The following is a 56036-nucleotide window of genomic DNA, read 5'->3' as shown; positions in this document are numbered from 1 at the left end:
TGTCGTGAAGGAGAACCGCACCTATGACCAGGTGCTCGGCGACCTTCCGGTCGGCAATGGCGACCCGAGCCTGACCCTGCTGCCGCAGCCGATCACGCCGAACCACCACGCGCTGGCGCTCGACTTCGTGACCCTCGACAATTTCCGCGACAGCGGCGAGTCCAGCAACACCGGCTGGAACTGGACGACCGCGGCCCGGACCACGGATTTCACCGAGCGCACCGCACCGGTCAACTATGCCGGACGCGGGCTGCAATACGATTGGGAGGGCCTCAACCGCGGCATCAATGTCGGCCTGGCCGGGCAGGACGAGCGCGAGGAGGCCAATCCGGCGACGCCACATGACCCCGACGTCCTGGCCGGCACCGCCGACGTCGCCGCGCCCGACTCGCCGGAGGCTGCCGATGCCGGCGAGGCCGGGACCGGCTATCTCTGGGACGCGGCCTTGCGGGCCGGGCTGACCGTGCGCAACTACGGCTTCTACGGTGACGGCTCGCGCTACGAACCCGGTCATCCGAATGCCCTGTCGCCGGAGCTGCGCGATCCGTTCGGCTCCCACACCCAGGTCTTCTTCCCCGACAAGCCATCGCTGGCGCCGCACAGCGACCTCTATTTCCGCGGCTTCGACCAGAAGTTCCCGGACGCCTATCGGGTGGATGAGTGGGAGCGCGAATTCGACGGCTTCGTCCAGTCGGGCAAGCTGCCCAACCTGACGCTGCTGCGGATCTCGCACGACCATTTCGGCGACTTCGACAAGGCGGTCGACGGGGTCAATACGGTCGAGACCCAGATGGCGGACAACGACTATGCGGTCGGCCGGATCGTCGCCAGGGTGGCGGCCAGCCCGTTCGCCAAATCGACCCTGATCTTCGTCATCGAGGACGATGCCCAGGACGGCGCCGACCATGTCGACGCGCACCGCTCGATCGCGCTGGTCGCCGGGCCTTATGTCCGCCGCCATTCGGTGGTGTCGGAGCACTACACCACCGTCAGCCTGCTGAAGACCATCGAGGCCGTTCTGGGCCTGCCGCCGCTGGGGCTCAATGACGGTCTGGCCGAGCCGATGGCCGAGGTGTTTGATTTCCATGCCGCCAATTGGACCTATTCGGAGGTCGTGCCGGAGGTGCTGCGGACCACCAGGCTGCCGCTGCCGCCGCGCGGCCCGCAGAAGGCCGATGCCGGCGGCTGCTTCACGCAGCCGGCGCGCACCGCCGCCTGGTGGCAAAAGGCGATGAAGGGCCAGGATTTCGAGGAGGAGGACCGCCTCGACACGGCGCGCTTCAACGCCGCACTGTGGCACGGCCTCAAGGGCGACGGCACGCCGCTGCCAGGCCGCAGCGGCGTCGATCTTACGAACGGTCGCGACGCACTGCTGGCCGCCTTCCGCCGGGAGAATCGCTGCCGCGACTGATCGTAGCCCGGGGGCGGTCCCAGCGGGGCTGCCCTCAGCCGATCCGCGGCGTGACTCGCTCGCGCATGAAGGCCATGTATTCGGCCTCCGAGGTTTCACGCCGGGCCCGGACCAGAGGCTTGATGTCGTCAGTGGCGACGTAGCGCAGCTGGTCGGTGCCGTCGGTGGCGGCGGTGTAGATCACCTCGGCCACCTCCTCGCTGGTGGCGTCGGCACGGGAAGCGCGGAGCCCGGCGAAGACCTGCATCGCGCCTTCCAGGAAGGGCCGATAGTCCGGCAGCTCGGCCGAGGCCCCCGCCTCCGCGGCGCTGCGCTCGCCGAAGCTGGTTTTGGTGACGCCGCCGGGCTCGACGATCTTCACCGCGACGCCCAGCGACGCCAGCTCGTAGGACAAGGCCTCGGAGAAGCCCTCCAGCGCGAATTTCGAGGCGCAGTACAGCGAGATCATCGGCAGGGTGAAGACACCGGCGCCGGAGCTGATGTTGATGATCGTCCCGGACCGATTGGCCCGGAAATGCGGCAGCAGGGCGCGGGTCACGTCCATGACGCCGAAGACATTGACGTCGAACTGCTCCTGGATCTTGTCGCGCGGCGCAGCCTCGAACACGCCGAACAGGCCGAAGCCAGCATTGTTGACCAGCACATCGATGCGGCCGAACCGGGCGATCGCCTCGGCCAAAGCGGCGTCGATGCTGGCCGGATCCTGCACGTCCAGCCGGGCCACGAGGACGTTGTCGAGCGCGGCCAGGCCGGCGCCCGCCTCGGGCCGGCGCATGGTGGCGACGACGTTCCAGCCGCGCGAGGCAAACAGGCGGGCCGTGGCCTCGCCGAAGCCGCTGGAACAGCCGGTGATGAGAACGGTGCGGGTCATCGAGATCTCCTGGGTGAGCCCTCGATATGCCCCTGCCCCTCTATTGTGATAATCCGTTCAATCTTGGACGAGTTGATGAAGGCAGCCGGATAATGGCCGACCTTGCTCTGGCCGAGCTGACCGCGCTCGGCGCTGTGGCGACCCATCGCAGTTTCCGCGCCGCGGCGGCGGAGCTGGGGCTGTCGCCCTCCTCGCTGAGTCACATGGTGGCCAGTCTCGAGCGGCGGCTGGGCGTGCGCCTGTTCAACCGCACCACCCGCAGCGTCGCGGTGACCGAGGCGGGCGAGCAGTTCCTGGCCCGGATCCAGCCGGCGCTGCGCGAGATCGCCGAGGCGGTGGAGACGGTGAACCGGTTCCGCGACACGCCGGCCGGGCTGCTGCGGCTGAACAGCTCCGAGGGCGGGTCGGCGCGGATCCTACCGGTCGTGCTGGACTTCATGGCGGCCTGTCCGGAGATGCGGGTCGACCTGGTCACCGAGGGCCGGATGATCGACATCGTCGCCGCCGGCTTCGACGCCGGCATCCGCCTGGCCGAAGCCGTGCCGCAGGACATGGTCTCGGTGCCGCTGGGCATCGACGAGGCGATGATCGTGGTCGGGGCGCCGGGCTATCTGGCGGCGCGCGGCGTGCCGCAGGCGCCGGCCGACCTGTTCACACACGAATGCATCCGCGCCCGGCTGCCGAGCGGCGCGATCCTGCGCTGGGAGTTCGAGCACCAGGGCGAGGAGATCCGGATCGACCCGCCCGGCCGACTGACCATCGGCAGCCCTGAGCTGAGCCAGCAGGCCGCGCTGGCCGGCGCCGGCCTGGCCTTCGTCAGCGGTCGCACGGCTGCAGTGGAGATCGAGTCAGGCCGACTGCAGCAGGTGCTGGCGGACTGGACCCCGCCCTTCCCGGGCCTGAGCCTGTATTATCCGCGCCAGCGCCTGCCCTCCGCCGGGCTGCGGGCCTTCATCGACCATTTCCAGAAGGCCCGCCGCCGGTGATGCGTCAGGCCGGCGTCAGGACATGGACGGCCCGGCCGGCGAGCAGCTCTTTGGCGCGCTCGCCATAGGCCTTCATGTGTGGGGCGACCGAATGCGCCTTCAACGCCTCCGGGCTCTCCCATTTCTCGATCACGACGAAGGTGTCGTCGCCGAAGCGGTCGGAACTGCCATCGGCGTCCACTGCCGGGCCGTATTCGATGCAGCCCTGCTCGGCATGGACCGCGGGGATGATCTTGCGGAACTCCTCCAGCAGGGCGGCGCGTTTGCCGGGCTTGGCGGTGAGCAGGGCGATGACATGGATCACGTCGGGACTCCGTTCGTTTTGTCCGATCTTATCGCCCCGACTCACCGGGCCGCCAGCCTTAAGGCCGAACCGCCGTCACCTCGATCTCGACCAGAAAGCCGGGATTGACCAGCGCGGCGACCTGCATGGCCGAGCGCGCGGGCAGGTTCGGCTGCGCCGCCGTGCCGTAGAACTGGCGGTAGCCCTCCATGAAGCCGGCGAAGTCCATCTTGCCCTCCTTGGCCGGGTCGCCGACCAGGAAGACCTGCATCTTCACCACGTCGCCCAGGCCGAGGCCGAGATCCTTCAGCGTCTTCTCGATCGATGTCAGCACCGCGACCGTCTGGGCCTTGGTGTCGCCATAGGCGGCAACGGTGTTCTTGGCCGCGTTGGCATCCGCCACCGGCGGCACCGCGCCGCTGACATAGACCGTGGTCTTGCCGGCCGGGATCTCCACGGCCCGGGCGATCGGGAAGTCGGAGTTCGGGATCTTGTGGCGGATCACGTCCTGGGCCGCGGCTCCGCCGGCCACCAGCAAGGCCGCCAGGCCGATCGCGGCCGTCATCATTCTCTTCACAGTGTTCTCCCCCTCAGGCGTTTGGGTCAATTGCGGGCGTCGGCCACATCCTTGGCCGTCACCGGGTCGGTGTAGGAATTGCCGAAGCTGGTGCGCAGGTAGTTCACTACTGCCGCCACCTGGTCGTCGGTCATCATCTTGCCGACCGGCGGCATGCCCTTGAGGCCGTGGACGACGACATAGACCGGATAGGCCCCGGTCTCGAGATTGGCGTTCTTCGCCAGGGCCGGATAGTGGCCGGCGCCGGTCGCCCCCTGCCCAGCCGGCATGTGGCAGGCCTGGCAGACATTGGCGAACAGCGCCGCGCCGTCGGTCTCTGCGAAGGTCGCGGCCGGGCTGAGCATCGGGGCGTCCTGGGCACCCGCAGCGGCGGGCAGTGCCAGGGCGGTCAGGATCGCGGCCAGCCGGGCCGCCGAATGGACGATCATGACAGGGCTCCTCTGGAACAGACGGGTCATGCGGCGATCACCCGGTGATGCAGCCGCTCGATCGCGTTCAGCGCCGAGAGGATCGCCCCCTCCTGCCAGGCCGGGATGTAGGAGGCGTGCTCACCGGCCAGCACGATGCGGCCGTCGATCTGGCACAGATTGTCGTAGTGCTGGGCCCGCGCCTCATCGGTCCAGTCGCCGGCACAGCCCAGGGTGAAGGGCACCCGGTGCCAGGCCACCGAGATCCCGGTCTCGAACTCCGCTGCGTATTGCGGATGGATCTGTTGGCCGTACTGCACCGCGCGGCGCACCCGCTCGGCCGGGTCCATGGCGGTGAACTCGTAGGAGTTCGGGCCGTTCCAGCTATAGGCGCCGAGCAGCACGCCCTTGCCGCCGAGATTGTAGCCGGTGCTGGGGTAGGAGATCTGGCGGATCGGCAGGTCGGTGTAGCTGATGCCGCCGAAGATCGCCTCGTCCTCCTCCCAGAAGCGGCGCTTGAACTGCAGCCCGACCTTGACGGAGGAGGCATAGGGCACGGCCTCGATCGCCGCCTGCAGCTTGGCGCCGACATCGATCGGGATCTGGCTGAGGACGGTCAGCGGGATGGTGCAGACGCACCAGTCGGCCTTGGCCTGCAGCGGGCCGCCGGGGCTCTTGGTGTCCTCATAGGTCACGGTCACCCCTGCATCGCCCTGCTGGATCCGGGTGACCTTGGCATTGTAGCGGATCAGGCCGCCGAGCTGGCCGGCGAAGGCCTTGCCGATCATGTCCATGCCGCCGACCGGCTGGAACATGGTTGTCTGGAACTCGTAGAGCGCGAAGCTCTGCAGGCTGCGCCACAGCCGCGAATTGAGGATGTCGGACAGGCCGATCGGCTCGCCCGGCACCGGCTCGGCCCCCAGCCCGCCGCCGGCGTCCTTGCTGAAGCCGCGGAACTCGGACGCGGTCTCGCCGGCCTTGTAGCCGTAGTCCTTGTCCAGGGCGCCCCAGGATTTCAGCGCCTGCAGCAGGATCTCGCGATCCTCCTTCGACACCGCCTCGTCCAGCCTGCCCTGCTGCGTCGCCTTGGCCAGCAGCTCGGAGACATGGCCCTGGAAATCGGTCTTGATCTCGCGGATGCGCTGCGGCTTGCCGCCGAAGCCCCTGGTGTTGTGCAGCAAGGCGTTGTGGTTGAGCTGCTGGAACGGCTCCAGCGCCACGCCCAGGCGCCGGCAATAGGCCAGCACGCCGTGATGGTGGTACGGGATGCGCCAGGGGCCGGGATTGATGTAAAGCCCCTGGTCGAAGCCGCAGGTCTGGGTGGCGCCGCCCAGCTCGGTGAAGCGGTCGCCGCCGCGCAGCGTCCAGTTGCGGCCGCCCGGCCGGTCGTTGAACTCCAGCAACTGGACCGCATAGCCGGCCTGGCGCAGCTCCAGCGCCGCAGTCATGCCGGCCAGGCCGGCGCCGAGCACCAGCACCGTGGCACCCTTCGGGTCGCCGCCCAGATCGACCGGCCCCTTGTAGCCGGACTCCGCCGCCAGGCCGAGGCTGGTCATCGCCTGGTACATGGCGGCGCTGCCCGCCGTCATCCCGATCAGCGACAGCAGGCCGCGGCGGCTGACGCCGTCCCCCTGTTCCTCTTGCATCGATCATGCCCCTTCGACAGTCGCGGCGGAGCGATCCGGCCGCGGATGACGACAGCAGCAAGAACGATGCCAGAACGGAAAAGGGTAGTCTCCGGCGGCTTCGGAGCCGATCGAATTCCCATCCGTGCCGAAGCAAAAGGCACTGGATCAGGCAAATGACGGCAAGACGATCACATTCTCAACGAAAGTATTCGGCTCGAATTTTCCGCAAATAAACCAAGAATTCAGGCAGTCACCAGATCGACCTTGAACTCAGCCGGCTGGCGCAGCGTCTGGTAGACGACGCAGTAGCGCTCGGTCAGCTTCAGCAAAGTGGCACGCTGCTCCTCAGTCAGGTCGCCCTCGACCGCGAAGTTCAGGCGAATGGCGCGGAAGCCGACCGGCGCGTCTTTTGCGACGCCGAGCGTGCCGCGGAAGTCGAGATCGCCTTCGGCCGAGACGGTGCCGCCGGTGATCGGCAGGGCCAGCGCCGTGGCCACCGCCTTCAGCGTCACCCCGGCGCAGGCCACCAGCGCCTCCAGCAGCATGTCGCCGGAGCACAGCGACAGGCCGTCGCCGCCAGTCGCCGGGTGCAGCCCGGCCTCGGCCAGGGCGCGGCCGGTCTCGACCTTGCAGGTCACCCCGTCCTCGCCCAGCCGCCCCTTGGCGCGCAGGGTGACCAGGGCCGAATCCGGCGCCTCGCGATACTGGTCCTTCAGCGGCGCCTGCAAGGCGCGCAGCGATTCGGCATCCATCGTCGTCTCTCAGATCGTGACGGGCACGGCCGACGCCCGGGCCCCTGCGGCGCCCGCATCGCGGCCGGCCGCCRCATCCCGCGGCGGCGCCAGGGACGATAGCACGGCCTCGCGCAGCCGCAGCAGTTCCGGCGCCCCTGCCCGCTCGGCCCGGGCCAGCGGCACCGCGATGTCGGCGACGATCCGGCCCGGGCGGCCCGCCAGCACCACCACGCGGTCGGCCAAAGCCAGCGCCTCGTCGATGTCGTGCGTCACCAGCATCATCGTCGGCTCGAGCCAGTCGCGGATCTCCAGCAGATGGCGGTGCAGGTCGCGCCGGGTGAAGGTGTCGAGGGCGCTGAACGGCTCGTCCAGCAGCAGCACCTTGGGCCGTGCCACGAGCGCCCGGGCGATGGCGACGCGCTGGGCCATGCCGCCGGAGAGCTGGCGCGGCCAGGCCTGGGCGAAGCCGGCCAGCCCGACCCGGGCGATCGCCTCCGCCGCCAGCTGCGCCGCCTCGGCCCGGGGCAGCCGGCCGAGGCCGAAGCGGATATTGGCCTCGACGGTGAGCCACGGCATCAGCCGAGGCTCCTGGAACACCACGCCGACATCCTCGCCCGGCCCGTCGACCGGATGGCCGGCGACCGAGAGCGCACCGGCCGTCGCCCGCTCCAGCCCGGCGATCAGGCGGAGCAGCGTGCTCTTGCCGCAGCCGCTGGCGCCGACCACGGCGACGATGGCGCCGGACTCGACCGCGAGGTCGATGCCGACCAGGGCGTCGAGCCCGTTCGGGTAGCGCTTGCCGACGCCTTTCAGCGACAGCATGGTCACGCTCCCTCCGGACGGAACCCGTCCTGCCAGCGCACCAGCCGGGCGCCGAGCGTGGCCAGGGCCATGTCGGTGAGCTTGCCGAGCACCGCGAACAGCAGGATCGCGGCCAGGATGGTGGCCGGGCGGCCGGTCATCTGCCCGTCGACCAGCAGGTAACCGAGGCCCTTGCTGGCGCCCATGAACTCGGCCGCCACCACGAACATCCAGCCGAGGCCGAGGCCGCCGCGCAGGCCGGTGATGTAGGTCGGCAGCGCCGCCGGCAGCAGGATCCGGCGCACCAGGTCCCAGGTGCCGAAGCGGTAGATCCGCCCGACCTCGACCAGCTTGCGGTCGACCGAGGCGATGGCGCCAGCCAGCGTCAGGTAGACCGGGAAGAACACGCCGACCGCGATCAGCAGCACCTTCGGCGTCTCGAAGATGCCGAACCAGAGGATGAACAGCGGCACCCAGGCGATCGACGGGATGCTGCGCAGCGCCTGAATGCTGGGATCCAGCAGGCGGCGGGCCAGCGGCCAGACGCCGGTGGCGGCGCCCAGCGCCGTGCCGGCGGCGGCACCGAGCAGGAAGCCCCACCAGACGCGCCACAGCGTCACCAGCACATGGTCGAGCAGCACGCCGCGGCTCGCCAGGTCGCCCAGCGTCTTCAGGATCTGCGACGGCGGCGGCAGCAAGCGGGTGGAGATCAGACCGAGGGTGGCCAGCACCTCCCAGCCCAGGGCCAGTCCGACCGGCAGGATCAGCCCGACCGCGACGGTGCCGAGCGCGCCGGCCGCCCTTGGCCCGCGGAGTTCGGTTCCGGTCGCGGCGGGATCCAGGCTGGCCATCGCTACTGCGCCAGCGCGGTCTTGAAGCGGGCATCGAGCAGCGCGTCGACCGTCGCCGCGACATCGACCCCGGCATCGATCACCCCTGCCTTCTGCAGCGCCACCCCGGCGGCCAGAATGGTGTCGCGCTTCGGCGCGTCGATCGCCGGGCCGGACAGGTCGGTGCGCTCCAGCTGCCTGGCTGCCGCGGCATCGGTCAGGCCGGCGGCCTGGACCAGGGCGGCGCGCAGCTCGTCCGGATGGGCCAGGGCGTAGGTCCGCGCCTGCTCATAGGCGCGGATCACGGTCTCGACGATCTCCGGATGGTCGGCGGCGAACTCCTCGTTGACGTTCAGCACGCCATAGGTGTTCAACTCGGGCTTGCGGTAGAACAGCCGCGCTCCCTGCTCCAGCTCCGCCTGCGCCATCATCGGGTCCAGCCCGGCCCAGGCGTCGACCTGATGGCCGATCAGGGCGTTGCGGCCGTCGGCATGCTGCAGCAGCACCACCTCGATGTCCTGCTCGGTCAGGCCGTGATCGGCCAGCGCGCGCAGCAGGAAGATGTAGGGGTCGGTGCCCCGGGTGACGGCGACGCGCTTGCCCTTGAGGTCCTCGACCGACTGGATCGGGCTGTCGCCATTGGTCACCAGCGCCGTCCATTCCGGCCGGGAGTAGGAGTAGACGGCCCTGATCGGGCTGCCGTTGATCCGCGCCAGCAGCGCCGCGGCACCGGCGGTGGAGCCGAACTGGACGCTGCCGGAGTTCAGGAACTCGATCGCCTTGTTGCTGCCGGCGCTCTGCACCCAGGTCACCGACACGCCCTGCGGCTTCAGCGCCTCCTCCAGCCAGCCCTTGTCCTTCAGCACCAGGCTGACCGGGTTGTAATAGGCCCAGTCGAGAGTGATGCCGGACACCGGATCGGCGGCCCGGCCGGGCGCGGGGGCCAGTGCGGCAACGATGATCGAACCGGCCAGCAGCAGGCGGCGCGACAGGGTGATCATGATCGGTCCTTTCGGCCGGCAGGATCAACGATCCTGGGCTGTTGATTGCTTATATCAGAGAGTACTGTGGATATAACTTGCATAAAATACATTAATTATATGTCATTCTATATTCTCAACAGGGCCCTCGACAGGCAGGACTGTCTTCGGCATAATGAACAAATTGGGAACAAATTGACCGAAATGCCATGGACGACCACGTCGTCACCGCTCTGTGGCGTGCTTTCGATGCGCGCGACTGGGCCCGTGCCCTCGGTTTGCTGTCCGACGATTTCGTGGCGGACTGGCCGCAGACCTGTGAGCGCGTCCGTGGTGCCGACGCTTTCATCGCCCTCAACGCCAATTCTCCCGGCCGCTGGCGCTGCCATCTGCAGGAGCTGATCCAGGCGGGTGAGCGGGCGGTCTCCCGCGTGCTGCTGACCGACGGCAACGACATCGTGCATGCCGTCTCGCTGTACCGCCTGCGCGACGGCCAGATCACCGAGGCGGTGGAGGTCTTCGCCGAGTCCGGCGAGCCGCCCTACGACCGCAGCCGCTGGACCGAGCGCTACGAGCTGAGGCTGCCGACCGGCTGAGGCCGCAGGTCGGGTTCGACCCGGCGAACCCGACATGGCGTGAGCCCCGCGTTCAGCAGGCCACCGTCAGCTCGACATACTCCGCCCGCATCGGGTTGTCGCCCGGGGCGACGTTGGTCACCTTGCAGGCCGACACCTGCTCGATCGCCTTGCGCTCGGCGGCTCGGACTTTGGCTGGGGACGGGCCGATCAGGCTCGGTCCCACCAGCCAGGCGCCCCAAACGGTTTCCGTCAGCCGGGTGACGCCGATGTGGAGGCTGTTCACCGTCACCGTCCGCGACAGCACGGCGGGCGTCTCATCCGGCTGTTTCTGGGCGCAACCGAGGAGCGCCAGCGCGATCAACGCCGGAAGACCGTATCTCACCTGAACCCCCAAAGGTGCTTTTTCCTTTGCGGCAGACGATATCAGGTTGTCGCTGAAGGATTCCAGCCGCCTCGCGCAAGAATTCGCTCGGCCAACAAATGATACAGGCCGTGCCGCAGCACCAGCCGCGATCCGGCCCAGGCCAGGCCGACCGCCGGGATCAGAATGGCGAGGCCGCGGGATTCACCGGTCATCTCGGCCAGCAGCACCAGGGCGGTGACCGGCGAATGGGTGACACCGGTCAGATAGGCGGCCATGCCGACCAGCATCAGCGACGGCACCAGGTCCGGGCCGACCAGGGGCGCGAAGATCGCGCCGAAGCCGGCGCCGACCGAGAGCGAGGGCGCGAACAGGCCGCCCGGGATGCCGGCCGACGATGCCAGGGCGGTGGCGGCGAACTTGGCCGGGAAGAACCACCAGGCGAGGCTGTGCCAGCCTTCCAGGGCCAGCCGCGTCGGCTCGTAGCCGGTGCCGAAGGTCACGCCGCCGGCGGCCAGCCCGATCAGCCCGGCCACCAGGCCGCAGCTGGCGGCCGCGGCCAGCACCGACCATCGGCCGAACCGGGCGAACAGCCGCGGCAGCAGCCGGGTCAGCGCCAGGACGCAGCGGCCGAACAGGCCGCCGAGGATGCCGGCCAGCACAGCCACCAGCAGGAAGACCGGGATCGCCCCCGGCGTGAAGTCCAGCGCGTGGCGGCCAAAATAGGTGTAGTCGCCGAGCACGGCGATGGCGACGGCCGAGGACAGGAAGATCGCGGCCAGCACCGCCATGCGGTTGCGGATGTCGAAGCCGCCGACCAACTCCTCCAGCGCGAAGACGATGCCGGCCAGCGGCGTGTTGAAGGCGCCGGCCAGCCCGGCCGCGCCGCCCGCGGTGATCACCCGGCGCAGCCGGGCCGGGGTGGCGTGCGGGGTCAGGCCGGCCAGGATCACGGCACCGACCTGCACGGTCGGCCCCTCGCGCCCGATCGAGCCGCCGCAGGCAAGGCCGACCAGGCAGAGCAGGATCTTGCCGATGCCGGTGCGGATGTTCAGCTGGGTCGGCACCAGCTCCAGCGGCYGGCGCATCGCGGCGATGCATTGCGGGATGCCGCTGCCGGGCGCCGCCGGGAACCACCGCTGCGCCGCCAGGGCCGAGACGCCGAAGCCGAGGGCACCGAGGATCGGCGCCAGCCACAGCCGGCCGTCGGTGATCCAGGCGAACAGGCTCTGCGCCTCGTCCGCAGCCTCGGCGAAGGCGACGGCCATGCAGCCGACCAGCAGGCCGCCGACGGCGAAACGCAGCAGCCGCCGCAAGCGCGGCGGCGACAGCAGGCGGCGGAGAGTTCTGAGTCTCAGATCCGGCGCGGGGCCGGCCGGATGCGTCATGCCCCGATGGGGGCCGGCTCCTTACCCTCGGGCTGGGCCACCCGGAAGCTCTCGCCACAGCCGCAGCGATCGACCTCGTTCGGGTTGTTGAACACGAAGCGGGCGCCGAACTCTTCCTGGACCCAGTCCATCTCGGTGCCGAGCAGGAACATGATCGCCGACGGATCGATCAGGACGGTGACGCCCTTGCTCTCGACCACATCCTCGAACTTCTTCCGCTCCTCGGCATATTCCATGAAGTAGCTGAGGCCGGAGCAGCCACGCGCCTTGACCCCGACCCGCAGGCCCAGGATCGGCTTCGGCGACTTCGCGATCAGCTCGCGCACACGGTCGGCGGCGCGGTCGCTCAGGGAAATCGGCGGCGGTAGGGCGCGCATCCTGTTCACCTCTTGTCCTCGACCCACAAGATGGGCCGATCGGGAAAAGACTTCAACGGTTTGCGGCTGCAAGGCAGACGTTCCCGAACCGACGCCCCCCAATCTCTCTGTCATTTCCTGTCATTGCCGGGCTTGACCCGGCAATCCAGGGGCTACAGAGAGCCGCTCTGGCCGCCCCTGGATCCTCGGGTCAAGCCCGAGGATGACAGGTGAAACAAGTCAATCACAGCCGCAATGGTCACATGCCCAGCGCCAGCCGGGCATCTTCGCTGGCGCGTTCGATCGACCAGGGCGGGTCCCAGGTCAGGTTGACCTTGGCCCCGGTCACGCCGGGCACCACTGCGGCACCGCGCTCGACGATCGCCGGCATCGAGCCGGCCACCGGACAGTTCGGCGCGGTCAGGGTCATGTCGATCTCGACCTTGCCTTCCGGCGACACCTCGACCCGGTAGATCAGACCGAGCTCGACGATGTTGACCGGCAACTCCGGGTCGAACACCAGCGTCAGGTTGTCCATCACCGCCGAGCGAGTGGCCTCGACGTCCAGCGGGTGGGTGACCTTGGACAGCGGCGTGACGACATGGATCCAGTCCGGCTCCGGCACGTCCAGCGTGCCGGCGCGCATGAAGTCGTTCAGGCCGAGGCCGTCATCGGGGAAGTGGGTCATGATGATGTCGCCTCCCGCGCGGCCAGATGGCGCCGCGCGATTTCCTTGATCCGTTCGACCATCGAGGCCAGGCCGTTGCGGCGGCCGCTGGTCAGGTGGGTGTCGAGGCCGAGCCGGGTGAACAGGCCGCGCAGGTCCATCGCTGCCACCTCCTCCGGCCGGCGGCCGGAGAACACGCCAGTGACGATGGCGATCAGCCCCTTGACGATGCGGGCGTCGCTGTCGCCCTGGAACACGATGCGGTCCGGTGCCTGGTCCTCCGGCCGGGCAATCAGCCAGACCTGGCTCTGGCAGCCATGCACCTTGTTGGCCTCGACCCGCTCGGCATCCGGGAAGGGCGGCAGCGCGTCGCCCAGGCTGATGATATAGGCGTAGCGCTCCTCCCAATCGTCGAGGAGGGAGAAATTCTCCTCCAGCTCTTCCTCGGAGAGGGACATGGTCATTTCCCGAACAGCTTCACCACCTTGTCCAACGCCTCGGCCATGACGTCGATCTCGGCCTTGGTGTTGTACAGGGCGAAGGAGGCGCGGGCCGTGGCCGGCAGCTGCAGCCGCTCCATCAGCGGCTGGGCGCAGTGGTGCCCGGCCCGCACGGCGACGCCGGCCTGGTCGATCACCGTGCCGATGTCGTGCGGATGGGCGCAATCCATGGCGAAGGAGATGATCGAGGCGCGCTCCCGCGCCCGGCCGACGATGGTCAGGCCCGGGATGTGCGACAGCCGCTCGACGCCGTAGTCCAGCAGGTCGCGCTCATGCGCCGCGATGGTGTCGAGGCCGAGGGCGGTGACGTAGTCGATCGCCGCCTTCAGCGCGATGGTCTGGGCGATGGCGGGAGTGCCAGCCTCGAACTTGGCCGGCAGCTCGGCGAAGGTGGTGCCGGAGAAGCTGACGGTGCGGATCATCTCGCCGCCGCCCTGCCAGGGCGGCATCGCCTCCAGCAATTCCTCGCGGYCGTAGAGGATGCCGATGCCGGTCGGGCCATACAGCTTGTGGCCGGAGAAGGCGAGGAAGTCGCAGCCCAGCGCCTGGACGTCCACGGGCATGTGGGTGATCGCCTGCGCGGCGTCCAGCAGCACCTTGGCGCCGACCGCATGCGCCCGGTCGATTACCGCCTTGACCGGGACGATGGTGCCGAGCGCGTTCGACATGTAGGTGATCGAGACCAGCTTCGTCCGCGGCGACAGCAGCTTCTCGAACTCGTCGAGCAGGAAGTTGCCGTCATCGTCGATCGGGGCGACCTTGAGGACCAGCCCCTTCTCCTGCGCCAGCAACTGCCAGGGCACGATGTTGGAGTGGTGCTCCAGCACCGAGACGATGATCTCGTCGCCTTCCTTCAGGAAGGCGCGGCCATAGCTCTGCGCCACCAGGTTGATCGCCTCGGTGGTGCCGCGGGTGTAGATGATCTCCTTGATCGAGGCGGCGTTGATGAAACGCTTCACCGCCTCGCGCGTCGCCTCGAAGGCGTCGGTCGCGGCGCCGCTGAGATAATGCAGGCCGCGATGGACGTTGGCGTATTCCTGCTCGTAGACGTGGCTCTCGGCGTCGATCACCGAGCGCGGCTTCTGCGCCGAGGCGGCGTTGTCGAGATAGACCAGCGGCTTGCCGTAGACGGTGCGGGACAGGATCGGGAAATCCGCCCGCACGGCGTTCACGTCATAGGCGTTGATGCCGCTCGCATGCAGCCGGGTGTCCATCAGGCCTGACCCTCCTGGTGCCGAGCGGCGAGCCACTGCTCGACCGCGGAGCCGAACTCCTCACGGACCGCCTCGTCGGCGACCTCCTCCAGCGCCTCGCGTAGGAAGGCCTCGACCAGCATGGCCCGGGCGACGCGCTCGTCGATGCCGCGGGCGCGCAGGTAGAACAGTGCCTCGGAGTCGATCTCGCCGACCGTGGCACCGTGGCTGCACTTGACGTCGTCGGCGTAGATCTCGAGCTCGGGCTTGCTGTCGATCTCGGCCGTCTTCGACAGCATCAGCGCCCGGTTCAGCTGGTAGCCGTCGGTGCGCTGGGCGTCGCGGCGGACGATGATCTTGCCCTGGAAGACGCCCCTGCCCTTGCCGTCCAGCACGCCCTTGAACACCTCGCGCGACCGGCAGTCCGGCACCGCGTGGTCGATCAGCGTGGTGGTGTCGATGTGGCGGGTGCCGTCCGCCAGATAGGCGCCGGTGACGTGGCCGTTGCCGCCGCGGCCGGTGAAGGTCGCGACCACCTCGGTCCGCGCCAGGTCGGCGCCGAGGCTGAGGGTGAAGCTGTCATAGGTGGCGTCGCGGCCGATCGTGGCGCTGCCGTTCAGCAGATGCACCGCGTTCAGCCCTTCGCTCTGCCGCCGGTAGTGGCGCAGCCGGGCCCCGTCGCCGATCTCGGCATCGACCACCGCATTGGTGAAATAGCCGGTGTCGTCGGTGCCGTGATAGGCCTCGATCACCGTTGCCTGGCTGTTGGCGCCGGCCAGGACCAGGATGCGCGGATGGCTGGCCACCGCCACGGCGCCGGGGGCGGTCAGGAAGACCAGGCGGACCGGCGCCTCGATTGCCGCGCCGGCGGCGATGCGCAGCACGGCGCCGTCCTCGACCAGGGCGGTGTTCAGCTCGACCAGCGAGGCGGCGTCAGCCGGCGCGGCGAAGCGGGATTCGACATCGGCGTCGCCGGCCTCCAGCGCTGCGGCATAGCCGTCGAGGCGCAGCCCCTTCGGCAGGGCGTCGAGATGCGACAGATCCAGCCGCAGCCGGCCGTTGACAAAGACCATGGACGGGCCCTGCGCCGGCACGAAGGCGCGCAGTGAGTCCGGCAGCGCCGCATCGGCCGATGCGACCGCGCCGTTCAGGCCCAGCTTCTCCAGCCGCCGCAGGTCGGTGTACTTCCAGGCCTCCTGCTTGCGCGTCGGCAGGCCCAGGCTCTCGAACCGGGCCATCCCAGCCTCGCGGCGGCGGGCGACGGCGCTGTGGCCGACGCCGGGCAGCGCCGAGCGGCTGGCGGCGAAACGCTCGCGCTGGACGGCGACGATCGGCGAGGGGGCGATCCGTTCGCTCATCTCTGCCTCACGCGGCCGCCGGGATCACGCCGGCGTAGCCTTTTTCCTCGAGCTCCAGCGCCAGATCCTTGCCGCCGGACCGCACGATCCGGCCATCGGCCAGGATGTGGACATGGTCGGGGACGATGTAGCTGAGCAGGCGCTGATAGTGGGTGATCACCAGGAAAGAGCGGTCGGGCGAGCGCAGCTTGTTGACGCTCTCGGCCACCACCTTCAGCGCGTCGATGTCGAGGCCGCTGTCGGTCTCGTCCAGCACCGCGAGGGCGGGCTCCAGCAGCGCCATCTGCAGCGCCTCGTTGCGTTTCTTCTCGCCGCCGGAGAAGCCGACATTGACCGAGCGCTTCAGCATGTCGGTTTCGATGCCGAGGCCCTTGGCCTTCTCGCGCAGCAGTTTGGTGAACTGCATCGGGTCCAGTTCGGCCTCGCCGCGATGCTTGCGGTGGGCATTGTAGGCGGTGCGCAGGAAGGTGACGGTGCCGACGCCGGCGACCTCGAGCGGGTACTGGAACGCCAGGAAGACCCCTGCCCGCGCGCGCTCTTCCGGCTCCATCGCCAGCAGGTCTTCGCCGTCGAAGGTAATCGACCCGCTGGTGATCTCATAGCCGTCGCGGCCGGCGATGACGTAGCTCAGCGTCGACTTGCCGGAGCCGTTCGGCCCCATGATGGCGTGGATCTCGCCCTTGTTCAGGGCGAGCGAGACCCCCTTCAGAATCTCCTTGCCGTCGACGGCGACGTGCAGGTCCTTGATCTCCAGCATTCCGCTTCCCTCGCCGCTTGCCGCGGCCTTTCCTCGAAAAAAGGGGCCGATCCTTAACCGACCGAGCCTTCCAGGCTGATGCCGACCAGCTTCTGCGCTTCGACGGCGAACTCCATCGGCAGCGCCTGCAGCACCTCGCGGCAGAAGCCGTTGACGATCAGGCCCAGCGCCTCCTCAGTGCCGATGCCGCGCTGGCGGCAGTAGAACAGCACGTCGTCGCTGACCTTGCTGGTGGTCGCCTCGTGCTCCACCTGCGCCGTCGGGTTGCGGCTCTCGATATAGGGCACGGTGTGGGCGCCGCACTGGTCGCCGATCAGCAGGCTGTCGCACTGGGTGAAGTTGCGCGCGCCCTCGGCGCCCGGCAGGATCCGCACCAGCCCGCGATAGGTGTTGTCCGACTTGCCCGCAGAGATGCCCTTGGAGATGATCCGGGAGGTCGTGTTCTTCCCGATATGGATCATCTTGGTGCCGGTGTCGGCCTGCTGGCGGTTGTTGGTGATCGCCACCGAGTAGAATTCGCCGACCGAGTTGTCGCCCTGCAGGATGCAGCTCGGGTACTTCCAGGTGATGGCGGAGCCGGTCTCGACCTGGGTCCAGCTGACCTTGGAGTTCCGGCCGCGGCAGGCGGCGCGCTTGGTGACGAAATTGTAGATGCCGCCCTTGCCCTCCTCGTCGCCCGGATACCAGTTCTGGACGGTGGAGTACTTGATCTCGGCGTCGTCGAGCGTGACCAGCTCGACCACCGCGGCGTGCAGCTGGTTCTCGTCGCGCTGCGGCGCGGTGCAACCCTCCAGGTAGGAGACGTAGCTGCCCTCATCGGCGATGATCAGGGTGCGCTCGAACTGGCCCGTATTCTCCGCATTGATGCGGAAATAAGTCGACAGCTCCATCGGGCAGCGAACGCCCTTGGGGATGTAGACGAACGACCCGTCGGTGAAGACGGCGGAATTCAGCGTGGCGAAATAGTTATCGGAATAGGGCACCACCGAGCCGAGATACTGGCGCACCATCTCGGGGTATTTCTGCACCGCCTCGGAGATCGAGCAGAAGATCACGCCGACCTTCTCGAGCTGATCCTTGAAGGTGGTGGCCACCGAGACGCTGTCGAACACGGCGTCGACGGCGACGCCGGCCAAGCGCTCCTGCTCGCGCAGCGGGATGCCGAGCTTCTCATAGACCGCCAGGATATCGGGGTCGACCTCGTCCAGGCTGCCGAGCTTCGGCTTCTTCTTCGGCGCGGCGTAGTAGTAAGCGGCCTGATAGTCGATCGGCGGGTGGTCGATCCGCGCCCAATGCGGCTCTTCCATGGTCTGCCACAGCCGGAAGGCGCGCAGTCGCCACTCCAGCAGCCATTCGGGCTCGTTCTTCTTGGCGGAGATGAAGCGGACGGTCTCCTCGGTCAGCCCCTTCGGCGCCGTCTCCATCTCGATGTCCGAGAAGAAGCCGTGCTTGTAGCGGCTGTTCGTGATCTCTTCGACCTGCCGGACCGTCTCCTGGACTGCCGCCATGCCTCGCTCCTCAACCCAATGTCAGAACCGATTAACCGAGTTGGCTAGTCGGGTACTCCGATGTGGAAGGCCCCGAGGAATAGTCCTTGGAGGGCCAGTGTTGCCGCCCTTCCCTCGCCAATAGATAGGCGTTTCGACGGCGATTGCCAGCGAAAACCCGACCGCGAGAGTCGTTCTCAGCCGCGCTTTGCTGGACCCCGGCATGCGGCTCGCTCATGCCGCCCGCCGGCGTCAGTTCCCAAACTACATCAGGTTGTTGCTGCCGCCCGGCAGTCGCACCGTCAGCCCGTCCAGCTCGTCGCTCATGATGATCTGGCAGCCGAGGCGCGAGGTCTTGGTCAGGCCCCAAGCGAGGTCGAGCATGTCTTCCTCGTCCTCCCGCGCCGGCAGCAGCCGCTCATACCAATCCGGCTCGACGATCACGTGGCAGGTCGAGCAGGCCAGCGAGCCCTCGCAGGCACCTTCCAGGTCGACGTCGTATTTGTGCGCGATCTCCATGATCGACAGCCCGGCTGGGGCGTCGATCTCGCGCCGGTTCCCGTCCGGCTCGATGAAGATGATCCTGGGCATGCTGGCCCGTACTCCTGCTCGAAGACGTGGTGTTCTACGCAAGCCCCGGAAAGGCGGCAACCGGTGAAACCTCATGCCTCCATTGAGCCTGCAGGCTAGGCCACCGCACGGCTGCGCCTCCGTCGGGCGAGATCGGCCCAGGCGGCAACGCAGCGGTCGATCGCCGCGGCGTCGGTCCGAGGCCCCAGGCTGATCCGGATCGCGCTCTCGGCCAGGTCGGCCGGCAGCCCCATTGCCTCCAGCACATGGCTGCGGCGGACCTTGCCGGAGCTGCAGGCCGAACCGGCGCTGATCGCCACCCCGGCCAGGTCGAGCGCCGCGACCTGGGTCTCGGCAGTGACGCCCGGCATGGCGATGCAACTGGTGTTGGCGACGCGCGGCGCGGCAGCGCCCAGCACCACCGCGCCCTCGGCGATGAGTCTCCGCTCCAGCTCGTCACGCAGCGCTGTGATCCTCGGCATCTCCGCCCGGTCGGCCACGGCGGCCGCGGCGGCGCCGAAGCCGGCGATGCCGGCGACGTTCTCCGTGCCGGCGCGGCGCCGCCCCTCCTGCGCGCCACCGCGCAGTAGCGGCGCAAGCGCCAGGCCATCACGCAGCACCAGCGCGCCGATGCCCTGCGGCCCGCCCAGCTTGTGGGCGGAGAGGCTGAGCGCGTCCACCTCGAATCCGACGGCGGGCAGCGGAATGCGTCCGGCGGCCTGAACCGCATCGCAATGCGCCAGCGCGCCGTGGCGGCGGGCGATCGCGGCAGCCTCGGCCACCGGCTGGATCACGCCGGTCTCGTTGTTGACGGCCATGACCGAGACGATCGCCGGTTCGGCATCGGCCGCCAGCATCCGATCGAGGGCATCAAGATCGACCCGGCCGTCGCCGCCGACCGGGATTCGGTCCGTGGCCCAGGCCAGAACGCTGTCATGCTCGATCGCGGAAGTCAGGACCCGGCGCCGGCCGAGGCCGGTCAGCGCCAGGGCGTTGGCCTCGGTGGCGCTGCCGGTGAAGACGATCTGGGCGGGGGCGACCGCCGTCAGGGCGGCAACCTGCGCCCGCCCCGCCTCGACCAGCCGCCGGGCCTCGCGGCCGAAGCGATGGACCGAGGACGGGTTGCCGACCGAGTCCAGCGCCGAGAGCATCGCGTCGCGCGCCTCCGGCCGCAGCGGCGCGGTGGCGTTGTGGTCGAGATAAACGGAGCTCATAGCGCCCGCCTCACTCGGCGGCGACGGTCACGCCGGAGGAGAACAGATGGCTGGAGCCGAGCACGCGGCGGTTGACCACGTCCTCGACCGTGACCGAGGACAGGTACATGTGGATCTGGTTGCCCAACTCCTCCCACAGATCGTGGGTCAGGCAGCGGCTCTTGTCGCTGTGGCAGCCGAGCGGGCTGTGCTTCTCGCAGCGGGTGGCCTGGATCGGCTCGTCCACCGCGAAGATGATGTCGGAGATCCGCACCGTGCCGCACGGCCGGGCCATCAGGTAGCCGCCGCCAGGCCCGCGCACGCTGCGGACCAGGCCGCCGCGGCGGAGCTTGGCGAACAGCTGCTCCAGATACGGCAAGGAGATTTCCTGGCGGAGCGCGATGTCGGCGAGCGCCACCGGGCCGTCGGCCCCGTGCCGCGCCAGGTCGACCATCGCCATCACGGCGTAGCGTCCCTTGGTGCTCAAACGCATCTTCGGCGCCCCCAACGATCCGACCTGCCCGCCGGACCGAAATTGCGACTGCTGCCCACACCGCCGACCGGATGCCCATTGCCTCTGGCGTCCCGGCCTGCGGCGCAATCCGCGTTTCTCAGCCCCGACCCGCCCGGTATGCCTCGATCAAGACGCTTGAACACGAAGGCCGTCCCGATGCTATACGAACAATTCCCGTGGATCGTGTTGACGGCAGTGGCCGGCACGGTCCGCGTCGTGGCAGGGTGAGTGACCGCTTAGATATAGATATCCGAGTGCAATGGTCAAGAAAGCCGCCCCACCGCGCCGCCAGGCGGCACCGCAAGACGCCGAGCCGGTGATCCGGTCCGCCCCGTCGCTATCTCGAGGAGCTTAACGGCCGATGCCGGACGTCATCTTCAACGGGTCCGAGGGACGCCTCGAAGGCCGCTACACCCCGAGCAAGCGCACCAATGCGCCGATCGCCTTGCTGCTGCATCCCGATCCGCTGGGCGGCGGGACGATGTTCAACAAGATCGTGCACACGCTGTACCAGGCGTTCAAGAAGCACGAATTCACCGTGTTGCGCTTCAACTTCCGCGGCGTCGGCCGCAGCCAGGGCATCCACGACCGCGGCGAGGGCGAGCTGTCCGACGCCGCCTCGGCGCTGGACTGGATGCAGGCGCTGAACCCGAACGCCGAGGCCTGCTGGGTCGGCGGCTTCTCCTTCGGCGCCTGGATCGGCATGCAGCTCTTGATGCGCCGGCCGGAGATCGACGGCTTCATCTCGATTGCGCCGCCGGCGAACAAATACGACTTCACCTTCCTGGCGCCCTGCCCCTCCTCCGGCCTGATCGTCCAGGGCGACAAGGACGACACCGTGCCGCATGACTCGGTGCAGAAGCTGGTCAACAAGCTGTCGCAGCAGAAGGACATCAAGATCGACTACCGGGTGATCCCGGGGGCGAACCACTTCTTCACGCTGCACAACGACCAGCTGCTGGCCCATATCGACGACTATCTGACCAAATCGGTGAAGCTGGCGCCGCCGCAGTCCGCGGACTGAACCGCCGCCGGCCCCGGGCCGGGCAAAGGGGATCGAGCATGGCGACCAACGAAGCCGAGACGCCGAACGCCGACCAGATCGCCTATTGGAACGAGGCCGGCGGGTCAGTCTGGGTCGAGATGCAGGCGCAGCTCGACCGCATGACCGCCCCGTTCGGCCGGCAGGTGGTCGAGGTGCTGGCGCCCGCGCCGGGCGAGCGGCTGCTCGACATCGGCTGCGGCAGCGGCGGCAGCTCGCTGGAGCTGGCGCGGCGCGTCGGGCCCGGCGGGCAGGTGCTCGGCCTCGACATCTCCGCCCCGATGCTCGGCCTGGCCCGGCGCCGGGCGGCCGAGGCCAGCCTGGACAATGTCCGCTTCGTCGAGGCCGATGCCCAGACCGCCCGGATCGAGCCCGGCGGCTTCGACGGGCTGTTCTCGCGCTTCGGCGTGATGTTCTTCGACGATCCGGTCGCCGCCTTCACCAACCTGCACGGCGCGCTGCGGCCGGATGGGCGCCTCGCCTTCGTCTGCTGGCGTACCATGGCCGAGAATGGCTGGGCGACCGTGTCGCTGACCGCGGCGCTGCGCCACCTGCCGGCGCCGCCACCTCCGGTCCCAGGCACGCCGGGAGCCTTCGCCTTCGCCGATCCCGACCGGGTCCGCGGCATCCTCGGCCGCGCCGGCTTCTCGGGCGTCGGGGTGACGCCCTTCGACACCAAGGCCGGCGTCGGCGACCTCGACCAGACTCTCGCCTTGGTGCTGCGCAGCGGCCCGGTCGGCGCCCTGCTGCGCGAGCACGAGGACAAGCGGGAGGCGGTCGCCGCCGCCGTGCGCGAGGCGCTGGCGCCGCACCAGACCGCCGACGGCGTGCTGCTGGACGCCGCCACCTGGATCGTCACCGCCACGGCGTGATCCGTTCCACCGAGGGAAGTTCGGTTTGAGGCACGGGCGGCGCTCGTGCTACAGCCCTTCCCTGTCAGCCCGCTGACAGACAGCCATCTCCGACAAGCAGTCGACGATCATGACCGGATTCCGCTCCGACTTCCTGCGCACCCTCGAGGCGCGCGGCTTCATCCATCAGGTGACGGATGCCGAGGGCCTGGACGCCCTGGCGGCCAAGGGGGCGGTCACGGCCTATATCGGCTACGACGCCACGGCGGACAGCCTGCATGTCGGGCATCTCGTGCAGATCATGATGCTGCGCTGGCTGCAGAAGACCGGCGGCCGGCCGATCGCGCTGATGGGCGGCGGCACCACCAAGATCGGCGATCCATCCTTCCGAGACGATGCCCGGCCGCTGCTCGACGACGCCACCATCGCGGCCAACATCGCTTCGATCCGCCGGGTGTTCGCGCGCTTCCTCGACTTCGAGCGCGGCGCGATCATGGCCAACAACGCCGACTGGCTGGACGGGCTGGCCTATATCCCGTTCCTGCGCGAGGTCGGGCGGCACTTCACCATCAACCGCATGCTGAGCTTCGATTCGGTCAAGCTGCGGCTGGACCGCGAGCAGCCGCTGACCTTCCTCGAATTCAACTACATGATCCTGCAGGGCTACGACTTCCTGGAGCTGGCGCGCCGGCATGACTGCGTGCTGCAGATGGGCGGGTCGGACCAGTGGGGCAACATCGTCAACGGCATCGACCTGGCGCGCCGCATCGCCGGGCGCGAGCTGTATGGCCTGACCTCGCCGCTGCTGACCACCTCCTCCGGCGCCAAGATGGGCAAGACGGCGGCCGGCGCCGTCTGGCTGAATGAGGAGCGGCTGCCGGTGTATGACTACTGGCAGTACTGGCGGAACACCGAGGACGCCGATGTCGGCCGGTTCCTGAAGCTGTTCACCGAGTTGCCGCTGGAGGAGATCGACCGGCTGGCCGGGCTGGGCGGGGCCGAGATCAACGAGGCCAAGAAGATCCTGGCGACCGAGGCGACGGCGCTGGTGCACGGCCGCGACAAGGCCGAGGCGGCGGCCGAGACCGCGCGCCAGGCTTTCGAGCAGGGCGTGTCGGCCGAGGGGCTGCCCTCGATCGAGGTGTCGCGGGCCGAGCTGGCGGCCGGTATCCAAGCTCTCCGGCTGTTCGTCCGGGCCGGCCTCGCTGCCTCGAACGGCGAGGCCCGGCGGCTGATCCAGGGTGGCGGCGGCCGTGTCAACGACGACGCCCTCACCGATCCGGAGCAGCCGATCGGCGATGGCGACATCGGTGCCGACGGCGTGATCAAGCTGTCCGCCGGGCGCAAGAAGCACGCGCTGGTGCGGCCGGCCTGAGACCGCGCACCAGCGCGTGTACAAAAAGCTCGGCGGCCGGCCGCATGACAGCCGGCCGCCGTGCGGTTACAGCACGAAGTCGCCGGCCACGGGGCTGAGGGCGCCGGTCAGAACGATGTTGAAATCGGCCGCCGAGTCCCCGTTGACGTCGCCGCTGATCACGGTCTGCCCGCCCGAAACGACGTAGTGCAGCTGCCCGGCAACCCCGGTAAACGCACCGGCGCCGATGAAGCTGAAGGCCTGGTCCCCGGCGGCGCCGCTGTTGGCGTCGATCGCCGAGAGGTCGACCCGGTCACCCTGGGCATGGCTGAAATCGGTGATCCGGTCGGCATTGGCGCCGACCACGCTGTGGCTGGCAGCGGTGAAGACGAAACGGTCGGCCCCGGCCCCACCGGTCAGCACATCCTTGCCGGCCCAGCCATTCAGCGCGTTGGCGCCGGCGTCGCCGATCAGGGTGTCGTTGGCGGAGCTGCCATTGACGTTCTCGATGCCGGACAGGACATCCAGCTGCGCCTCGCCGCCCGCGCCGGAGCCGGTCGCCAGGCTGACCGTCACCCCGGCCGCGCTGTAGTAGTAGCTGACCAGGTCGATGCCGGCGTCGCCGATCAGGGTGTCCCCGCCGGCGCCACCACGCAGCACGTCGTTGCCGTCACCGCCGACCAGAACATCGGCGCCGGCCAGGCCATTGAGGGTGTCGGCGCCGCCCAGGCCGATCAGCCGGTTCGCTCCGGCGTCACCGGTCAGGGTATCGCCGAAGCCGGCCGAACCCTGGATATCCTCGATGCCGCTGCCGATGGTGTCGCCCGCGGCATCGCCGCCGCTGGCGATAGCAGCGCCGAGATCGACCGTGACGGCGGCCGTGCTCGTCGCGTAGGAGGCCGTGTCGACACCGTCGCCACCGGTCAGGGCATCCGCCCCCGCACCGCCTTGGAGCAGGTCGTCGCCCAGGCCACCTTCCAGCTGGTCGTTGCCGCCCAGCCCTGCCAGGACGTCGTTGCCGTCATTGCCCCGGAAGAGGTTGGCCGAGGCCGAGCCGGTGAGGACGTCGTCATAGTTGGTCGCCTCGATGTTCTCGACGTCTGCGCCGATCAGATCGCCTTCCGCGTCGCCGCCGGACCCGGCGCCGCCGCCGATGGTGATGGTGATGCCGCCGGGCGTCGGGCTCGCATCATAGAGGGCCCAGTCGGTCCCGGCCCCGCCATTCAGCGTGTCCGCGCCGGTCGAGCCGCGCATGAAGTCGTCGCCGGCATCGCCATTGAGCGTGTCGTTGCCGGCCTCGCCGTTCAGCACGTCGCCGCCGTCGCCGCCGTTCAGGATGTCGTCGCCGACACCCCCACCCAGCGTGTCGTTGCCGCCCAGCCCGTGCACCAGGTCGTTCTCGTCACCGGCGAAGATCACATTGTCGCCGGCATCTCCGAAATACACAGCCATTGTCATTCTCCGTTGTGTGGGGTCACCGGAATGGCGCCCCGGACACGCAGGAGAATGGGACGCGTCGTGTATCGGGCGGATGTCGCGCCCCCGGCCGAGATGTATCGTCGGTATCCGAAGGATGGCCGAATGGCGGCACTGCGCCGGCATTGCGGCGGAGGGACGGCCAGGGCAGCATGTGGTCCTGGGCCTGCGCCCGAAGCCGGCGCGGCCAAGCGACCACAGGAGAGGCAGATGATCCGGCATGCAATGGCATCGTTGGCGCTGGCGGCTTGCGCCCTGGGGCCGATCGCCGTCCAGGCCGCCTCCCCGCCCGCGGTCGAGGCGCCGGACGGCATGGTGGTGTCGTCGCAGCATCTCGCCTCCGACGCCGGGGCGGAGATCCTGCGGGCCGGCGGCAATGCCGTCGATGCGGCGGTGGCCACCGGCTACGCCCAGGCGGTCACCAACCCGTGCTGCGCCAATATCGGCGGTGGCGGCTTCATGGTCATTCACCTGGCCAAGGACGACCGCGACACCTTCCTGAACTTCCGCGAGACCGCGCCGGCGGCCGCGACCAAGACCATGTATCTCGACGCCGCCGGCAACCCGGTGAAGGGCGCCAGCCTGTACGGCTATCTCGCCGTCGGCGTGCCGGGCAGCGTGCTGGGCCTGGACACCGCGCTGCAGCGTTACGGCACCCTGCCGCGCGAGCAGGTGATGGCGCCGGCCATCAGGCTGGCCCGCGAGGGCTTCATCCTGACCCGCGGCGACACCGACATCCTCGATGCCGGCGCCAAGCTGCTGAAGCAGGATCCGGTGGCGGCGAAGATCTTCTTCCGCCCCGACGGCTCGGCGTTCAAGCCGGGCGACCGGCTGGTCCAGACCGACCTGGCCGACACGCTGGAGGCCATCGCCAAGGGCGGGCCGGACGCCTTCTACAAGGGTGTGGTGGCGCAGAAGGTCGAGGCGGCGATGAAGGCCGGCGGCGGCATCATGACCGCGCAGGACTTCGCCGCCTACACCGTGACCGAGACGGCGCCAGTGACCTGCAGCTATCGCGGCTATGTCTTCGTGTCCTCGCCGCCGCCCTCCTCCGGCGGCACGACGATGTGCGAGATCCTGAACATCCTCGAGGGCTACGACCTGAAGGCGCTGGGCTGGCACTCCGCCGCCGGTGTGCATCTGATGGTCGAGGCGATGCGCCATGCCTATATGGACCGCAACACCTATCTCGGCGACCCGGCCTTCGTGACCAATCCGCTGGACCGGCTGCTGAGCAAGGATTACGCGGCCCAGATCCGGACCAGGATCCTGCCCGACAAGGCGACCCCGTCGAAGGAGGTGCAGCCCGGCACGATGCCGCATGAGAAGACCGAGACCACCCACTATTCGGTGGTCGACAAGGACGGCAACGCGGTGTCGGTAACCTACACCATCAACGGGTTGTTCGGGGCCGGGGTGATCGCGCCCGGCACCGGGTTCCTGCTGAACGACGAGATGGACGACTTCACGGTCAAGCCCGGCGTGCCGAACCTGTTCGGCCTGGTGCAGGGCGAGGCCAATGCGATCGCCCCGGGCAAGAGGCCGCTGTCCTCGATGGCGCCGACGCTGGTGACCAGGGACGGCGAGATCGTGCTGGTGCTGGGCAGCCCGGGCGGGGCGCGCATCATCACCATCACGCTGCAGGCGGCGCTCAACATGGTCGATTTCGGCATGGCGCCGCAGGAGGCGGTGGACGCGCCGCGCATCCACCACCAATGGCTGCCGGACGAGGTCTATGCCGAGCCGTACGCCCTGTCGCCCGACACAGTGAAGCTGTTGGAGCAGATGGGCCACAAGGTGACGGTGCAGTCGCCCTGGGGCGCCACCGAGCTGATCGCGCTGCAGCCCTCGGCCGCCGCGGCAGGAACCGGCACCGCCTCCTCCGGCAACGACCGGGCTTTCGGCGGCAAGATGCTGCCGGGCTTCGTCTACGGCGCCAACGACAACCGCCGACCGGCCGGGCTGGCGGTCGGTGAATAGCTATCGGTCGCTGCCGCGGTCCTGTGGCGGCCGCTGCGGGCGCGGCGGTGTCGGCGGCCGCGGCACGCCGTCTGCCGAGGGCGTCTCCTCGAAGAACAGGCGCCGCAGGAAGCCGGGGGCCAGCACCGACAGCGGGTTGACCGAGACCGAGGGGTCGGCGAAGGAGCCGCGGATCGTGTAGGTGAAGGCAAACAGCCCGCCGCCCTCGCCGCCGGTCAGGATGTCGCCGATCAGCGGGATCGAGCTGATCACGCTGTTGATGTGGTAGATCGGCACGATGGTGCCGGCGAGGTCGATGGCCTCGGCCCGCAGGTCGATCAGGCCGTCGAAGGCCAGGCCGAGATCGCCGCCGGCGCCCCGCCCCTGTTTCAGCGTGATCCGCCGCTGCGCCGCCGCATAGGTGAAGTCCGCGTCCAGCCGGTTGAAGGTCAGCCCGCTGGTGCCGAACAGATCCTGCAGGCCGGAGGGCGAGGTGGCGGCCAAGAGCCGCGCCATGCCCGGCGCTTGGCTCAGCACGAAGTTGCGGGCGTCGAACTGACCCTCGATCGCGCCGGTGACGCCGTTGCGGGTGCCGGTGGCCAGCAGGCTGCCGCCGGTGATGTTGTCGGCGATGTCGAAGATGCGCAGGGTCTCGCCCGCATCCTCGCTGCGCACGGTCAGGATCTGGCGGTCCGGCTGGCCCTGCTGCGGCGTCAGGCGCAGGTCGATCGGGTGCCCGCCCGGCAGCTGCGCCGCCAGGGTGACGTCCTGCAGGTTGGTGGTGCGGCCGATTGCCCGCCCATGCACCGCCCGCAGCGAACGCCTTTCGCCGAAGGACAGCTCGCCGACATCGAAGGTGGCGTCGATCCGCGGCCCGGGGGCCGGATCGGCGGCGGGGCCGGAGTCGGAGGCTTTGCCCTGCGTGGCGCGGCGCTGCTCCAGCAGGCCCGAGACGTCGAGATGCGCGCCGCTGAGCGCCAAGCGGTAGCTGTCCGGTCCCAGCATCTCGACCTCACCCTTGATGTCGTTCGGCCCCAGCCGGAACGAGGCGATGCTGAGCTGCGCCAGCGACCCGTCGCGGGCGAAATCGGCGCTGCCGGAGGCGGTGATGTCGCCACCCGAGACGCTGAATTGCGAGATCTTGCTGACCCGTTCTCCGGCGAGGGCCAGGCTGACCGTGGCATTGGCCCTGCCGCCCGCCGGCTTGACCCAGCCGATCGGGTCGATCGCGATGCGGGCGTCGGTGAGGTCGAGCTTGGCGTCGAGCGTCGCTGCCCCGCTGGACCGCTTGGCGAAATCGAGATCGGCGCCGATGGTGCCGTCGATCGGCCCGACCTCCGGGATCTTCAGCGCTTCTCGCGCCGCCGGGGTCAGGGTGGCCTGGGCCGAGACCCTGGTCTCAACCGGCGAATCGTCGAACGCCTCGTGCCAGGAGAAGGCGATCGGCACGGTGTTGACCTGAGCCTTGCCCGCCAGCGTCATGCCCGACTTGTCGAGCATCAGCCTGGCATCGGCGTCAGCCAGGTCGTAGCCCGGCTTGACGGCGGCGATGCCGACGTTGTCCAGCGTTCCCTCCACGCTCATGCGGACCGCCTCGAACGGCAGGTCGGCGAGAAGCGAGAAGCCGAAGCGCATTCGGGCCGTCGCCCGGCCGGACATGCGGTCCGGCACCAGCCCGACCCGCTTGGCGTAGCCGAGCCGCGGCTGGTCGAGCACCGACATGATCGTCTTCACCGCCCCCTCGACCCGGGCGTCGATGTCGATCACCTGGTCGTGCTGGTCGAGCCCGATGATGGTGATGTCGGAGGGCTGCAGCGCGATGCCCTGCACCTGCCCGCCGGCGGTGGCGATGCGCATGGTCGACTGATTGAAGCTGGCCGCGGCGTTGAGGCCGGTGATCGGCGGCAGCCCTTTGAAATAGGTCACCGTCATGTTGCGCGCCTGCATCGTGCCGTCGGCCGCGACCAGCGCCACCGCCTCGGGGTTGGACAGCGGCGCCCGGGCCTGCAGGCTGAACTCGGTGCGGTCGAGCACGCCGTCATGCAGGTTGGCGGTGATCCAGTCGCGCAACCCGCTGGGCACGCCCGGCGGCCACAGGCTGGCCAGCAGGTCGACCGGCAGGTCGGTGACGGCCCCGGCGGTGATCAGTTCGATCGTGTCGCCGGCCGCGTCGACCTGGCCGGATAGGGAGATCTTCGGCCCGCCGAGATCGATGCTGAAATCGTCGAGCGTCAGGCGCCGCTTCGGCAGATCGACCKAGCCCGACAGGCTGGTCCGGGCGACGCTGAGCGGCGCGGTCCACAGGGGCGGCAGCTTCAGCCGGGTCTCGACGCTGGTCAGCGAGAACCGGCCGGTCGTCGGCTGGAAGCGGGAATCGAAATCGACCTCGAGCCGGCCGGACACCGGGCTCTCGATCGCCTCCAGCGGCGCCAGCACCGGCGAGATCCGGGTCAGCGCCGCCGGGATGACATTGGCGAAGGTGACCGTCGCGCCGCCGCTGCCATTGGCCCGCAGATAGCGGATCTCGCCGCCGAACTGGGCCATCCGGTCGCCGGAGATGACGGTGAGCGACGCCTGGCCCTCGACGCCGGTCGCGCTGCGGCGGAGATCGGCCGACGCCTTGGGTGCGATCCAGCTGCGCCCCAGCATGCGGTCGTCGATGCGGACGCTGCCATCGATCAGCGTCAGCCGGTTCAGGGAGGCGATCGCGCTGTCCTCGCTGCCGAGCCGGGCGTCGAGCGCCGCCAGCAGGTCCTTGACCACGTCGCGGGTCGGCGCCCCTGCCGCCGGCGTCGACGCCCCACCCTCCTCAGCCTCGCCTTCGCCGAGACCGAAGCTGAACTCGCCGGCTTCCGTCCGGGTCACCCGCAGATGCGGCCGGATCAGGTCGATGCGCAGCGGCGCCACCACCCCGCGCAGCAGCTTCGGCATGCTGACATCGGCCGTGCCCTCCGGGGTGAACGCGACCAGCGTTCCGTCCCGCTGCCGCACCCGTACATCGCGGGCGGCCAGCACGGCCGGCCGGTCGAACCCCTCCCAGCGCAGCGACAGAGCGCCGATCGCGACCGTGACGTTGCGGTCGGCGAGGGCCTGCTCGACATAGGGGGTCAGGAAATCGATCTCCAGCGGCCCGGTGGACAGCCGCCACGCCAGCACGACGGCGGCGAGGGCGAAGCCGGCGACCGCCAACCCGACGATCTCGGCCAGGATCTTCAGCGCCCTCATCCCGAACGTTTCACCCTCGCTTGACCCATCCCCACGGGACCCCGATGCTGCGCCCGCACCTTAGGCACATGGACAGCGCGATGCCACGTTCCGACAGCGTATTGGCTGATGCCGTCTGGCCCCGCGCGGGCGATCCCGACCGTGCCCGGCGCGGAGTCGAACGGTGGCTTGAACGCGCGACCGAGCAATCCGATCCCGAGCTTCGCGATTTTGCCGTGGCGCTGTCCGCCGAGCCGCAGGGGCGCGCGCTGCTGGAGGCCGTGTTCGGCGGCAGCCCCTATCTGACCGAGCTGGCGCTGAAGACCCCGGCAACGGTCCGGCGCTTCCTCGCCGAGGGTCCGGATGCCGCGGTCGCCGCCGAGATGGCGACCCTGCGCGCCGACACCGCCACCCAGGCCGACACCACCCGGCTGATGCAGGCGTTCCGGCTGGCCAAGCGGCGCATCGCCCTGCTGATCGCCCTGGCCGATATCGGCGGGCAGTGGCCGCTGGACCGGGTGACCGGCGCCCTGTCCGACCTCGCCGAAGCCACCCTCGACCTGGCGGTCGCCCATCTCCTGGCCCGCGCCGCGGCGCGCGGCCTGCTGCGCCCGGAGGCGGTGGCGGCGCCGGACGCGTCCGGGCTGATCGTGCTGGGCATGGGCAAGCTGGGCGCGCGCGAGCTGAACTATTCCAGCGATGTCGACCTGATCATCCTCTACGACGCCGACAAGGTGCCGACCGACCGGCCGGACGACCTGGGCCAGACCTTCACCCGGATGGCCCGCGACCTGGTGCGGATCATGGAGGAGCGGACGGTCGACGGCTATGTGTTCCGCACCGATCTGCGGCTGCGGCCCGACCCCGGCGCGACGCCGCCGGCGGTGTCGCTGGCGGCGGCCGAGAGCTACTACACCAGCCTGGCGCAGAGCTGGGAGCGCGCGGCGATGATCAAGGCCCGGCCGGTGGCGGGCGATCGCGCCGCCGGCGACGACTTCCTCGACTTTCTCGCCCCCTTCATCTGGCGCCGCAACCTCGACTTCGCGGCGATCCAGGACATCCACGCGATCAAGCGGCAGATCAACCACCATCACGGCCATGGCGCCGTCGCCGTCGAGGGCCATGACCTCAAGCTSGGCCGCGGCGGCATCCGCGAGATCGAGTTCTTCGTGCAGATGCAGCAACTGATCTTCGGCGGCCGCGAGCCGAAGCTGCGCCTGCGCGGCACGGTGGCCGGGCTGGACACGCTGGCCGAGGCCGGCCGGGTCGACCGCGGCACCGCCACCAGCCTGGCCGAATGCTATCGTTTCCTGCGCCGGGTCGAGCACCGCATCCAGATGCTGGAGGACCATCAGACCCATGCGCTGCCGGAAGATCCGCGCGAGGTCGACACACTGGGCACCTTCCTCGGCTTCCCGGATCCGGCGTCGTTCCGCACCACGCTGACCGACACGCTGCGGCTGGTCGAGAGCCGCTACGCCGAGCTGTTCCAGGAGGACCGGCCGCCGGAAGGCGCCGTCACCCTGGTCTTCGCCGGCGTCGACGACCATCCCGGCACGGTCGAGACGCTGCAGCGCCTGGGCTTCGCCCGGCCGTCCGAGGCGATCGCGGTGGTGCGCGGCTGGCTGCACGGCCGCTACCGGGCCCTGCGCAGCGAGCGGGCGCGCGGCCTGATCACCGGGCTGGTGCCGCGGCTGCTGTCGATCATCGGCGGCACCGCCGACCCCGACGCCACGCTGCAGCGGCTGGACGGGTTCCTGGCCCGGCTGCCGGCCGGCGTCCAGCTCTTCGCTTTGTTTAACGTCAACCCCGATCTCCTTGATCTCCTTATCGATATACTCGGTTTCGGCGGCCGGATCGCGGATTATCTGACATCCCATGCCGGCCAGCTGGAGGCGGTACTGGCACCAGGCTTCTTCAGCAACCTGCCAGGGCGCGAGCGGCTGCAGGATCGGCTGGTGGCGGAACTGGCGACGGCGCGCGACTTCGAGGACATGCTCGACGTGCTGCGGCGCTGGACCAACGACCAGCGCTTCCGCGCCGCGGTGCACATCCTGCGGCGCTTGTCCGAGACGCCGACCTGCGCCGCCTTCCTGTCCGACGTCACCGAGGTGGCGCTGCAGGCCCTGGTGCCGCGGGTGGAGGCGGAGTTCGCGCGGCGGCACGGCCGCTTCCCGCAAGGCGGGCTGGCCCTGCTCGCCATGGGCAAGCTCGGCGGGCGGGAGATGACCATCCGCTCCGACCTCGACCTGATCATGATCCACGACGCCGGCGCCGATCAGATGTCGGACGGCGAGAAGCCGATCGGGCCGATGGTCTACTATACCCGGCTGATCCAGCGCCTGGTCTCGGCGATCACCGCGCCGACGGCGCAGGGCGCGCTGTTCGAGGTCGACATGCGGCTCCGCCCCTCCGGCAATGCCGGGCCGCTGGCGACCAGCCTGGAGGCCTTCAGCGCCTATCAGCGCGGCGATGCCTGGACCTGGGAGCACATGGCCCTGACCCGGGCCCGGGTGATCCACGCCGACGGTCCGCTGCGCGGGCGGATCGAGGCCGAGATCCAGGCATTGCTGAGGCTGCCCCGCGACCCGGACAAGCTGCGCCGCGACATCGCGGAGATGCGCGGCCGGATGGCGCGTCAGCGCGACACCGGCGATGTCTGGAACATCAAGCATTTCCGCGGTGGGCTGGTCGATATCGAGTTCATCGCCCAGTACCTGCAGCTGCGGCACGCCGCCGAGCATCCCGAGATCCTGCACCAGGCCACCGCCGAGGTGCTGCGCCGGGCCGAGGCTGCCGGTGTCCTGCCCGGTGCGGAGGCGGAGACGCTGCTGCGGGCGCTGGCGACCTGGCAGCGGGTGCAGGCCTTCCTGCGCTTTGCCGTCGAGGACAAGTTCGAGCCGGCCGAGGCCTCCGACGCCATGATCCGCGGCTTGCTGCGCGCCGTGGCCGAGGATGCCGCCGCCGACCCGCCGGAGACTCTCGACGCCGCCGCGGCCGGGATGCGGCAGCAGGCGGCCGGGGTCATGGCCGTGTTCGACCGGTTGATCGGGCCGCCGCCGAAGGACGACCTTGCCTCCAAGCCTGCGGCATCCTAGTCAAGCGCAACGAACCCCGTCTGGAGTGACTCCCATGACCGTCGAGATCGGCAAGCCCGCCCCCGATTTCACCCTGCCCAAGGCGGGCGGCGGGACGGTCTCGCTTTCGGCCCTGCGCGGCCGCAAGGTGATCGTCTACTTCTATCCGAAGGCCGACACCTCCGGCTGCACCAAGGAGGCCTGCGGCTTCAATGACGCGCTGCCGGAGTTCGAGGGCGTCGACGCCGCGATCATCGGCATCTCCAAGGACCCGGTGCCGGCGCTGAACAAGTTCGCGGCGAAATACGGCCTGACCTTCACCCTGGCCTCGGCCAAGGACGACGACACGGTCGAGCGCTACGGCGCCTGGGTCGAGAAGTCGATGTATGGCCGGAAATACATGGGCATCGACCGGTCGACCGTGCTGGTCGACGAGCAGGGCATCGTCCGCGGCCTGTGGCGCGGCGTGCGGGTGCCCGGCCATGTCGAGGCGGTGCTGGCCGCGGCGAAAGGCTAGCCGGTCCTTCTCATGCCCGGGCGAGCCGGGCCAGGCCGATCTCGATCTGCGCGAGCCGCGACACGATCTCCTGGTCGCGCTCCCTCGATGCGGTCTGCTCGGCCTGAATCCGCTTCAGATGCTCCAGCACCAGGTTGGTGGTTTCGTCGGTCATGTGTGGCCAGAACCTGCCGGTTGCTGTTGGTCAGCCTACACCAGAAATGTGGTCGTTTCGCAATTTGTGGAAGAGGTGGCCTCGAGGATTCCCCACGACGAGCTTGGCTAGCTGGCCTCTTTCGCCAAGAAGTCGATGGCGGCGCGGACGGCCGGCAGCTGGCCGCGCCGGGACGGCGTCAGCAGGGTCGTCCACACGGTTCCGGCTTCCCACTCCGGCAGGACCGGTGCCAGCGTGCCGGCGGCGCGGGCCTCGGCCGACATGGTCTCGGGCGCGCAGACGACGCCCAGCCCCGCGACTGCTGCCTTCAGCAGCACGACGGATTCATCGGCCACGAAGCTGGACACCGGCGCGACCTGCACCTCGCGGCCGTCGCGGTGGCGCAGTCGCCAGACCGTGGCCGAGGGGCCGGTCAGCAGCCCGTCATGATCCACGAGATCCGTGGGCTCCTGCGGCACGCCGCGGCGTGCCAGATAGTCCGGTGCCGCCACCAGGGCGATCCGCTCGACCGCCATCCGCCGCTGCACCAGCTCGGAATCCGGCAACGGGGCGAAATGGCTGCGCACGGCGATGTCGAAACCCTCCTGCACCAGGTCGACGAAGCGGTCGGTGACATGGAGCTGCAGCCGGATCTTCGGATAGGCCCGGGCCAGCGCCGGCAGCAGGCCGGAGAGCCGCGATTGCGCGGTCGGCACCGAGGCGGTGATCCGCACCGTGCCGCTCGGCTCGGCCAGGCGGCGGCGGACCACGCTTTCAGCCGCTTCCGCCTCGATCATCGCCGCCTGGGCGTGGTCGTAGAAATCGCGCCCCAGCTCGGTCAGCACGAAGCTGCGCGAAGTGCGGTGGATCAGCCGGGCGCCGAGCGCCGCCTCCAGCTCCGCCACGCGCTTGCTGATGGTCGATTTCGGCAGCCCCAGCCGCCGCCCGGCCGCGGCGAAGCCGCCGCTGTCCACGGCCCGGACGAACAGGATCAGGTCATTGAGGTTGAGCACACCCATTGTCTATATCTGTGGACCTTGGGTTCACGAAAGCACGGCTACAGCCTCAAAGTCCACATGGGCATAGTCCTGTGACCGAAACACAGGGAACCCCATCATGGAATCGATCCTCTTCTACGGCGTGCCGTCGGGCTGCTCCTTCGGCTCGATCGTGGCGCTGGAATGGCTCGGCGAGCCGTACCGGCTGAGCCGCGTCGAGATGCCGGAGGTGGTGCAGGGCGAGGCCTATCGCCGCCTCAACCCGGTCGGCGAGACGCCGACGCTGATGACGGTGGATGGCCGGGTGATCAGCGAGAGCCTGGCTATCCTGAACCATCTCGGCGTCCGCGGGATCGACAAGGGCCTGTCCTTCGCCCAGGGCACGCCGGGATTCGACCGGCTGAACCAGGCGCTGGGCTTCCTCAACACCGCCTTCTTCAACGCCTTCAGCCCGCTGTGGTACGCCCTGGAGCACGGCACCGAAGGTCCCGAGCGCGACGGGCTGCGGGCCTATGGCGCGGCCAAGGTGGCGAAGGCGCATGCCGATCTGGAGGCGATGCTCGGCGGCCGGGACTGGCTGCTGGGCGACCGGACACTGGCCGACGCCTACTTCATCGGCATCGCCCGCTGGACCAAGTATCACGACGTGGTCGATCGGCGCGACTACCCCGGCCTGCAGCGCCTGTTCGAGCGGCTGGAGGCCGACCCGGCGGTGCAGTTTGCCCATGCCATCGAACGCGGCGAGCCCGCCCGCAGCACCGGCGGCTTCCGGGGCGAGATCGGCCTGGAGGAGGCGCTCGGCCGGGTGAAGCTGGCCGCCTGACCGCCGCCAGCGTCCCTCGCCTCAGAAGGAATAGGCGTCCATCGCCAGCGCGCCCATGGTGACGCTGGCGTGGAGCCGGCGGCCGGGCAGGTCGCCGGCCCCGAGGGCGACGAAGAACGGCAGGAAATGCTCGTCCGCCGGATGGTTCTTCACCGCCTCGGGCGCCAGGCGGCGGTAGTTCAGCAGGTCCTCGGTACGGCCCTCGTCCACCGCCGCCGCCACCCAGTCGATAAACACCCGGGCCCAGTTGGAGACCGGAGCGTCCGGCCCGCCGTGCCAGTCCAGCGCCCGCAGATTGTGGGTCAGCGACCCGGAGGCCAGGATCATCACCCCTTCCTCGCGCAGCCCGCGCAGCGCCTGTCCCACGGCGTAGTGGTGCGCCGGGTCGAGATGCGGCTGGATCGACAGGGTCGCGACCGGGATGTCGGCGGCCGGATACATCCGGCGCAGCGGCACCCAGGCGCCGTGGTCCAGGCCGCGCTTGTCGTCGATCGCCACCGGCAGGCCGGCCGCGGCGATCCGCTCGGCGGCGAGGCGTGCCAGGCCGGGCGCGCCGGTGGCCGGGTAGCGGACCTGGTACAGCGGCTCGGGGAAGCCGTGGAAATCATGGATCGTCTCCGGCCGCTGCACCGCGCCGAGCGTCGGCACCCCGGTCTCGAAATGGGCGGAGGCCAGCAGGATCGCATCCGGCCGCGGCAGCGACGGCCCGAGCGCGTCGAAGAACCGACCCGCCGGCTCGTCCGACAGCGCCAGCATCGGCGAGCCATGGGAGACGAAGAGCGCGGGCATCGTGGACATGATCGATCTCCAGGGCGTGACGGCACGGAACGGCCGGCCGCGACTCCGCCAACCCTCATATTGCGCCTCCCAACGGTTTTGATAATCCGGCGTGACATCAAAAGATTGTTGATCCATTTTTGACAATCATGGATCGCCTGACCACGCTGGACCTGTTCGTGCGGATCGTCGATGCCGGCAGCTTCGCCGCGGGGGCGGAGCAGCTCGGCCTGTCGCGGGCCTTGGCCAGCCGGGCCATCCTCGACCTCGAGACCCGCCTGGGCACCCGCCTGCTGAACCGCACCACCCGCCGGCTGAGCCTGACCGAGGCCGGCGCTGCCTTCCATCGCCGGGCGCAGCGCATCACCGCCGACGTCGCCGAAGCGGAGGAGGAGGCGACGGCGCTGCACGCCCGGCCACGCGGCCTCTTGCGGATCAACGCGCCGATGAGCTTCGGCGTGCTGCACGTCGCTCCGGCCCTGGCCGCCTATCTCGAGCGCTATCCCGATGTCTCGGTCGACCTGACGCTGAACGACCGGGTCGTCGACCTGGTGGAGGACGGCTATGACTTGGCGATCCGCATCGGCCGGCTGGCCGATTCCTCGCTGATCGCCCGCCGCCTCGCCCCCTGCCGCATCCTGCTCTGCGCCGCCCCGTCCTATCTCGCGGCCCACGGCACCCCGGCCCATCCCACGGATCTGGCCCGGCACCGCTGCATCGCCTATGCCTATGGCGGCGACCGCGGCGACTGGGTGCTGACCGGGCCGGAGGGCGAAGTGCGCGTGCGCGTCAGCGCCCGGCTGCAGGTCAACAACGGCGACGCCATTCAGGCGGCGATCCGCGAGGGCTACGGCATCGCCCGGCAGCCGGACTTCATCGCCGCCCCGGACCTCGCCGCCGGCCGCATGGTGCAGGTGCTGGCGGAGTGGCGGTTGCCGGAGATCGGCATCCACGCCGTCTACCCGCCGGCGCGCACCCTGTCGGCCAAGGTCCGCAGTTTCGTCGACTTCCTGGCCGAGCGCTTCGCCCGCCCGTCCTGGAGCCTCGACAGCCGCGGCTGAAGCCGGCAGTCTCGCCGCATCCCGCCAGCGAGGCCCGCATGAGCAAGACCRCCGCCGACATCGTCGACTTCGCCGCCGCCGGGTCCGAGGATTCGACCTGGCGGCCGGACCCGGCCAAGGTGCGCGGCGGCGATCCGTTGCAGTCGGCGCGCAACTTCTACAGCGACCCGACGGGCCAGTTCTCGGCCGGGATCTGGGAGGGCGCCGCCGGCGCCTGGCGCGTCAACTACACCGAGGAGGAGTTCTGCCACCTGCTGTCCGGCACGGTCGAGCTGGCCGACGGCGCCGGCGTCGCCCGCCGGTTCGAGGCCGGGGCCAGCTTCGTGATCCCCGCCGGTTTCGCGGGCACTTGGCGGAACCTGACACCCGCGCGCAAGCTGTACGTCATCTACGAACGGAAGGACTGAGAGTCGGCTGGCCGGACCATTGCCGTCCTGCCTGCTGCGCCCCTGCAGCATCTCGCCGAGCCTCGATTGCCTTCCAGCCGATTGCAATATACGCTGCCAGTATTCTAAGAGCTTTATTTGCCGTCGATTGTTCGACCGCGAATTGGGATGGAAGCTCCAATGATTTTGGAGGAACCGATGCCTAAAATAGACTGGAATATCTTTGGTTCCCATCGCCCGGTTCGGCATCGGAACAGCCGGCTCGGAACCGAAAAGCTCAGGCCGCACGGGTTCGTCCGGTACTGCCTGGGCGCGCTGGCCGCGCTGGTGCTGCTCCTCCCGGGCCGAGCTTCGCTGGCCGAATGGGGCGCCTGGGAGAGCTTTGGCGGCATCCTGCTCGAAGAGCCCGACTGCGTCTCCTGGGGTCCGGGCCGCCTCGACTGCTTTGCCCGCAGCACCGACCAGGCGATGTGGCATCGCTGGTGGGACGGCGGGCAATGGGGCGCGTGGGAGAGCCTCGGCGGCGCCCTGCTCGAACAGCCCGACTGCATCTCCTGGGGGCCCGGTCGCCTCGACTGCTTCGCCCGCGGCACCGACCGGGCGATGTGGCATCGCTGGTGGGACGGCCGTCAATGGGGCGGCTGGGAGAATCTCGGCGGCATCCTGCTCGAGCAGCCCGACTGCGTCTCCTGGGGCTCAAACCGCATCGACTGCTTCGCCCGCGGCACCGACCAGGCGATGTGGCATCGCTGGTGGGATGGCTCGCAATGGGGCGGCTGGGAGAACCTCGGCGGCATCCTGCTCGARCAGCCCGACTGCGTCTCCTGGGGCAGCAACCGCATCGACTGCTTCGCTCGTGGCACCGACAAGGCGATGTGGCATCGCTGGTGGGACGGCTCGCAATGGGGCGGCTGGGAGAACCTGGGCGGCATCCTGCTCGAACAGCCCGATTGCACCTCCTGGGGGCCCGGCCGCCTCGACTGCTTCGCCCGCGGCACCGACCAGGCGATGTGGCATCGCTGGTGGGACGGTCGCCAATGGGGCGGCTGGGAAAATCTCGGCGGCGCCCTGCTCGAACAGCCCGACTGCGTCTCCTGGGGCAGTGATCGCATCGACTGCTTCGCCCGCGGCACCGACCAGGCGATGTGGCATCGCTGGTGGGACGGCTGGCAATGGGGCGGCTGGGAGACACTCGGCGGCATCCTGCTCGAACAGCCCGATTGCGTCTCTTGGGGACCGAACCGCCTCGACTGCTTCGCCCGCGGCACCGACCGGGCGATGTGGCATCGCTGGTGGGGATAGGATGGCCGGGTAGGATCGGGCGTCACGCTCCACGGGTGCCTCTCGTCTCCTCATGGAGGCTGGAGGCACCGGCCGCTTCGCCCGCCCCTACTCCGCCAGCGGCTCGTAGAAGGCGGCGGCAAAGCCGGCCAGATCGCGGGCCGGCACGTTGAACGGCCGCTTCAGCCTGGCCCGGAAATAGCGCCGCACCAGCGCGTGATAGGTCGGGATCGGCGCCCTGCCCTGGCGGCCGCACTCCCATTCGAACCAGCGCCGGCCGGCGGCGACATGGCCGATCTCGTCGGTGTAGATCCGGTGCAGGATGCGGGCGCTGTCGGCGTCGCCGGCGCGCTCCAGCCGCTCCACTGTCTCCGGCGTCACGTCGAGGCCGCGCGCCTCCAGCACCAGCGGCACCACCGAGAGCCGGCCGAGCAGGTCCTCCGCCGTCTCCTCCGCCGCCTGCCACAGCCCGTCATGCGCCGGCAGGGCGCCGTAGGCGGAGCCGAGCTCGCCCAGCCGCCGCGACAGCAGGCCATGATGCGTCGCCTCCTCGTCCGCGACCTTGACCCAGTCGTCGAAGAACCCCTCCGGCGTCTCCGCCGTAGCGAAGCGCGCGATCAGGTCCCAACTCAGGTCGATCGCGTTCAGCTCGATATGGGCCAAGGCGTGCAGCAGGGCGATCCGCCCCACCTCCCCGCCCAGCCGCCGCTTCGGCATGTCGCCCGGGCGCCGCAGCTCCGGCGCCGCCGGCCGGGCCGGGCGCAGCGACGGTCGGCGCGTGCCCAGCACCGGGATCGCGCGCTGCCGCCAGGCCGCGGCGGCCTGATGACTCAGCTCGATCTTGCGCAGCGGGTCCGCCGTCTCCAGCACGTCGACGGCGAGGTCGGTCAGGGCATCCATGCCCCCTCTTACACCAGGACGGCACCACCCTGGAATGCGGGTTGTCCTAGGCGATTGTCTCAGGATTGGGAGGGTCTCTGGATGCTCCCGCCGCGCAATGATGTTATCCTTGTGGCTGTCTGCCGGCTTCGTAAGAGGCGACGGACGCATCATCATTGCCAAAGCCCGAGACTGTCCTGAGATCCTGTTGGCCCGATGCAGCGGCGATCGCATCTGCCCCGCCCCCGCGCCGGCAGATGAGCGGCCGATCCCCGCCGCTCCCGCGCCGCGGGCCCGACCGGAGCGCATGCGCCGGGATGTCCGGATGGTGGTGCCCAGGACTGCCGCTCCTCGGCCGCGTCGCCACAACAGGCGCGGTGCTGCTGGCCCTGGCCGGCCCGGGCCGGGCCCAAGACCAGGACGGCCCAGCGACGGTCCGGCAGGTGGTGATGGGGATCATCAGCTACACCCACTGGCCGGTCGAGCCGCCACAACTCCGCCTCTGCGTGATCGGCCCAGCCGACCACGCGGACGAGCTCTTGACGGGTACCACCCAGGCCTCCGGACGGCCGGTCCGGGCGGTCCGCCTGGGACCGGCTGCATCGCCCGGCGAGACCTGCGACATCGTCTATCTCGGTCGGCTTGGCGATGCCGAGCGGCGGCTGGTGTTCACGCGCCTCGTCGGCCACGCCGTGCTCAGCATCAGCGAGCAGGATGAGAGCTGCACCGTCGGCAGCATGTTCTGCCTGCAGGTCCGGAGCACCCAGGTCTCGTTCCAGATCAATCTCGATTCCGTGGCACGCAGCGGCGTCCGGGTCAGCTCGAAGGTACTGCAACTCGGCCGGCGCAAGGAGACGCCGCCATGAGCCGGCGGGACGAAGTGTTCCGCCCGCCGCTGCGGCGCGTGCTGCGGCGGGCGCATCTCGGCGTCGCCCTGCTGGCGGTGACGCTGGCGGGGCTGACCCTGACCGTGGTCGGCTTCGCCGCCCTGCGCGCTTATGCCGGCAGCAACCTGCAACTGATCGCGGCGTCGATGGGCTATACGGTCGAGGCCGCGGTGGTGTTCGAGGACCGCGCCGCCGCCGAGGAGGTGCTGGGACTGATCGCCGCCACCGAGGGCGGCGTGGCCGAAGCCAATGTCTTCGACGGCCAGGGCGTGCTGTTCGCCCATTGGCAACGCCCAGCCCAGCCGTCCCTGTTCGGGCTGGAGCGCCGCCTGGCCGGGATGGTCTTCCCGTCGCCGGTGCTGCAGCCGATCACCCATGACGGCGCGGAGATCGGGCGGATCGAGCTGCATGGCAGCGCCGCAAGGCTGCTGCGGTTCCTGGCGATCGGCGTGGCGGTGGTGCTGGTGTGCCTGGCCCTGAGCGCCCTGAGCGCGCTGCTGCTGTCCCACTATCTTGTGGCCGGCATCGTCGGACCGCTGCAGACGCTGGCGACGGTGGCGCACCGGGTCCGCAGCGAGCGGACCTTCGACCGGCGGGTGCCGCCGGCGGCAATCGCCGAACTGAACGAGCTGGCCGGCGATTTCAATGCCCTGCTCGGCGAGCTCGAATCCTGGCAGGCCGGGCTGCAGCGCGAGAACGAATCCCTGGCCCACCAGGCCAGCCACGACAGCCTGACCGGCCTGCCAAACCGCGCGATGTTCGAGGCCCGGCTGGGCGCGGCGCTGCAGGAGGCCGAAGCGTTGCGCGGCCGGGTGGCGGTCCTGTTCCTGGACAACGACAACTTCAAGCGGACCAATGACGATCTCGGCCATGCCGCCGGCGATGCGGTTCTGGCCGCCGTCGCTGCCCGAGCGCGGGACCGGTTGCGCAAGACCGATTTGGTGGCGCGGCTGGGCGGCGACGAGTTCGCGGTGCTGCTCGCCCCGGTCGCCGAGATCGCCGACGCGCTGCAGGTCGCCGACGGCATCCTGGCCAGCCTGCAGCAGCCGATCCCGCTGCCGTCAGGGGGCGACGCCACCGTCTCGGTCAGCATCGGCATCGCCGTGTTCCCCGATCACGCTGGGGACAGCGCGACGCTGCTGCGCCAGGCCGATGCCGCCATGTATCTCGCCAAACGCCTGCGGCCCGGCGGCCGGCAGCTCGCTGCCGGGCCGGACCCATTCGATGAACGGGGGACCCATCTTGTATCTCGTCACTAGGCGCACCGCCACCGGGCTGGCCCTCGCCGGCTTGCTCACCGCCACTCTGACCCTGGCTGGCTGCCAGTCCGGGCTGACGCCGGCGCAGATCGCTCTCCTCAAGCAGCATGGCTTCGAACTGACCGGCAATGGCTGGGAATTCGGCATCTCGAGCAAGCTGCTGTTCGGCACCGACGAGGCGACGCTCGCCCCCGGCCAGCGCGAAGCCATCGCCCAACTGGCGCGGGCCCTGATGTCGGTCGGCATCCATCGGCTGCGGGTTGAGGGCCACACCGACGATTACGGCACAGCCGAGTACAACCAGCAGTTGTCGGAGCGCCGGGCCAGGGCGGTGGCCGAGGCCCTGGTTGCGGCCGGAATCCCCGCCCAGGATCTGCAGGTGGCCGGCATGGGCAAGAGTGCACCGGTCGAGGACAACCGCTTGGCCGCCGGCCGCCGGGAGAACCGCCGCGTCGCGATCATCGTTTCGAATCAGCAATAATCGGCCAAGTGGCATTGCTGCAGAAATATTGCATTCTCCGAAAATCCCAGTAAGGGCAGACGCCTCCTCTCCACTCTTCCAGTCCCTGGAAGCCCAGCGTCGCGTTCGTCTGCTTCAATGTCGCCACGGTGTCGGTGGAGCGCGACGAATCGCTCTGTAATTCCAGGCACAGGAGATAGGGTTCTTCTTTTTCGATCGGCCAAGCCGATCGGCATCATTGGAATGGCGTCTGGATGGTTACTCCGCTCGACAACCGCAGATGGCCGCAGCTGAAGCCGGTCCAGGCGACTGCCAAGACGGACTTCCAGCGCAGCGTCGACCGGGCCGACAAGCACCTCGACGGTGGTGTCATCATCCACAGCATCCAGAACGGCGAATCGGCGCTCAAGGTCGGCGGCGAGCACGGCTTCTCCCTGGCCGAGCTGACGCTGATGAACCCGAAGCTGGCGAAGAATCCCGGCTGGATCGAGCGTGGCGACACCCTGGTCCTCGTCGACAAGGCCCTGTTCAAGGAGATCACCGACGCGATCAAGACCGTCGAGCAGGCCTCGCAGAACAAGGGCTCGCGGGTCGCCGCGGAGACGGCGGGCGAGCTGCGGCAGAAGGCGGAGCTGCAGCTGGCGCCCGGCTTCATCGAGGCCGGGCTGCCGGTCGCCTGGGACAAGGCCAAGCTGAAGGCGGCGCTGGATACGCATGAGCAGCCGGTCGCCGGGCTGGGCAAGCGCCAGCCGGGCTTCGCCGAGATCGCCTCGCGCGCCAAGCTGTCCGCCCAGTCCGATCTCGACACGGTGTTCGAGCCGTTGCGCGCCTCGATCGCCGCGGCGCGGCACAGCGGCGACTGGAGCCAGGTGCAGGCCGATGCCGGAAAACAGCTGGCGGCGCTGTCCAAGGGCAGCCCCGACCCCAAGGCGGCGATCGACGGACTGGCCGACCTGCTGATCCAGGGCGGCCCGAAGACTGGCGCGAAGACCGATCCCGGTTATGAGACGGCGATCAAGAATGCGCAGGGCCAGCTGCTGACCGAGGACCCGGCCAAGCCGATCCTCGACCTGGCGGCGAAGCACCAGAAGACGGTGGTCGGCAGCGACATCGCCAAGCCGGAATACAGCAGCGCCATCGCGCCCGAGCTGTCCAAGGCGGAGGAGGTCACGCGCGACCGGCCCGGCCACACCGTGTCGCCGGAATGGGCGGCGCAGATCCTGGGCAATCCGAAGGTCCAGTCGGCGCTGGACACGGTAGTCCGGGACTATCCGGACGGCCCGGCGCAGCGTGGGGCGAAGACCATCGACACGCTGTCGGCCCTGTCCGACCGCGCCGGCCGGACCAAGGATGGCGAGACCATTGTCGACCGCTATGCCAGCCAACTGGTGGCGATGGCCGAGAAGGCCGGGCGCAACGGGGCGACCATCTCGCCGGATTTCGTCCAGGAGTTCGGCAGCGCCTTCAAGGACAGCATCGCCGCCGGCCGCACACCGGCGCTGGCCATCCGGGTCGCCTATCATCTCGAGAAGAACGGCCATGCCGACGCGGCCAGCGCGTTGCTGGACCAGACCGGCCAGGGGGTAAAGGAGCAGGTGAAGCAGRCCGGCGAGACCGGCAAGACCTTCAAATCCGACGTGCTGTACCCGAACCAGGTCGCCTCGGCCGGCAGCGACGACCAGCAGAAGCTGGCCGGGCTGCAGGGTCTGCTGGAGCAGCAGAAGCCGCTGGTCGACAAGGTCGACCAGGCCGGCGCCTCGCTGGTGCTGACCCGCGCCGCCCTCGAGAACGCCCCGCGCGACCTGCTGGATGGGCTGCCCGGCGGCGGCACCCTGGACGAGGCCTACAACACGCTGGTGAAGGAGGCCGACACCGACGGCAGCGACGTCAACCTGACGGTGCGCCTGAGCCCGAAAGCCGCGGTCGAATGGGGCCGCATGGTGCAGCAGGACCAGCGCGAGCAGGTCAAGACCCTGCCCGACAAGGAGCTCGACCAGCTCCTGGCCAAGCTGGACAAGCTGCCGGCCGGCGACCCGGCCGCCGAGATCGCGGGGAAGCTGGGCAAGGGCGATGCGGCGCGCCGGGCGCTGCGGGCCGACCCCGACCTGACCGTGACGCTGATCCAGCAGTTCGGCACCGACGCCGAGAACGGCGCCGAGGTGCCGAAGCAGCCGACGGGCATGTTCATCGTCCGCAACAGCGACGACTTCATCCGGTCGCTGCAGGGCACGCCGGCCACGCCGCTGACCTCGCTCTTCTCCGCCATCGGCGGTGTCGAGTTCATCCGGCCGAAGGAGACGCTGGACGTGATCACGGGCGCACCGACGCTGGACCCGAAGACGATCAACAACGCCTGGGGCTACTGGTTCGCCGGCAATGCCTGGAAGACCTGGAAGGTGGCGCTGGGCAAGCCGACCCCGATCATGGGGCCGATCCTCGACAAGAGCCTGATGCCGCTGACCCTGGCCACCACCGCCGAGGCCCTGGTGCATGGCCGCCCGCTCGACGCCGTGTCCTGGCTGCCGGCGATCATCGGCAGCCTGAAATCGGTCGGCCCCAAGACCGGCGGCGCGCTGTGGCTCTTGACCGCGATCGCCGTGGTCGGCAAGTCGCAATACACCCGGGTCAAGGCGTCGAACCACTACGAGCCGATGCTGGGTGCCTATCTGAAGTCGGCCTATCCCGATGTCGACAAGCCCGAGAGCCTGGCCAATTGCGACGAGGAGGGCCGGCCCTTCCTGGCCATGCTGCCGACGCTGGGCAAGCGGCTGGGCTTCAAGGAGAACGAGCTGCCGGAGCTGGTCGACTGGCTCTATAAGCAGCCGGTGCGCAAGCGCGACTTCTTCATCGACAACGCCCTGCAGGTCGAGTCGAACGACAACGGCGAATACCCGATGGGCACATACGACGCCAATGCCCGCAACGGCCCGAACATCCAGCGCTACCAGATCCACACCATCGAGGACGTGGTGCTGTTCGCTGAGCAGTACGACTTCAAGCTGCCGAAGCCGCTGAGCGCCGCCGAGCCGGAGACGAAGCCGGCGGAGAAGACCCCCGCCCCCGCCGAGACCCGGCAGCCCTGGCAGTATGACTGGATCCTGCCGACGCCGCCCGCAACGCCGGGCGGCTAACCGGGGTCAAGCCGTCCCGGTCATCACCGCGGCGAACTGCTCCATCGCCCAGTCGACCTGGTCGCGGGTGATCACCAGCGGCGGCGCGATCCGGATCGTGTCGCCATGGGTGTCCTTGGCCAGCACGCCGCGCTTCTGCAGCGCCTCGCAGTAGCGGCGGGCGCCGCCGGCCTCGGGATGCAGCTCGACCGCCAGCATCAGGCCGCGGCCGCGCACCTCGCGGATCAGGTTGCTGCGCAGCCCGGCCAGCTGGGCCTGGAAATAGTCGCCCTGGCGCTCGGCGTTCTCGATCATCTCCTCCTCGACCAGCACCTTCAGCGCGGCGCGCGCGATGGCGCAGGCCAGCGGATTGCCGCCGAAGGTGCTGCCGTGCTGGCCGGGCTTGAGCACGCCGAGCACCTCGGAGTTCGAGAGCACGGCCGAGACCGGGTAGAAGCCGCCGGACAGCGCCTTGCCGACCAGGGTGACATCGGCCTCGATGCCCTCATGCGCCTCGGCCAGCAGCTTGCCGGTGCGGCCGAGCCCGGTCTGGATCTCGTCCAGGATCAGGGTGACGTTGTGCCGGGTGCACAGCTGGCGCACGGTCTTGAAGTAGCCGGCCGGCGGGATCATCACGCCGGCCTCGCCCTGGATCGGCTCGACCAGGAAGGCCACGGTGTTCGGGGTGATCGCGGCCTCGAAGGCGGCGGCGTCGCCGAACGGCACGACCTTGAAGCCGGGCGCGAAGGGTCCGAAACCGCCGCGCGCATCCGGGTCGGTCGAGAAGCCGACGATGCCCAGGGTGCGGCCGTGGAAGTTGTTCTCGCAGACGATGATCTCGGCCTGGCCCGCGGGCACGCCCTTGACCTCGTAGCCCCATTTCCGGACCGCCTTGACCGCGGATTCCACCGCCTCGGCGCCGCTGTTCATCGGCAGCACCTTGTGCGAGCCGGTCAGCGCCGCGATCTCGTCGTAGAACAGCGCCAGCTGGTCGTTGCGGAAGGCGCGCGAGGTCAGGGTCAGCTTCTGCGCCTGCTCGACCATCGCCGCCAGGATCTTCGGATGGCAATGGCCCTGGTTCACCGCGGAATAGGCCGACAGGCAGTCGAGGTAGCGGTTGCCGTCGACATCCCAGACCCAGACGCCCTCGCCGCGCGAAAGCACAACGTCGAGCGGCTTGTAGTTGTGGGCGCCGAGGCGAGCTTCGGTCTCGATGAGGGTGGTCGCCGATGTTGTCATGGTCCTGCTCCCGTCCTACAGCGCGCCCGAGGCGGCGCGTTCGACCGCCCCGACCCGCTCGATGATCTGCCGCCCGAACAGGCTGGAGACCAGGTCGACCAGCAGCAGGGCGCTCTTGCCACGGTCGTCGAGGAAGGGGTTCAGCTCGACCACGTCGAGCGACCCGACCAGGCCGCTGTCGTACAGCATCTCCATGATCAGATGCGCCTCGCGGTAGGTCGCCCCGCCCGGCACGGTGGTGCCGACGCCCGGCGCGATCGACGGGTCGAGGAAGTCGACATCGAGGCTGACATGGAGCACGCCGTTACGCGCCGCGACCTTGTCGAGGATCCGGCGCATCAGCACCGAGACGCCGTATTCGTCGACCAGGCGCATGTCGAACACCTCGACGCCGCGGCGGCGCAGCAGCGCCCGCTCCTCGCGGTCGATCGAGCGGGCGCCGAGGATGGTCAGGTTCTGCGGGTCCAGCCGCTCGCGCGGCTCATTGCCGAACACGTCGTCCAGCCCGGGCTCGCCGCACAGCAGGGCGGCCGACATGCCGTGCATGTTGCCGGACGGCGTGGTCGCCGGGGTGTTGAAGTCGGCATGGGCGTCGAGCCACAGCACGAACAGCTCGCGGCCGGCCTCACGGCAATGGCGCAGCACGCCGTTGACCGTGCCCATCGACAGGCTGTGGTCGCCACCGAGGAAGATCGGCAGCACGCCCTGGTTCATCAGGTCATAGGCGCGGTCGCTGAGCACTCGGGACCAGCCGGCGATCTCGGGCAGGAAGCGCATCTGCGGCGTCTCGGCGACGGCCGGCAGCGGCTTGGCCGGGGCCAGGTCGCCCTGGTCCTCGACCTCGAAGCCGAGGCCCTGCAGGCTCGGCAGCAGGCCGGCGGTGCGCAGCCCGGCCGGGCCCATCACGGCGCCGCGATGCCCGGCCCCGACCTCGACCGGCGCGCCCACCAGGGCGATGCGGGAGGGGCGATCCTGTCCGCGATCGGTCTGCGTTCCGTCCATGCCTGCCATCCCTGTCGGCGGGGGTTGTGAGATCCGATTATCCGCCCGAGAGGGGGTGACATAAAGCCGGCATCTTGGCTATTTTGCTCAGTGGATCGAGCAAATTGGCAAGGCACACTGATCAGAATGGACGATCTCGACCACAAGCTGCTGTCGCTGCTGCGGGCCGATGCCCGCACCCCGGTCTCGTCCCTGGCGCCGGCGCTCGGCGTCTCCCGCGCCACGGTGCGGGCGCGGATAGACCGGCTGGTCGACACCGGCGTGATCCAGGGCTTCACCATCGTGGTCAAGGCCGGCAGCCAGCCGAACCCGATCCGCGCCATCACCATGATCGAGGTCGAGGGCCAGGCCGCCGACCGGGTGATGCAGCGGCTGCGCGGCTTCCCAGAGGTGCGGGCGCTGCATTCGACCAATGGCCGCTGGGACATCCTGGCCGAGATCGAGACCGCGACGCTGGAGGAATTCGACCAGACGCTGCGCCGGATCCGCCAGGTCCAGGGCATCTCGCAGACCGAGACCAGCCTGATGCTGTCCTCGATCCGGAGCCGGACCGAGGCGGCCTGACGCCGGTGGAATCGTCCTACATTTATCACGAAACATTTGTGCGCCGGCGGCGTTGAACAAGCCGACCCAGTCGGCTAGGGATTGCAGCCGACCGCCCCACCGCCTCGAGGAAGACGGACGATGAGAATCAGCCCGCGCGTGCACAAGATCCTGTCGAACTACGACAGCGAAAACCCGGCCGTGAAGGCCAAGCTCGCGCAGCTTCTGATGAACGGCCGCCTCGGCGGCACCGGCAAGATGATCATCCTGCCGGTCGACCAGGGGATCGAGCACGGGCCCGCCCGCAGCTTCGCCGTCAACCCCGGCGGCTACGACCCGTTCTACCACCACCAGCTGGCGATCGACGCCGGGCTGAACGCCTATGCCGCACCGCTCGGCCAGCTCGAGGTCTCGACCGGCAAGCTGTACGGCCAGGTTCCGACTATCCTGAAGCTGAACCACTCGAACAGCCTGTCGCGCCTGAAGGAAGACGCCGACCAGGCGATCTTCGGCTCGGTCGAGGACGCGCTGCGGCTGGGCTGCACCGCCATCGGCTTCACCATCTATCCCGGCTCGGACCAGGGGCTGGAGCAGATGGAGGAGATCGCCGAGTTGATCCGCGAGGCCAAGGCGGTCGGCCTGCCGACCGTGCTGTGGTCCTATCCGCGCGGCGGCAACATCACCAAGGACGGCGAGACCGCGGTCGATGTGGTGGCCTATGCCGCGCATCTGGCCAGCCAGCTCGGCGCCCATGTCATCAAGGTCAAGCTGCCGACCGACTTCATCGAGCAGAAGGAAGCCAAGAAGGAGTTCGACGGCGCCAGGATCGCGATCGGCACCCAGGCCGAGCGCGTCGCCGAGGTCATGCGCTCCTGCTTCGCCGGCCGCCGCATCGTCGTGTTCTCGGGCGGCGCCGCCAAGGACACGGATTCGGTGCTGGCCGACGCCCGCGCCATCCGCGATGGTGGCGGCAACGGCTCGATCATCGGCCGCAACTGCTTCCGCCGGCCGCGGGAAGAGGCGCTGCAACTGCTGGACACCCTGGTCCGCATCTTCCAGGGCAAGGAATAGACCCTGACCGACTTCCGCATCTACATCGCGATCCTGCCGGAGCTCGATCCGGCGGTGTTCGCGGCCGCCCTCGGCGCTGGCGACGTCGCCTGCGTCGAGATGGCGGTGCCCGCCGACCCGGCCGCGGCCAAGGCCGCGATCGAGCGGCTGCGCGGCATCGCGCAGGAGCGCGGCGTCGCCTTCCTGCTGCGCGACGACGCGGCGCTGGCGGCCCGGTCGGGCTGCGACGGCGTCGTGGTCGGCGCTGGCGCCTATGCCGCGGCGCGCAAGACCGTCGGCGCCCAGGCGATCGTGGGTGTACTGGTCGGGACCAGTCGGCATGAGGCAATGGAGGCCGGCGAGGCCGGTGCCGACTTCATCGGCTTCGACGCCGATGCCGAGATCGTGTCCTGGTGGACCGAGATGATGGAAGTGCCCTGCGTCGCTGCCGTTCCCGACGCCGATTTCCGGCGCGTGGCGGCGGAGGGCTGGACCGATCCGCAGGCGGCGGTTGCCGCGATCAAGGGCCTGGGCTGACGCGGTCGGCATCTCGAAACTCGCCCGATTTGGCGTTTGATAATGAGGTCGTATATACTTCCGCAGTATCTTCGGATGCGGGATGATTGCCATGCCGAAAGAAGCCGTTTTCACGATGAAGCTCGAGGCGGAGCTCCGCGACGCCTTCATGTCCGAGGTTGAAGCCGCCCATCGGCCCGCGTCGCAGGTGGTGCGGGAGCTGATGCGCGAGTTCATCCAGCGCCGCCGCGAGGAGCGCGAATACGACGAGTTTCTGCGCCGGAAGGTCGAGATCGCGCGCGCGTCGATGCGGTTCGATCGCGGTCAGTCGAATGAAGAGGTCGAAGCCGAGTTCGCGGCCCGGCGAGCGGAACTGTTGCGCGAGGCCGACGAGACCAGTTCGTGAAGGTCATCTAGACACCGGAAGCCGAACAGGACCATACCGGCCGGCATCTGATTAGAACGAATCAGGAACAAGAAGTCAAGAATCCCTCGATCCGCCTCTAACACCGTCATTGCGAGCGCAGCGAAGCAATCCAGGCCCGCAAGAGCGGAGGCATGGATTGCTTCGTCGGCTTCGCCTCCTCGCAATGACGCGAGGAGTTCTACCCTACTCCACCACCTTCAGCGGCCGGCCGGTGCGGCCGCGGCGGACGGGTTTGGCCGGAGCGGTCGCGGCGGTGAAGGCCTCGCGCATGCGGTCGAGGCGCAGCTTGACCTCGCCCGTCACCGGGCCGGAGGCGGAAGCGGCCGCCTCGATCACGGCGAAGGCGTCGTCGCGGGTCTCGGCATCGTCGGGCAGCAGGCCCGGCAGGGCGGTCATCGCCTCCTCCGGCAGCCAGCGCAGGATCAGGTACTGCTGGCGCATCGCCGCCTTGAACTCGGCCAGCGAGGTCCAGTGCCCCGGCAGCCGGTCGGCATAGAGCTGGCGCAGCGTGGCGAAGCCGCGCTCGTCCACCGCCCGCATCGGCCAGATCACGTACAGGATGGCGCGCAGCACGGCGGCGTGGATGTCGCCCTCGGCGACCTTGCCACGCAGGGCCTCGCGCTCCTCATCCGGCTCGTTGCGGCGCGGCGGCCGGCGGTCGGCCAGGGTCTCGTCGCCGATGCCCAACGCCGCCTGCAGCACCGGGTTGCCGTAGATCGCGTAGAAGCTGCTCTCGATCCAGCGGTCGCGCATGTCGCGCCAGCCGTCCAGCGCGGTGACGATCTGGCTCGACACCAGGTCCTGGAAGGCCAGGAACGGGTTGTCCGGCGCCGCCGGGCGGCGGTTCGCGCGGACATGCTCGGCCGCCAACGCCAGCGGCAGCACCGCCGGGTTGCGGTTCGAGAACAGCGAGTATTGCAGCCGCATCGGGCTCAGCCGCCGCCCCATCTCCGCCGCCGGCTCATTGGCCATGGCCTGGACCCAGGGCCGGGCCACGCTGGTGTAGAGGGCGCGGTTGATCTCGGACACCTTCGCCGCGGTCGCGAAGGCCTTGTCCTCCTCCGCCGTGTTGATGCCCAGCGCCCGCAGATGGTTGATGCTGCGCGCCTCGAACCGCACCACATGATCGCCGCGGATCAGCGCGGCATTGGGATCGTCGGCCTGCTTCTCGACGATCACCGCCTCATACAGGCCCGGCGCCAGCGTGTCGATCAGGTCGATGTTCTGGATGAACTCGTTGTGCTCCTTCGCCGCGACGCGGCCGGAGACGAAGATGCCGAGATGGCCGATATCGTCATGGATGGCGTAGATGATGGTCTGGCCGTTGGCGACAATGTCGTCGGTCGAGTCGTACAGGTCGAGGATCCAGCCCAGCGCCTGCTGCGGCGGGGTGATGTTGTCGCCCTGCGAGCAGAACACCACGATCGGCGATGTGATGTTGCGCAGGTCGATCGGCTTGCCGCTGGAGGTCTCGAGCCGCCCGGCCACCAGCTTGTCGCCGACGAACAGGTCCTCGGTGATGGTCTCGATCTCGTTGGCGTTGAGCTGGACGTAGCCGCCCCACCACTTCTCGAAGCTGAGATAGCGCGCCACCTCGGTGTCGATCTTGCTGTACAGGTTGTACTGCTTGGACCACAGCGTGTTGGACGGGTTCAGGCTCTCGAAGTTCTGCACCAGATGGGCGCCGTCGTAGCGTCCGTTGCCGAGATCGGCGCTGAGCGCCGCCGGCCAGCCGCCGCCGGCGAGGCCGCCGAGATAGCGCATCGGGTTCTTGCCGCGCGGCCCGTCCCAGTAGGACAGTGGCGCACCGGCCAGGATCATCGGCCCGACGATGCCGGGCTTGACCGCGGCCAGCATCGCCAGCGCCCAGCCGGCCTGGCAGTTGCCCATGACGCAGGGCTTGCCCTCGGCCTTCGGGTGGCGCTCGGCGACGATGCGCAGGAACTCGGCCTGCGCCCGGCCGATATCCTCCAGCGTCTGGCCGGCCACCGGCACCGGCAGGAAGCCGATGAAGTAGCAGGGATGGCCGGCGCGCAGGGCACGGCCGATCTGGCTTTCCGGTTTCATGCCGCCGATGCCGGGGCCGTGGCCGGCGCGCGGGTCGACGACGACGAAGGGCCGCTTGTCCGGGTCGACCGTCACGCCCTCGGGCGGCACGATCCGGACCAGCATATAGTTGCAGGGCCGCTCCATCGTGCGGCCGTCGAGGAGCACCTCGAACTCATAGGACAGGACATGCGGCGTCGGGTCGGCCGCATGGGCGAGATACTGGTTGCCGCGCTGGCGCATCACGTCCCAGAACAGCACGCTGCGCTGCGCCGCATCGACCCAGTATTCGACGGCAGACGCCCAGGGCGTGGCCCAGGCGGCGCTGAGCGCGGCGCTCCGGTCGGCAGTACCGGTCATGATAACCCGTCCTCTTCCATCGACCGCGGACGACGGCCCGCGGCAGGGCTTTGTGCCCTCATGGTAAAACGACAAGGCATACCCCGTCGTTCCGCCTTTGGTCGGACGATACACCAGTTCTGTTCGTTTACATACGGTCCGGAATTTCGATTCCGAGCAGGCCCAGCACCTGCTCCAGCTGCCGCAGCGTCAGCGCCGTGAGGCCGAGCCAGGAGGCGCGGCGCGCCGCATCCGGCTCGCTCAGCACATGGCAGGAATCGTAGAAGCGGCTGAACTCTCGCGCCAGGGCGTAGGCGAAGTCGCACAGCTCGTTCGGCGCCCGCTTGTCATAGGCGTTGCGCACGGCGTCGGGCAGCTGGCCCAGCTGCAGCATCAGCGCCCGGTCGGCCTCGTTCGCCGCCGGCAGGATGGTGCCGGGCGCGTCGCCCTGCCCGTCCGCGCGGCGCAGCAGCGACTTGGCGCGCACCGCCGCGTATTGCAGATAGGGGCCGGTCTTGCCTTCGAAGCGCAGCATGCGGTCGAGGTCGAAGACGTAGTCCGAGGACGGGTTGTTCGACAGATCGGCGAATTTGATCGCGGCGATGCCGACCCGGCGGGCGATCTCGCGCCGCTCCTCCTCCGGATAGCCCTCGGCCAGATGCGCCTCCTCCAGCCGCTTCAGGCCGATCTCGGTGGCGGTGTCCAGCAGGTCGTACAGCTTCATCACGCCGCCGGCGCGGGTCCGGAACGGCTTGCCGTCCGGCCCGTTCATGGTGCCGTAGCCGAGATGCTCGAGGTCCGACCGGTGGTTGAGCCCGGCCTTGCGGGCGGCGCGGAACACCTGCTCGAAATGCAGCGACTGGCGCCGGTCGACGACATAGAGGCCGAGTTCCGGGTCGAGCGACTGGCGCCGGTCGACGATGGTGGCGAGGTCGGTGGTGCCATAGGTGAAGGCGCCGTCCGACTTGACCAGGATCAGCGGCGGCACCTCCTTCCGGTCACCCTCCTCGGCGACGCGGATGATGACGGCGCCGTCATCGGTCTCGGCCAGGCCCCGGGCCTTCAGGTCCTCGACCATCGGCTCGATCAGGTCGTGGACCGCGGCCTCGCCCTTCCACAGGTCGAACTGCACGCCCAGCGCGTCGAATTCGCGCTGCATGCCGGCGATCGAGACGTCGATGAAATGCTGCCACAGCGCCCGGTAGCCGGGCCGGCCGGCCTGCAGCTCCGCGGTCGCCTTGCGGCTCTCCTCCATCCGCTCCGGATCGGCCTTGGAGGCCTGGGAGGCGGCGGGGTACAGGACCTCAAGATCCTCCATCGTCACCGGGCTCTCGGCCGGATAGGGGCCGGTGTAGTCCGGGTCGAAATAGGGCAGGTCCGGCTGGCGGCGGGCGATCTCGCTGATCACCATGCCCATCGGCGTGCCCCAGTCGCCCATATGCACGTCGCCGATCGCCTCGTCGCCGGCGAACAGGAACAGCCGGCGCAGGCTGTCGCCGATGATCGAGGCCCGCAGGTGGCCGACATGCATCGGCTTGGCGATGTTCGGCCCGCCATAGTCCAAGACCACCCGGCGCGCGGGGCTGGTCTTCGGCACCCCCATCCGGTCGTCCCGCGCCTGGCCGTCGACATGGCCGGCGAGGACGGCGTCGGTCAGCGACAGGTTGATGAAGCCGGGGCCGGCCAGCGACACGCTGTCGAATTGCGGGTCCGCCTTCAGCCGCTCCGCCACCTTCTCCGCGATCTGGCGCGGGTTGGCGCCCGCGCGCTTGGCCGCCGGCAGCGCGCCATTGCACTGGAACTGCCCGAGATCGGGGCGGTTCGAGACGATGACCTGGCCCAGCTCAGGCGGCAGGCCTTCCGCGGCGAAGGCGGCGGCGACGATTTCGGTCAGCTTCGAGGCGAGCGAGGACATGCGGGCAGATCTTCCGGTTGCCCGCGGTTTTTAGGAGGCGGGCGCGTCCGAGGCAAGGCCGCCGGCGGTCAGGCGCCCCATGCTGGCCCCGATACTCTGGTTGATCCGCTGCATCAGCGCCGTCTTCACCGCGCCGACATCGCCGGTGGCCACGGGCGCGCTGACCGTCAGCTCGACCACCCCGGCGCCGGGCTTGGACAGGTCGACCAGCTTGGACACGGCGACGGCCGGTTCCGTCCCCGGCGCCAGGCGCGGATCGGCCTTCAGCGCGGCGACGATGTCGCGGGCCAGATCCTCGCCCGCCGGGCCGGCCGGCGCCGGGAAGCTGATCTCCATCTTCGCCAGGCCGGGATAGGTCGAGTTGTTGACGATGGCGGCGCCCCAGACCGCGCCGTTCGGCAGCAGGATCTGGACGTTCGCCGGCGTCACCAGCTCGGTCATGAACAGCGACAGCGACCGGACGGTGCCGGCCTTGCCCGCGACCTCGACCGCGTCGCCGATCTTGAACGGCCGGAAGACCAGCAGCATGACCCCGGCCGCCAGGTTGGACAGGGTGCCCTGCAGCGCCAGGCCGATGGCCAGGGAGGCGGCGCCCAGCACCGCCACCAGGCTGGTGGTCTGGATGCCGAAGATCTGCAGCACGGCGATGACGACGACCGCGAGCACCAGATAGCGCATCAGCGACGCCAGGAAGTCGGCGATGGTCGGATCGACATGGCGGGTGCCGTGCGCCAGGCGCAGCAGCCAGCGCTCGATGAAGCGCGCCAGCCACCAGCCGAGGCCGAGCAGCACGAAGGCGTACAGCGCGTTGAGGCCATAGAAGGCGGCCAGCGCCCACAGATTGTCGAAATTGATCATCGGCGGTCCGGATGCGGTGTCGGCGAATGCCGCCCGCGGCGGGCGGCGTCACTTCGCTAACACGCCGCGGCGTGGATCGATCCCGCCCCCTCACCCTCCCGTCGCCAACGCGACGGGCCCCGCCCTCTCCCCGAGGG

At 69.4% G+C, this 56036-nt stretch carries 53 protein-coding genes (1 of these 53 running past the window's edge); 21 read left to right on the top strand and 32 right to left on the bottom strand.

The features are described 5' to 3' along the window. Positions 1-1411, top strand: the 3' portion of a protein-coding gene (locus AB4Z01_RS07340; RefSeq protein ID WP_441692061.1) for a bifunctional YncE family protein/alkaline phosphatase family protein. It extends 1580 nt beyond the left edge of the window; 1411 of the gene's 2991 nt are visible here — the last part of the coding sequence; the start codon falls outside the window, past its left edge; it ends in the stop codon at positions 1409-1411. 34 nt (positions 1412-1445) lie between these two features. On the opposite strand, the gene AB4Z01_RS07335 is transcribed toward AB4Z01_RS07340, so the two are convergent. Further along, positions 1446-2282, bottom strand: coding sequence for an SDR family oxidoreductase (locus AB4Z01_RS07335; RefSeq protein ID WP_441692059.1), 837 nt, complete (start codon positions 2280-2282; stop codon positions 1446-1448). Between the two features lie 92 nt (positions 2283-2374). On the opposite strand from AB4Z01_RS07335, the gene AB4Z01_RS07330 reads away from it, so the two are divergent. Further along, positions 2375-3268 carry a LysR family transcriptional regulator gene (locus AB4Z01_RS07330; RefSeq protein ID WP_441692057.1) on the top strand — a complete coding sequence of 298 codons (894 nt, stop codon included), beginning with the start codon at positions 2375-2377 and terminating at the stop codon, positions 3266-3268. A 4-nt stretch (positions 3269-3272) separates the two neighbouring features. Here AB4Z01_RS07330 and AB4Z01_RS07325 read toward each other — a convergent pair whose 3' ends face one another. The 8 genes from AB4Z01_RS07325 to AB4Z01_RS07290 form a co-directional block, all read right to left on the bottom strand. Continuing rightward, the gene (locus AB4Z01_RS07325; protein ID WP_441692055.1) at positions 3273-3572 is read right to left on the bottom strand and encodes a putative quinol monooxygenase; all 300 of its coding nucleotides are present in this window, start codon (positions 3570-3572) and stop codon (positions 3273-3275) included. 58 nt (positions 3573-3630) lie between these two features. After that, positions 3631-4119, bottom strand: a complete 489-nt coding sequence (locus AB4Z01_RS07320; RefSeq protein WP_441692053.1) for a RidA family protein — start codon at positions 4117-4119, stop codon at positions 3631-3633. A gap of 35 nt (positions 4120-4154) precedes the next feature. Further along, on the bottom strand, positions 4155-4556 hold the full coding sequence (locus AB4Z01_RS07315; protein ID WP_441692051.1) for a c-type cytochrome: 402 nt from the start codon (positions 4554-4556) through the stop codon (positions 4155-4157). A 26-nt stretch (positions 4557-4582) separates the two neighbouring features. Next, the gene (locus AB4Z01_RS07310; protein WP_441692049.1) at positions 4583-6181 is read right to left on the bottom strand and encodes a flavin monoamine oxidase family protein; all 1599 of its coding nucleotides are present in this window, start codon (positions 6179-6181) and stop codon (positions 4583-4585) included. 224 nt (positions 6182-6405) lie between these two features. Continuing rightward, complete coding sequence (locus AB4Z01_RS07305) at positions 6406-6915, bottom strand: OsmC family protein (protein WP_441692048.1); 510 nt, start codon at positions 6913-6915, stop codon at positions 6406-6408. Positions 6916-6924: 9 nt separating this feature from the next. Beyond that, entirely contained in the window at positions 6925-7719 is a 795-nt protein-coding gene (locus tag AB4Z01_RS07300) for an ABC transporter ATP-binding protein (RefSeq protein ID WP_441692046.1), read from the bottom strand. Between the two features lie 2 nt (positions 7720-7721). Then, positions 7722-8549 carry an ABC transporter permease gene (locus AB4Z01_RS07295; RefSeq protein WP_441692044.1) on the bottom strand — a complete coding sequence of 276 codons (828 nt, stop codon included), beginning with the start codon at positions 8547-8549 and terminating at the stop codon, positions 7722-7724. Positions 8550-8551: 2 nt separating this feature from the next. Further along, positions 8552-9529 carry an aliphatic sulfonate ABC transporter substrate-binding protein gene (locus tag AB4Z01_RS07290; protein ID WP_441692043.1) on the bottom strand — a complete coding sequence of 326 codons (978 nt, stop codon included), beginning with the start codon at positions 9527-9529 and terminating at the stop codon, positions 8552-8554. Positions 9530-9717: 188 nt separating this feature from the next. Between AB4Z01_RS07290 and AB4Z01_RS07285 the strand changes: the two genes are divergently transcribed. Further along, positions 9718-10104 carry a nuclear transport factor 2 family protein gene (locus AB4Z01_RS07285; RefSeq protein WP_441692042.1) on the top strand — a complete coding sequence of 129 codons (387 nt, stop codon included), beginning with the start codon at positions 9718-9720 and terminating at the stop codon, positions 10102-10104. Positions 10105-10156: 52 nt separating this feature from the next. Here the strand turns inward: AB4Z01_RS07285 and AB4Z01_RS07280 are convergent, their stop codons facing one another. From AB4Z01_RS07280 to AB4Z01_RS07225, 12 genes are all read right to left on the bottom strand, one after another. After that, a complete protein-coding gene (locus AB4Z01_RS07280) occupies positions 10157-10468 on the bottom strand; it encodes a hypothetical protein (protein ID WP_441692040.1) in 312 nt (103 codons plus the stop codon). Between the two features lie 41 nt (positions 10469-10509). Then, entirely contained in the window at positions 10510-11835 is a 1326-nt protein-coding gene (locus AB4Z01_RS07275) for a chloride channel protein (RefSeq protein ID WP_441692038.1), read from the bottom strand. Continuing rightward, positions 11832-12212, bottom strand: a complete 381-nt coding sequence (locus AB4Z01_RS07270) for a HesB/IscA family protein (RefSeq protein ID WP_441692036.1) — start codon at positions 12210-12212, stop codon at positions 11832-11834. The genes AB4Z01_RS07275 and AB4Z01_RS07270 overlap by 4 nt, the downstream gene beginning before the upstream one ends. A gap of 238 nt (positions 12213-12450) precedes the next feature. Next, positions 12451-12879 carry an iron-sulfur cluster assembly protein gene (locus AB4Z01_RS07265; protein ID WP_441692034.1) on the bottom strand — a complete coding sequence of 143 codons (429 nt, stop codon included), beginning with the start codon at positions 12877-12879 and terminating at the stop codon, positions 12451-12453. Next, a complete protein-coding gene (locus AB4Z01_RS07260; RefSeq protein WP_441692032.1) occupies positions 12876-13316 on the bottom strand; it encodes a SufE family protein in 441 nt (146 codons plus the stop codon). The genes AB4Z01_RS07265 and AB4Z01_RS07260 overlap by 4 nt, the downstream gene beginning before the upstream one ends. Before the next feature lie 2 nt (positions 13317-13318). Then, positions 13319-14572 (bottom strand): SufS family cysteine desulfurase, encoded by a 1254-nt coding sequence (locus AB4Z01_RS07255; RefSeq protein WP_441692031.1) that lies wholly within the window; start codon positions 14570-14572, stop codon positions 13319-13321. Next, the gene (gene sufD / locus AB4Z01_RS07250) at positions 14572-15909 is read right to left on the bottom strand and encodes a Fe-S cluster assembly protein SufD (protein WP_441692029.1); all 1338 of its coding nucleotides are present in this window, start codon (positions 15907-15909) and stop codon (positions 14572-14574) included. Before sufD ends, AB4Z01_RS07255 begins: the two co-directional genes overlap by 1 nt. 7 nt (positions 15910-15916) lie before the next feature. Beyond that, positions 15917-16666 carry a Fe-S cluster assembly ATPase SufC gene (gene sufC, locus AB4Z01_RS07245; protein WP_441692027.1) on the bottom strand — a complete coding sequence of 250 codons (750 nt, stop codon included), beginning with the start codon at positions 16664-16666 and terminating at the stop codon, positions 15917-15919. A 53-nt stretch (positions 16667-16719) separates the two neighbouring features. Beyond that, on the bottom strand, positions 16720-18174 hold the full coding sequence (gene sufB / locus AB4Z01_RS07240; protein WP_441692025.1) for a Fe-S cluster assembly protein SufB: 1455 nt from the start codon (positions 18172-18174) through the stop codon (positions 16720-16722). A 243-nt stretch (positions 18175-18417) separates the two neighbouring features. Further along, positions 18418-18744: a ferredoxin family 2Fe-2S iron-sulfur cluster binding protein gene (locus AB4Z01_RS07235; protein WP_441692024.1), complete on the bottom strand. Its 327-nt coding sequence runs from the start codon at positions 18742-18744 to the stop codon at positions 18418-18420. A 95-nt stretch (positions 18745-18839) separates the two neighbouring features. After that, positions 18840-19937: a cysteine desulfurase family protein gene (locus AB4Z01_RS07230; RefSeq protein WP_441692023.1), complete on the bottom strand. Its 1098-nt coding sequence runs from the start codon at positions 19935-19937 to the stop codon at positions 18840-18842. A 10-nt stretch (positions 19938-19947) separates the two neighbouring features. Next, entirely contained in the window at positions 19948-20409 is a 462-nt protein-coding gene (locus tag AB4Z01_RS07225; protein WP_429229881.1) for an Rrf2 family transcriptional regulator, read from the bottom strand. A 382-nt stretch (positions 20410-20791) separates the two neighbouring features. Between AB4Z01_RS07225 and AB4Z01_RS07220 the strand changes: the two genes are divergently transcribed. From AB4Z01_RS07220 to tyrS, 3 genes are all read left to right on the top strand, one after another. Then, positions 20792-21454, top strand: coding sequence for an alpha/beta hydrolase (locus AB4Z01_RS07220; protein WP_441692021.1), 663 nt, complete (start codon positions 20792-20794; stop codon positions 21452-21454). Positions 21455-21492: 38 nt separating this feature from the next. After that, a complete protein-coding gene (locus tag AB4Z01_RS07215) occupies positions 21493-22344 on the top strand; it encodes a class I SAM-dependent methyltransferase (RefSeq protein ID WP_441692020.1) in 852 nt (283 codons plus the stop codon). A 109-nt stretch (positions 22345-22453) separates the two neighbouring features. Then, positions 22454-23698: a tyrosine--tRNA ligase gene (gene tyrS / locus AB4Z01_RS07210; protein WP_441692019.1), complete on the top strand. Its 1245-nt coding sequence runs from the start codon at positions 22454-22456 to the stop codon at positions 23696-23698. Between the two features lie 66 nt (positions 23699-23764). On the opposite strand, the gene AB4Z01_RS07205 is transcribed toward tyrS, so the two are convergent. Next, on the bottom strand, positions 23765-25129 hold the full coding sequence (locus AB4Z01_RS07205; protein ID WP_441692017.1) for a calcium-binding protein: 1365 nt from the start codon (positions 25127-25129) through the stop codon (positions 23765-23767). A gap of 234 nt (positions 25130-25363) precedes the next feature. On the opposite strand from AB4Z01_RS07205, the gene ggt reads away from it, so the two are divergent. Beyond that, positions 25364-27133, top strand: a complete 1770-nt coding sequence (ggt, locus tag AB4Z01_RS07200; protein WP_441692016.1) for a gamma-glutamyltransferase — start codon at positions 25364-25366, stop codon at positions 27131-27133. Here ggt and AB4Z01_RS07195 read toward each other — a convergent pair whose 3' ends face one another. Next, on the bottom strand, positions 27134-30337 hold the full coding sequence (locus AB4Z01_RS07195) for a YhdP family protein (RefSeq protein WP_441692015.1): 3204 nt from the start codon (positions 30335-30337) through the stop codon (positions 27134-27136). 44 nt (positions 30338-30381) lie between these two features. Here AB4Z01_RS07195 and AB4Z01_RS07190 point away from each other — a divergent pair, with 44 nt between their 5' ends. Further along, positions 30382-33414, top strand: a complete 3033-nt coding sequence (locus AB4Z01_RS07190; RefSeq protein WP_441692013.1) for a bifunctional [glutamine synthetase] adenylyltransferase/[glutamine synthetase]-adenylyl-L-tyrosine phosphorylase — start codon at positions 30382-30384, stop codon at positions 33412-33414. Positions 33415-33448: 34 nt separating this feature from the next. After that, positions 33449-33910, top strand: a complete 462-nt coding sequence (locus tag AB4Z01_RS07185) for a peroxiredoxin (RefSeq protein WP_441692011.1) — start codon at positions 33449-33451, stop codon at positions 33908-33910. 10 nt (positions 33911-33920) lie between these two features. On the opposite strand, the gene AB4Z01_RS07180 is transcribed toward AB4Z01_RS07185, so the two are convergent. After that, the gene (locus AB4Z01_RS07180) at positions 33921-34064 is read right to left on the bottom strand and encodes a hypothetical protein (RefSeq protein WP_441692010.1); all 144 of its coding nucleotides are present in this window, start codon (positions 34062-34064) and stop codon (positions 33921-33923) included. A gap of 107 nt (positions 34065-34171) precedes the next feature. Next, entirely contained in the window at positions 34172-35062 is an 891-nt protein-coding gene (locus AB4Z01_RS07175; RefSeq protein ID WP_441692009.1) for a LysR family transcriptional regulator, read from the bottom strand. 97 nt (positions 35063-35159) lie between these two features. Between AB4Z01_RS07175 and AB4Z01_RS07170 the strand changes: the two genes are divergently transcribed. Beyond that, positions 35160-35864, top strand: coding sequence for a glutathione S-transferase family protein (locus AB4Z01_RS07170; protein ID WP_441692007.1), 705 nt, complete (start codon positions 35160-35162; stop codon positions 35862-35864). Positions 35865-35885: 21 nt separating this feature from the next. Here the strand turns inward: AB4Z01_RS07170 and AB4Z01_RS07165 are convergent, their stop codons facing one another. After that, a complete protein-coding gene (locus AB4Z01_RS07165; protein ID WP_441692006.1) occupies positions 35886-36662 on the bottom strand; it encodes a dioxygenase family protein in 777 nt (258 codons plus the stop codon). Positions 36663-36790: 128 nt separating this feature from the next. Between AB4Z01_RS07165 and AB4Z01_RS07160 the strand changes: the two genes are divergently transcribed. The 3 genes from AB4Z01_RS07160 to AB4Z01_RS07150 all read left to right on the top strand — a co-directional run bounded on the left by AB4Z01_RS07160 (position 36791) and on the right by AB4Z01_RS07150 (position 39390). Then, the gene (locus AB4Z01_RS07160) at positions 36791-37702 is read left to right on the top strand and encodes a LysR family transcriptional regulator (protein ID WP_441692004.1); all 912 of its coding nucleotides are present in this window, start codon (positions 36791-36793) and stop codon (positions 37700-37702) included. A 38-nt stretch (positions 37703-37740) separates the two neighbouring features. After that, entirely contained in the window at positions 37741-38109 is a 369-nt protein-coding gene (locus AB4Z01_RS07155; RefSeq protein WP_441692003.1) for a cupin domain-containing protein, read from the top strand. Between the two features lie 306 nt (positions 38110-38415). After that, positions 38416-39390 (top strand): hypothetical protein, encoded by a 975-nt coding sequence (locus AB4Z01_RS07150; protein ID WP_441692001.1) that lies wholly within the window; start codon positions 38416-38418, stop codon positions 39388-39390. 87 nt (positions 39391-39477) lie between these two features. On the opposite strand, the gene AB4Z01_RS07145 is transcribed toward AB4Z01_RS07150, so the two are convergent. Next, positions 39478-40269, bottom strand: coding sequence for a ferritin-like domain-containing protein (locus tag AB4Z01_RS07145; protein ID WP_441692000.1), 792 nt, complete (start codon positions 40267-40269; stop codon positions 39478-39480). Positions 40270-40565: 296 nt separating this feature from the next. Between AB4Z01_RS07145 and AB4Z01_RS07140 the strand changes: the two genes are divergently transcribed. From AB4Z01_RS07140 to AB4Z01_RS07125, 4 genes are all read left to right on the top strand, one after another. After that, positions 40566-41114: a YfiR family protein gene (locus tag AB4Z01_RS07140; RefSeq protein WP_441691998.1), complete on the top strand. Its 549-nt coding sequence runs from the start codon at positions 40566-40568 to the stop codon at positions 41112-41114. Then, the gene (locus tag AB4Z01_RS07135) at positions 41111-42394 is read left to right on the top strand and encodes a diguanylate cyclase domain-containing protein (protein WP_441691996.1); all 1284 of its coding nucleotides are present in this window, start codon (positions 41111-41113) and stop codon (positions 42392-42394) included. Before AB4Z01_RS07140 ends, AB4Z01_RS07135 begins: the two co-directional genes overlap by 4 nt. Then, positions 42378-42875: an OmpA family protein gene (locus AB4Z01_RS07130; RefSeq protein WP_441691995.1), complete on the top strand. Its 498-nt coding sequence runs from the start codon at positions 42378-42380 to the stop codon at positions 42873-42875. The genes AB4Z01_RS07135 and AB4Z01_RS07130 overlap by 17 nt, the downstream gene beginning before the upstream one ends. 233 nt (positions 42876-43108) lie before the next feature. After that, positions 43109-45985: a hypothetical protein gene (locus tag AB4Z01_RS07125; RefSeq protein WP_441691993.1), complete on the top strand. Its 2877-nt coding sequence runs from the start codon at positions 43109-43111 to the stop codon at positions 45983-45985. A 6-nt stretch (positions 45986-45991) separates the two neighbouring features. Here AB4Z01_RS07125 and rocD read toward each other — a convergent pair whose 3' ends face one another. Both rocD and rocF read right to left on the bottom strand, forming a co-directional pair. After that, entirely contained in the window at positions 45992-47203 is a 1212-nt protein-coding gene (gene rocD, locus AB4Z01_RS07120; protein ID WP_441691992.1) for an ornithine--oxo-acid transaminase, read from the bottom strand. A gap of 15 nt (positions 47204-47218) precedes the next feature. Next, on the bottom strand, positions 47219-48205 hold the full coding sequence (gene rocF / locus AB4Z01_RS07115; RefSeq protein ID WP_441691990.1) for an arginase: 987 nt from the start codon (positions 48203-48205) through the stop codon (positions 47219-47221). Between the two features lie 126 nt (positions 48206-48331). On the opposite strand from rocF, the gene AB4Z01_RS07110 reads away from it, so the two are divergent. The 4 genes from AB4Z01_RS07110 (at position 48332) to AB4Z01_RS07095 (ending at position 50720) form a co-directional block, all read left to right on the top strand. After that, positions 48332-48769 (top strand): Lrp/AsnC family transcriptional regulator, encoded by a 438-nt coding sequence (locus tag AB4Z01_RS07110; RefSeq protein ID WP_441691988.1) that lies wholly within the window; start codon positions 48332-48334, stop codon positions 48767-48769. Between the two features lie 120 nt (positions 48770-48889). Beyond that, complete coding sequence (locus AB4Z01_RS07105; protein WP_441691986.1) at positions 48890-49819, top strand: class I fructose-bisphosphate aldolase; 930 nt, start codon at positions 48890-48892, stop codon at positions 49817-49819. A gap of 54 nt (positions 49820-49873) precedes the next feature. Beyond that, the gene (locus AB4Z01_RS07100) at positions 49874-50335 is read left to right on the top strand and encodes a thiamine phosphate synthase (RefSeq protein WP_441691984.1); all 462 of its coding nucleotides are present in this window, start codon (positions 49874-49876) and stop codon (positions 50333-50335) included. A 91-nt stretch (positions 50336-50426) separates the two neighbouring features. After that, positions 50427-50720: a hypothetical protein gene (locus AB4Z01_RS07095; RefSeq protein ID WP_441691983.1), complete on the top strand. Its 294-nt coding sequence runs from the start codon at positions 50427-50429 to the stop codon at positions 50718-50720. A gap of 204 nt (positions 50721-50924) precedes the next feature. On the opposite strand, the gene AB4Z01_RS07090 is transcribed toward AB4Z01_RS07095, so the two are convergent. From AB4Z01_RS07090 to AB4Z01_RS07080, 3 genes are all read right to left on the bottom strand, one after another. Continuing rightward, entirely contained in the window at positions 50925-53147 is a 2223-nt protein-coding gene (locus tag AB4Z01_RS07090) for a DUF3141 domain-containing protein (RefSeq protein WP_441691982.1), read from the bottom strand. A gap of 127 nt (positions 53148-53274) precedes the next feature. Continuing rightward, entirely contained in the window at positions 53275-55041 is a 1767-nt protein-coding gene (gene argS / locus AB4Z01_RS07085; RefSeq protein WP_441691981.1) for an arginine--tRNA ligase, read from the bottom strand. Positions 55042-55071: 30 nt separating this feature from the next. After that, the gene (locus tag AB4Z01_RS07080; protein ID WP_441691980.1) at positions 55072-55899 is read right to left on the bottom strand and encodes a mechanosensitive ion channel family protein; all 828 of its coding nucleotides are present in this window, start codon (positions 55897-55899) and stop codon (positions 55072-55074) included. Between the last annotated feature and the right edge of the window lie 137 nt (positions 55900-56036).

Origin of the sequence: Inquilinus sp. YAF38, from assembly GCF_052113205.1 — a bacterium.
In the GTDB taxonomy this organism is placed as follows: domain Bacteria; phylum Pseudomonadota; class Alphaproteobacteria; order DSM-16000; family Inquilinaceae; genus Inquilinus.
This window is presented reverse-complemented; position numbering and strand designations above follow the sequence as displayed.

Coding starts and splice junctions, on each gene's coding strand:
- AB4Z01_RS07335 (WP_441692059.1), bottom strand. CDS start 2,282: ATGACCCGCACCGTTCTCATCACCGGCTGTTCCAGCGGCTTCGGCGAG.
- AB4Z01_RS07330 (WP_441692057.1), top strand. CDS start 2,375: ATGGCCGACCTTGCTCTGGCCGAGCTGACCGCGCTCGGCGCTGTGGCG.
- AB4Z01_RS07320 (WP_441692053.1), bottom strand. CDS start 4,119: ATGATGACGGCCGCGATCGGCCTGGCGGCCTTGCTGGTGGCCGGCGGA.
- AB4Z01_RS07315 (WP_441692051.1), bottom strand. CDS start 4,556: ATGATCGTCCATTCGGCGGCCCGGCTGGCCGCGATCCTGACCGCCCTG.
- AB4Z01_RS07310 (WP_441692049.1), bottom strand. CDS start 6,181: ATGCAAGAGGAACAGGGGGACGGCGTCAGCCGCCGCGGCCTGCTGTCG.
- AB4Z01_RS07305 (WP_441692048.1), bottom strand. CDS start 6,915: ATGGATGCCGAATCGCTGCGCGCCTTGCAGGCGCCGCTGAAGGACCAG.
- AB4Z01_RS07295 (WP_441692044.1), bottom strand. CDS start 8,549: ATGGCCAGCCTGGATCCCGCCGCGACCGGAACCGAACTCCGCGGGCCA.
- AB4Z01_RS07290 (WP_441692043.1), bottom strand. CDS start 9,529: ATGATCACCCTGTCGCGCCGCCTGCTGCTGGCCGGTTCGATCATCGTT.
- AB4Z01_RS07285 (WP_441692042.1), top strand. CDS start 9,718: ATGGACGACCACGTCGTCACCGCTCTGTGGCGTGCTTTCGATGCGCGC.
- AB4Z01_RS07270 (WP_441692036.1), bottom strand. CDS start 12,212: ATGCGCGCCCTACCGCCGCCGATTTCCCTGAGCGACCGCGCCGCCGAC.
- AB4Z01_RS07265 (WP_441692034.1), bottom strand. CDS start 12,879: ATGACCCACTTCCCCGATGACGGCCTCGGCCTGAACGACTTCATGCGC.
- AB4Z01_RS07260 (WP_441692032.1), bottom strand. CDS start 13,316: ATGTCCCTCTCCGAGGAAGAGCTGGAGGAGAATTTCTCCCTCCTCGAC.
- sufD (WP_441692029.1), bottom strand. CDS start 15,909: ATGAGCGAACGGATCGCCCCCTCGCCGATCGTCGCCGTCCAGCGCGAG.
- sufC (WP_441692027.1), bottom strand. CDS start 16,666: ATGCTGGAGATCAAGGACCTGCACGTCGCCGTCGACGGCAAGGAGATT.
- sufB (WP_441692025.1), bottom strand. CDS start 18,174: ATGGCGGCAGTCCAGGAGACGGTCCGGCAGGTCGAAGAGATCACGAAC.
- AB4Z01_RS07235 (WP_441692024.1), bottom strand. CDS start 18,744: ATGCCCAGGATCATCTTCATCGAGCCGGACGGGAACCGGCGCGAGATC.
- AB4Z01_RS07230 (WP_441692023.1), bottom strand. CDS start 19,937: ATGAGCTCCGTTTATCTCGACCACAACGCCACCGCGCCGCTGCGGCCG.
- AB4Z01_RS07225 (WP_429229881.1), bottom strand. CDS start 20,409: ATGCGTTTGAGCACCAAGGGACGCTACGCCGTGATGGCGATGGTCGAC.
- AB4Z01_RS07220 (WP_441692021.1), top strand. CDS start 20,792: ATGCCGGACGTCATCTTCAACGGGTCCGAGGGACGCCTCGAAGGCCGC.
- AB4Z01_RS07215 (WP_441692020.1), top strand. CDS start 21,493: ATGGCGACCAACGAAGCCGAGACGCCGAACGCCGACCAGATCGCCTAT.
- tyrS (WP_441692019.1), top strand. CDS start 22,454: ATGACCGGATTCCGCTCCGACTTCCTGCGCACCCTCGAGGCGCGCGGC.
- AB4Z01_RS07205 (WP_441692017.1), bottom strand. CDS start 25,129: ATGGCTGTGTATTTCGGAGATGCCGGCGACAATGTGATCTTCGCCGGT.
- ggt (WP_441692016.1), top strand. CDS start 25,364: ATGATCCGGCATGCAATGGCATCGTTGGCGCTGGCGGCTTGCGCCCTG.
- AB4Z01_RS07185 (WP_441692011.1), top strand. CDS start 33,449: ATGACCGTCGAGATCGGCAAGCCCGCCCCCGATTTCACCCTGCCCAAG.
- AB4Z01_RS07180 (WP_441692010.1), bottom strand. CDS start 34,064: ATGACCGACGAAACCACCAACCTGGTGCTGGAGCATCTGAAGCGGATT.
- AB4Z01_RS07175 (WP_441692009.1), bottom strand. CDS start 35,062: ATGGGTGTGCTCAACCTCAATGACCTGATCCTGTTCGTCCGGGCCGTG.
- AB4Z01_RS07170 (WP_441692007.1), top strand. CDS start 35,160: ATGGAATCGATCCTCTTCTACGGCGTGCCGTCGGGCTGCTCCTTCGGC.
- AB4Z01_RS07165 (WP_441692006.1), bottom strand. CDS start 36,662: ATGTCCACGATGCCCGCGCTCTTCGTCTCCCATGGCTCGCCGATGCTG.
- AB4Z01_RS07160 (WP_441692004.1), top strand. CDS start 36,791: ATGGATCGCCTGACCACGCTGGACCTGTTCGTGCGGATCGTCGATGCC.
- AB4Z01_RS07145 (WP_441692000.1), bottom strand. CDS start 40,269: ATGGATGCCCTGACCGACCTCGCCGTCGACGTGCTGGAGACGGCGGAC.
- AB4Z01_RS07140 (WP_441691998.1), top strand. CDS start 40,566: ATGTCCGGATGGTGGTGCCCAGGACTGCCGCTCCTCGGCCGCGTCGCC.
- AB4Z01_RS07135 (WP_441691996.1), top strand. CDS start 41,111: ATGAGCCGGCGGGACGAAGTGTTCCGCCCGCCGCTGCGGCGCGTGCTG.
- rocD (WP_441691992.1), bottom strand. CDS start 47,203: ATGACAACATCGGCGACCACCCTCATCGAGACCGAAGCTCGCCTCGGC.
- rocF (WP_441691990.1), bottom strand. CDS start 48,205: ATGGACGGAACGCAGACCGATCGCGGACAGGATCGCCCCTCCCGCATC.
- AB4Z01_RS07110 (WP_441691988.1), top strand. CDS start 48,332: ATGGACGATCTCGACCACAAGCTGCTGTCGCTGCTGCGGGCCGATGCC.
- AB4Z01_RS07105 (WP_441691986.1), top strand. CDS start 48,890: ATGAGAATCAGCCCGCGCGTGCACAAGATCCTGTCGAACTACGACAGC.
- AB4Z01_RS07095 (WP_441691983.1), top strand. CDS start 50,427: ATGCCGAAAGAAGCCGTTTTCACGATGAAGCTCGAGGCGGAGCTCCGC.
- AB4Z01_RS07090 (WP_441691982.1), bottom strand. CDS start 53,147: ATGACCGGTACTGCCGACCGGAGCGCCGCGCTCAGCGCCGCCTGGGCC.
- argS (WP_441691981.1), bottom strand. CDS start 55,041: ATGTCCTCGCTCGCCTCGAAGCTGACCGAAATCGTCGCCGCCGCCTTC.
- AB4Z01_RS07080 (WP_441691980.1), bottom strand. CDS start 55,899: ATGATCAATTTCGACAATCTGTGGGCGCTGGCCGCCTTCTATGGCCTC.